Genomic DNA, 56,862 nt, shown 5'->3' on the forward strand with positions numbered 1-56,862 from the left:
TGTCCAGCCAGGGCCGTCTTCGACCACGTCATGCAGAACGCCTACGATCCGTTCGTCGTCGGTCTCCAATGACATCATCACCCGGAGCGGATGTAGCAGATACGGCGCGCCGGCCTTGTCGGTTTGTCCCCGATGGGCTTCCGCAGCGATTTCGATGGCGCGTTGAAGGTTCAATAGCTTCTCCTGGTGTATGAATATGATCGTGACCATCCGTTGGTGTTTATGGAACTTCACATCACTCCCATGGCGCAAAGCTTGGCGTGGCTACAATGATACGGCTCCTAAGAGCTTCGAGTTCTGGAGAAATTGCTGCGTGGGTTCCCTGATGCGGCAAAACTTCCCCGTGCAATTGTGCACGCAGCTCCATCCAACGTTCTTTCAGGACCTGCCAGTTGTGATCATCATAGGTTCCGCTGACAACGACAGGATGAATGCGTATACGTGGGGGATCGCCCTCGGCGTGCCCATGCCAATTTTCCAAGTCTTTCAGCCAACAGCTACCCTTGCGGTCCACACGACCGATCTGTTGTTCGACAATACCCGGGTTCCATTCTGCATGCAGTATGACCACGGTGCGGCAGGCTTCATGCAGGTTTAACCCCTCTCGCCCAACGCGGGATTGAGCGAGGAGTACCATTGGCCAGCTGGAGGCGCGGTTGAATGCGGACTGCAGCAAGCGGCGTGTTTGAGGTGGGGTCGCGCCAGACATCATCCGGGCAAAATTGCCCTCTCGCCGGGAGAAGTCCTGAAGATACGCGGCCAGCCTGGACGGCAAAACACTGTCGTTTTCTTGCTCTTCATCGGTTAATAGTTCATCCAGCAGCCCTTTGAACAGCGCCAGCATCTCGTCGCCGGACCACGCTGCGTCAGCACTCTCGCGTCTGTCGCCAAGCGCCTCCAGTAGTGCCCCGATATCGCCTTGCAGCTCTTCACCATCGTCATCTTGGCGCAAATAGCCAACCAACAGCGCGGCAGTATCATCCTGCGGTGCCAAGGCTTCGATTTCACGATGCAGCCTTGCAAGCTCCGTTCGGCGCGCACTGGACCATTTTCGATATCGCTCGGTCAGCATCTGGTTGATCGAAGTGATCCCGCCTGTCGTCACACAGAGATCAGGGTCGTTCATGGCGGCAAGAACGGCGGGTTCGCTCTCGTCCCGTACTTTTGATGCTGGCCAGTGCCGTCCATCTCTGAGCCGCCGGAGCATTTCGCGTGCGTCCAGTAGCCGGGTCAGCGCATTCATCGGAGTTATGAAGCGCCCGAAAACGAGAACCTTTTCGTCTCGTTCGGCATAAGACTCGATCAGTCGAACTACGGCTAGTATTGCAGGATGGGTGTAGATATCCGCAGGCTGGCCACGGAAGGCATCGAACCAGAATGACTGCGGGCCTTCCAACTCATCTTCCTGCAGCAGCTGTTCAGCAGTTTCGGATTCGGGTGCGAGACCAAATCCGTACCCTTGGGCGACCGATAGTCTTGCACGCTTCACGCGATGGTCTTCCTGGGGCAGGATCGAAAGCGCTTCAGCTGCACAAAACCGACGCAGCCAGTCGCGAGTGAACCCCTTCGTTATCGGCGACACCTTTAAGTCCTCGACGACGCGATAATCTCCATGCGCTTCCTGAAATGCACTGATCTCAGGATCGTGTCGCTTGTCCCTTCTTAGAACATAGGGGCGTAATGCCTTTTGAAATCTGATTGCAGCGTTCTCGAAGTTATCGGTCAATGGCTCGTCAAGTTCTTCGACCCGGATGCGTTTGACAATATCGACATAACCGCTGATCCATTCGGTAAGTTCGGCAAGCGGAGTAATATCTTCACCATCGTCCCGCCCACTGATCCGGCCTAGCGTGTCCTTCCATTGCCCGGAATCCAGTTCCACAGGCGTGGCAGTCATCCCGAGGCGGAATGGATCCTCGGCCTCCCAACTGACTGGTCCGAGAATGCGCGATAGGCTGGAATCCTCCCCACGGGCCTTGTGGGCCTCATCAACGACGATCAAGTCGAACTGACCCAGCCCATAACCTATGAGCGGCAGGATCTTGCCCTTGTATTCATCGGCCGCAAGCCATCGGTGGTCTCCGGACAGATCATCAAGCACGCTCCGACACAAACCGTGTTCAATGATAGTGTCGGCAATCATGCGGGCGGCGCGGCGGGTGGCATGGACCTGGCTAATCTCACCACGGTGAAAGTTGTCGCGCATGAAATTGCGTCGTTGCCCTGCTAATAAGCGCACAACATTCGGAAGCAATTCACGCCGCCATCCCCCCGCCGGACCGTTGCCTGCGTTCGGAAAGCGCATGGCTGCAAATGTGTGCGAGATCATCAGGACCTCTTCATTGGCCCAGCCATTTTTCGGCAATTCCCGCTGCTGTCTGCGATCCTTTAGCCAGTCCGCGTGTTTGATTTTACGTTTTTGGGTTCCTTCGGCATCTTCCTCGGTGAGGAAACCTGCGATAAATCCGTCATAGCTGCGCAATGGCAGCAGGGTCTGGTCATCAGGGTGAAATAGCCTCAGTTCCTTCTGCCACTGCACGCCCAACCCAGCCGGAAGCACAATCGCAGCTCTGCCGTCCGCTTTGCGAACTGCTGAAATGAGTGCGACCGCTATTCGGGTTTTCCCCATCCCGACTTCGTCGGCCAGCAAAGCGGCCCGCTGACCGGATCTGATCCGCGCGGCAAGTTGCGCAACAGATGCGCGCTGTCCAGCATCAAGCGGTTCATCCGTCTGTTGCGACGCGAGCTGCTCAAGATAATCAGCGGCCTTCATCCAATCCATGTCACATGCCCTCGTCAGCCCAAAGCGACGGAAGGTCATCGATCTCCCATTCCCGAGCTACAGCCTTCAACGATTGTTCCAGCAGGGTCAGGTCGATATCGTCAGGGCACATCCGCGGGTCCATTAGTGCCGGCAAGGGATTTGACTTTGCATCGCGAAAAAAGCCAATCATCAGCTGCTCCTGCTTGCAGATCGCGCGCAAGGTGTGACGCAGTTCTCGACACCAACGCTGCCAATCTCGCGGGTCAAGTCTTGCCTGGGTCTCGCCAAGCCGCACCAGAAGGCTCATCATCCGGCGAATAGCATAGGTTGCGGGTGGCAAATCCGGGGTATCCGAGGCTTCCACCATTGGCTCACCGCCTTCGGGTCCGTCATCGGGCTGATCTGCGTCCAAGGGTTCTGGGAACGCCTGCAGGCCGGCCAAGACGTCTTCCACTGTCAATTCGGATGGCCGTGGCACAACAAGCACGCCCTCCGCGATCACGGGAACGCGCCAGCCACCATGTGTCAGCGTGACAACGGCTGGAGCAGGTGCAGGCCAGATGCACGGCGTGGGGCACGATGCACCGTCCGGACCTATGACATCCAGAACAATCCCGCCTGGCGCACAAAGCGTATCATCCTTCCAGTTCAACCAAGACGCTGGCGGCAGGGTTTCAGGCTCTTCGGGGGGCACAAACCCGCTGCCAGACTGTAGCTTCGAAGGCTCGACGGTCTCGTTGAACTGGATTGGCAACAAGGTCGCGAAACCTTGCTTGCTGTTCTTTCGGCTGCGCCATTTCAAGCCTTTGGGAAGATCGACGACAACGCCCGCTTCAAGATTGCCACCCGCGCTGGCGGCCTTTTCAAATCCGTTCCGGCTGAGATTCCCCGACCCTAAATAGACGCGCCCAACGGCCTCGTCGTGACCTGCGCCGAGCAATACAAACTTAGCGTGAAGTCGCCCGTCCTTGCCATGCATAGCGGAAATCGGGCACCGGAGATTCCAACCGACCGCGGTCAGGGCCGGGCCACGCATGGCCAGACCTTGACAGGACATCGGGTTCAGAAACAGGTCCAAAGTCGCAGATTTCTTCAAGAGCTTTTCTTCGACCAGCTTCTTGCGAAACCTCTCAGGCAGCCCCGCGCCACCATCGCCTTCTGCTTCAAAATAACCGGATCCAAGGATTAGGCGATCTGCCTTTTTTCCTATTCCCAGTCGATCGACGACCTGAGGAAGCAAAGCCTTAGACCGGCTGTCGATGAAGCGTGGCTGCAAGGTAGAGGCCGGAAGGCGCTCAATCTCGTCCTCCAGCTGCGCATAGGGTAGTGCGCCGTCATATTCCCGTTCGATCAGCGTGCAATCCCCACGCTGGCGCAGCCATTCGAACATGTTCCAGGCCGCCCGAATATCTGCGATATCCTGATCTCTCGGATCATCGGTCTGAAGGTCAATTGACCAGAACAGGTCAATGCTGTCCGTCAAAGGGTCTTGCGTCCAGTTTCCCGTGCTGACCGCGAGCCTGATGATATATCCATCTTCATCGCGCTTGCGAAATCCCAGCAAGGCAACCTTGGCGTGCAAGAGGTTGTAACCTCGATCCTGCGGCCGCATCCACATCCAGGCTAGACCCGATATGTCCGAAATTGCGTTCATTGTCGGGTGAATGAACGCGGCTAGTACGGGGCGCGCCATTTCGCCAGTAAAGCTGCGCCGGATCTGCCCCATCACCTTGGGCGTTGCCGTAAAACCGCAGAAGAAACCGAAATCCCCGAAACAATCCTTGGGCGGCATGAAGAGGGTGATAAGCGTTGTGTTCATGATGCCGGTTCTTCACCTGCTGAGACCCGACATCCCGGGTTCACATCGCCGTTCAGTTCGGTCGCAAGGCAATGAAGATTGAAAAGTCGGAATAACTGAGGCGCGAACTCGGCATCATTGACGGATTCGTCTGCATCGATGCTTGGCATCTCGCCGGCCGCTGGTCCCAGACCGATACGATCGTCTCGCCACCTGATCACCGTTCCATCGCGATCGGCCAGCTTTTGAAGAAGCTGTTGGTCGGGCAAATCCCGGACCTCTGAAAGGAATTTCCGGCTGCTTGACTCATCTGCTGCGTCAATTCTGGCGCCCAGCTGGCGGGCGCATTGGCGAAGCGCCGCGAGGGGCTCGTCCACGGTTTTATTGGCCACGTCCAAGGGCAGCCAAGCGGCCTCATTGGCATCGCGAAGCTGAAGCAGACTTTCTTCCAAGCGATACAACACCGCCAGTGCGGCACTGCGTAAATCCATGAAAGCCGCCCCCGCGCGCAGATCCGTCCAATGGTCGGTAGTTATCCCGCTGAGCGGTTCGACGGCATCGAGCTGGCCTGCACTGGGCCCGGTCTTGAGTGCCACGAGAGCACGCCGACGCGACGTTGACGGATCATCACCTCCGACAAGCCGAGCCAAGATCAGCTTACGCACCTCGGGTGGGACGGCAGCATTTGGCGACAGGTCTTCAATTACCTTATTCAAACCATGAGGGGATCCCCCATGTGCCCATGCGGCCAGAACACGACGGTAGTTTACCATCACTGGCAGGTTTAGCATCTGCGCGCCTGCGGTGTGGATGGTGAAAGCACCAAAGCGACTGCCCCGCACAAAACCTAGCGCGACCAGCGGTTGCACCATGGCCATGCGGATGGGTTGAACCACATAGGTGCCGCGTCGTTTGAGATTCTTGAAACTCCAGTCTTTCAGCCCTTGCATCTTGCGTAGACCACGCACGCGACGGTCCGCCAGGCCCTCTTCGGTGGCCTTTCGCATCATCAAAGCCTCGACGGCGTTGCCGACTGGCAAGGCCGATACACCTAGCTCCTCGGCAATGGACACCGCTAAAACCGACCAGAGAATCGGCATCGGAAACCACATCCCACCCAAGCCTGGTACTGAACGATCGTTGAAGTGCCGCACGGCGCTGGCAAGGCCCAGGTTCTGCTGCCTGCGCTGCGTAATGATGGTGTCAGGCGCGAGTATTCCCCAGGGCATCAAGAAGTACTTTCTTGATGCCCGTGGGCAGGAATAGAGGCCAGGTCCAGAAAATCCAGCCGTCCATGATCAACCCAAAGTACTGCCACGCCATTCAATTCGTACGTCGGGAATACGTTTCGGACCAAGTCGGCATAGGCAGAAAGCTGCGGCCAGTAGAGGCCAAAACCCTCACCTGCACCGCCGGTCTTGTGGTCGATCAAGAGACAACCCCTCGGCCCAACTGCCAGCAGGTCGATCATTCCGGGAATTTCCGCACCCTCTTTAGTACGTCCTAGAAGAGGGATTTCACAAAGCAGATCGGTGTAGCCATCGGCCGCAAGCCAGGCTTTCAGTGCAGCTGCTCGCTCCGCGACCAGCGCTAGGGTTGTATCGTCCAATCCGGTAGCCTTGGGCAGGGCTTCAGTAAGATCAGGCCGCGTCAGGCAAGTACGCAAGGCAAGATGGATCGCTGTCCCACGGGCCACGTCACTAACTGTACGGGACCATGGTGTTCCCAATTTGATACCCTGGCTTTCTGGTGCAGACAGGGCCGCGGTAGCTTGCGATGGCTGCAACCTCCAAGGGGTCAAGTCCACAGCAGGCAAGGGGGTATCGCGGCCGAGCCGTGGTGTATCCGTGATCTCGGCCTCCGAATACGCGGTGAAGCCCGCGTGTTCGGGCAACTGCCTGATGATGGCCGGGCACTCAATCCCGCCGATGCGCAGTGTATCACCACCGATCTGCGGCGCGCAGGCATCCGTGAAAACATGGAACAGGCACTTGGCCTCCGGAGCTTCCTCATCACGCTCTTTTAGGAAGCCTGGCCACTCCAACACCAGCCGATCCCGTGCCCGGGTCATGGCAACGTAAAGAAGGTTCTTCGCATTTGCCTCGAAATCCGAGCGCCGATCCTCAATGAACCGCCGCTCGGCCTCCGGGGCGGCAAATCCTGGCGTGTGGATCAGTGCGGCCGAGGCCAGCACGGCGTCCATATCGTCGATCTCGTGAAGCGCGGTGAACCGGGTCGCGGTGCTGCCCGGCCAGTCTTCGATCCCGTGGTCGAATTCCGCAACCACGGTGATCGGCCATTCACGCCCCTTGCTGGCGTGCCATGTGACGATCTCGACCGCCTCGGCGCTGTTGGCGGCGGGGTCGGGACGGCGGTCGAAATCGCGCTCACTGGCGCGGGCATCCAGCCAGCCAAGAAACACCTTGGCGCTTTCGCCGTGGAAACCGGCTGCCGCCTTGAGATCACGGTGCGCGGATTCGAAGTCGTTTGCTTCGGCTTCAAGCCGCAGAAGGTCTGCACGCGCCTGTGCTGGGTCGGGCTGACGGTCAGCCCAGATACGTAGCCCAGAAGCATTGATCACCAGGTCCAATGCATCGGAAATCGGCAAGCGAGCAAGGCGGTCCGACAGCGCCGCCAGGCGCAGGAGGACCGGATCATCCTCCAACCGCCCTTGGATCTGTGCTTGCATGGCGGCTTGTAGGCTGAGCGGATCGGGGCCGAGGGTGCGCAGGACCAGCGCGGCATTCGTATCGTCTGGGTTCGCGGCATAGCTGAGCGCCGCGCGAGCCGCCTGAACAACCGGGCTTGTCGCCCAGCCATCCTCGGCAATGCGGACAGGTACGCCGCGAGCGCGCAATTCCTCGGCATAGCGGGCTGCGGTCGCGTGCCGGCAGACCAGAAGAGCGATGTCAGAGGGGCGCACATTCCTCGGGGCCTTGCTGTGCCGGTCGGTGATCGTTTCCCCCACCTGCAAGATCTGGGCGATGCGCTCTGCAACATGCTCTTGCGGCTTCGAATACTTTCTTACCCCGCGGCCTTTGACGATGTTCAAAACCTCTAAGGCAGGACCGGACACAGGATCACGCGTCGGGGCTAACGGGTTGTAGCCTGCGCCAAACAACCCGGCGCCCATAGCATTGACGAAGTCCATCACCGCCGGTGTAGACCGCCAATTGCGGTCAAGGGGCTGCGTCGCATCGGGGTTGGCCGCCGCGAGCGCCTGAGACAGGCGCGGATCAGCGCCCTGAAAACCCATGATCGACTGTTTGACATCCCCCACCAGCAGGGTGCGCGGCGCGCGGGCACCGAGCTGCCAGAGCAGCGCGAATTGCACCGGGTTGGTGTCCTGGAATTCGTCGATAATGACGCAGTCGATTTCATCCAGCACGGCCTGTCGCACTGCCGGATCGGTCCGCAATAGCCGCTCGGCGCCTGCAATCATGTCGGCATAGTCAATCAGCCCAAGCGCCTTTTTGCGTGTCTCATAAGCTTCCATCACTTCCTGTGCACAGGCGATCAGGCACTGAAAGTGCAGCTTCGCATCGGCCAAGGGGCCGGGATGTGAAGGCAGCACCTCGGCAGCCTGCATGATCGCAAGAGCAAGGTCATCGTAGCCCTCTGGCGTTTTCGTACGGCTGTTCGAAGTGAAGAGACTGCGCAGGGACTGCCAAAGGCTCCAGTCCCGATCCAGCATCGCCGGATCACGTTCGACACGGCGAAACAGGGCCAGATTGTTTTCCAGCGTCTCGCGGGGGCCCTTGGCTGTGACGCCGTCCATGCCACCGACCGGAAAGGCCGTGAGCATGGTAGCAACCGCCTTCGCCAACGCATCACGGGCGGCTGTGGGGTCTGCGATCACCTTGCCGTAGATTTCATCGAGCCGCGTTAGTGCGGGTGCGATCAGCCCGGGATCACGGCCTTTGTCGCCGAGCCCCCGTAACAGGTCGATCATCGACAGAACCCGGCCCCGTAGTGAATCTTCGACCGTTTCGCCTTTTTGCCAGTTGGGCTGATATCCGAACCGCTCGGGTTCAGTCTTGATAGGATCAAGCGATTTCGCATGGGCCAGCGCCTGCCGGATCAGCAGCTCGCGTTCAGCATCGCCAAGGTGACGGGGTTGCAGCGATGCACCTGCTGCCAACGCATGTTCCGTCAATAAACGCAGGCCTAAGCCATGGATGGTAGAGACATATGCGCGCTCCACGGCCATAGCCTCGGTGACCAGCCCGTCCGCCAGAAGACCCGCCCGGATACGTTCGCGCAATTCGCCCGCAGCGGCTTCGGTAAAGGTCACCGCAAGGATGCGTTCGGGTCGTACGATCTTGCGCTTCACCCAGTCAGAAAGCTGGGTCTTGATACGATGGGTTTTTCCCGCGCCCGCGCCGGCGGGAACGATGACCAACCCTCGGTCTGAATCTGCTCCGTCCATGGTCATACCTCCTCGATCTGGCGGATGAACGCGGTAACCAGGGTCGAGCCATCGGTCAGCGCATAGGGCATGAAACCTGCTTCTTTCTTGAAAAAGCCCTCATCGGCTGAGGTATTCAGCACCACCCGGCCGGCCCCTAGCTGCGCCAGCCGTTCAGCAAGCATTGCAACAGCCGCATCGTTGACGGCGTCGCCCATGTCGCGGGCGGGAGATCCTTCTGCAGGCACATGCCCGGAGGTTAAGAGCCCACCATCATTCATAAGGTGATAGGCAATACCGACCTGTCGGCCAATCAGCGGGTCCATCCCGTCGCCGTCGCGCCGGATAGGACGGGCGAGCATGTCGCGGTATAGCCCTGCTTGCAGATCCCACCCTGCCTCCATTCGCCTGCGCCGGGCCGATGTGCCGCTTTTCTTGTGATCGACGACAAGCAGCGTACCGTCTGGCAACTCAAGGATCGCATCAGCCTTACCGTGCAGGTTGATGCCATGCGCCTCACCCGCCAGCCAGATCTCGTTGCCGATGATTTTTGCGCCAAGCGCCAGCAGATGTTCGCGCCAGCGCAGGGCCGCCTGAAGGATCTCACGCTCGAGCCCGCTGCGCTCCATTTCCCATGATGCGCTACGCAGAAACCCAGCATGGCGGGTCAGCGCTTGATCATAGGCCTCGGCAACTGCAGCGGTCAGTGCCGCAGGTTCTGGCAGGGGTTGGTCCTTCAGGAACACATGTTCAAACACGTCATGGGCAATGTTGCCTTTGGCCATCACATCGAGTTCCTCAGCGGACCAAGACATGTCGCCCGCGCCAACTTCGTCCAGAAGCCATGCCAGCGGGCTGACCAGAAGTGTTTCCAGCCGTGAGGGTGACTGAAGTTTGCTTGTTCCGTCATCTTTGCGACGGAGCGCCAACAGGTCGATGCCTGGGAACGAGAGCGCCTCGGGGAGTTCGTCCGATTCCGGCAACGGTGGCAGACGGTGATGTGCCACAGGCCAGTCGCCAGGCGGCAGGCGCGACAGGTCGAGGATCAGATCATGAGCTTCTTCTACATCCGATATTGCGCGTGCGACCAGTGATAGCCCAGCTGAAGGTTGCTGCCGCACGCCCGACAGATCGCGCCACGGGACCAGAAATGTCACAGACTCCGCAACCGCCTGAAGCTGCTGGTCAAAGTGGAAGAGGCTTTCAGCCAAACCCTCTGCCCTCCCGCGAAGCTGCAAACCGGTGGTGGTTCGAATTGCAGTGATTTCGCTGTCCAGAAACAGCGGGTTGGCGCGAGGCCGGGTTGGATACCGACCGTCGGTGAAATCCGTGATGATCAGATGTCGGCATTGCCGCCACGGAGTTTCGTGCGCAGACCAGAGGCTTACACCTTCAAGGTTGCGCTCTGGATCGGGACTTGATGGGGATGCAATCTGGATACCTCGCAGGATAGCTTCCCAGTCTGGGCTACCCTCGCCGGGCGGGATCGACAGACGGGCTCGAACCTCGTTCCCTTGCGCAATGCGCTCACAAATACGGTCGATCAGGAAACGCAGTTGCGCAAGGCTGCCGGCTGAGGCGCGCATGTCCGTCCAGAGGTCTTTGTGCGCTTGGGTGGGCGACAGGACATCGCCGCGAAAGTCACCATTCATAATGCTTTCGGCAAGGTCGCGCCCGGTTTGGGCTGACCATGGCATTAGCGGTGACAATGCGAGACTTGCAAGGACCATCGCAGGTGTGGGTGTGCGCTTGGCTAACGCCAGTTGAAGTGCTGTTTCACCAACGATGTCGCGCTCTGGCAGGCTGGCGGGAAGTCCGGAAATCGGCACGCCCTGCTCGGCAAATGCACGCGCGATCTGGCGTGGGTCACCAGAGGCCAGCACAGCAATCTCCCGCGCCGCGATACCGCTTTCGATCAGGGCACCCGCGCGGGCGGCGGCAAAATCAGCGCAGGCAGCCACATCGCGCAGACTATAAAAGGCGAGACTGCCATCCTTTGGCCCGGCCTCGATTGCTGCCTCGGCTACCCCACCCTGCAAAGCGTGCAGCCGCGATCCTTCACGCGCCGCGCGCGCCTTTGCGGGCGCAGCAACAGTCCCGAATTCATCCTTAAGCCTTCCATAAAGCGCCTTCATCGCGTCTGGTGCATGCGGGTCAAGGGACCCTTCAACAACCGGCAATGGGTCAAGAAACCGCCCATGCGGCAGGTCCAGAACATGGCGGACCGCGGCCAGCCCCTCGGGCAATGCGTCACCCAGCTTGCGCCAAAGTGCGATCAGAGCATCCAGATGTCGTCCTGCACGGCTGTCGCCCATCGCGCCCCTTGATGGAACGCGCAGATCGGCAGTGGCCAGCACCAGACCTTCCAACGCCGCGCTGACGGCCGACATTGTCTCGACCGGTGCATTGGCCAAGCTCTCTTGCCACACCGGGTGAGGCTCTTCCGCTATCACTCGCCCCGGCGCCCATTCTTGGGCTTTGGGGGCAAGTGATAGCTCTGCAAGACCGGTATCGGTCAGACGGTAATGTAGGCCGGAGCGGGGATCGGCGACGAGAAAAGGGTAGAACATGGATTTCGGGCTCACTGTGCAAATTGATACTGTAATGGGAAATTATTTTGAATCAATGGGTTGTGTGGCTATTGCCATTCTCTTTCGAACTCTCAATCGATGCATTTCGGATATTTCCCCATGTGTCTAACCGCCCGGATAAACCTCGAAGACATCCTCTGCCGCACCACTGTCAGATGAAAGCTCCCTGTAATCCCGCACCAGCTGCGAGATGATGTCTGCCCCTTCAACGATTTCGGCCCAACGGTGTTGAAGCACAGCTGCAGGATCAAGCAGACCCAGCATATTCCCGGCAACCGCCGCTGTTGAATCGCTGTCTCCACCATGGGTAGCCGCAATCAGTAGAGCCTCTTCGAAAGAGCCTCCAGCAAGGCAGGCATAAAGCGCGATGGACAGCGCTTCCTCGGCGATCCAGCCGCCACCGAGAGATTCAACGGTTTCTCCCGAACCGTCCCGCGGCGCGCGGAGCGCAGCCTGGATTGCCCGCGCAGTCTCTTCGCCCCCGGTCAGTCGCGCATAGGTTTCTGCAGTCCGGGTCGCACTCTCCTCAAGCTCGGCACCTGCCGTGACATCGGCAAGCATTTCCGCCCAGGCTGCAGCTGCAAGCTGGCCGGTTGGGTGGCCATGCGTCAGAGCAGATGTCTCGATAGCCATCGCACGGACCTGTTCGCGGGGGAACATCAAGCCGATCGGGGCCACACGCATAATGGTGCCGCATCCTTTGCTGTTGTTTCGCGCAGGGTCCCCAAAATGCGCGCTCGCTGCCAAGGATGACAGGCAGGTATTGCCAGGCGCGCGGCAGACCCGCAGGCGCGGGTCGTTGACCAGTCCCACATCATCAGTCTGAACCTGCGGTTTGCCACCTTGTGTTTTGAACCAACGCAGCAGCGCGTGATGGATCACGGACGGCGGGTGGCAGATACCCTTGAGAATGCCGCGGACCTGCGCGCGGATGATCCCTTCGACCGTGAACAGGGTCATCTGGGTGTCATCTGTGATAGCGCCGTGCAGCCCCATGTGTCTTGGCAACTCCGAAATGCCGGTCGGAAAACGACGGCGAATTTCGGTTAGAGAAAGGAATTCGATATCGGCACCCAAACTGTCGCCGATCGCCCCACCCAGAAGGCTGGCGTGCAGTCGGATAAGCGACAGCCCGTCATGTCGGGCGTAGTCGCGAACAAAGCGTTCCTGTACCGGCGTTTCAATGGCTCCTGACCGCGCGGCACGGACGATGGCCATGGCCTCGCCTGCTGGATGCCCGCGATCAACCAGCAGAAGGGCTGCAACGGTTCCCGCACGCCCCAGTCCCCCTCGGCAATGGACCAGCACACGGCCGCCAGTTTCCAGAATGCTATGAAGGCGGGGCGCCAATTGGCGCCAGCGCGCCTTGGCCTTTGGCGTTGGTACATCCAGATCGGGGATCGGGAAGTGGTGCCAGTCCATACCTCGTGCCCTGGTCGCATCGCCAAGACCCGTGACAGAAAGCAGCTCTAACTCCGAGTCCTCGACTAGGGTCACAACGGCTTGCGCGCCCCAAGCCTTGATTGCATCGAGATCAATGTCCAGATCGCGGTCCCATCCCGCGCCAAAGACACTGTCGCCTTTTTTACCTGGACACAGGGTCAGGCCGAGATGACCGTTGCCAACAGGCAAGCTGTCGATGCGAAGGGGGTGAGATGTGCTGTTCCGAAGCAAGCGCGATTCTTTCTTTGTTGATCCTACTTGAGACTACTGCCCGCACACGTCACTTTCGGTCGTATCAGACGAAGAGTTACCCGAAATCTCCAAGAATTGCGCCTCAACCTGATCTCCCCATCTTGCCAGATACCAGTCCATCTCCTGCCGTCCTCCCGCGCGGAAACGGACGATCAGTGACCCGTCCTCCATCCGCCTGGTCTGCTGTTTGGGATGAAACAGATATCCCGCAGCTTCATCGGCAACGTCAGGCAGAAACCGCCAGACGACATCAAGCGGTTCTTCCCGCCACACACCAAAGCTCTCTGATAGCCATTCCTGCAGATCGAACCCTTTGGGGCGCTCATAGACATCAGGTTCCAACGAAACCCGTTCAAAACCAGAAAGCGCAAACAGTCGAAGATCGTCCTGATATTCGCTCCAAGCCAAAAGGTATTGGCGCCCTTGACCAAATAACATGGCAATTGGGCCGAGCCGGGTATTGCGTGAAAGCTTTGCCGAAGCACGGGCGCGATGATCAGCAGAGATCATAACCCCTGCAAGGATTGCTTCGCGAATTGTAGATAGAGTCTCGGGCGAAATTTTTTCTCGTGGTCCGGGCCGGAATGCAACGCCGTCAGCCAATAATTGTGCTTCAAGGTCAGCAGCAATTAAACGGCGGCGATCCTCGCGGAACATTGCCTGCACCTTCACCAAAAGGCGCTCCAATGTTTCCGCTGTTAGCTCATCGCCCTCACGCCGCGCAATAGCGGCGGCGCGGTGGCCGGCGGTCAGTTCATCCAGCGTGGGTTCAGCCATTCGGCCCAATGATCCCGGCGGAAAGCGCCAATATTTTCGACCACTTTCGCCGGAGATTTCCTCAATTTGAGGGTAGGCGTTGCGTACGGCATCACGCATGCGTTCTGCCGTGCGACGGGATACGCTGAATTCTCGCTCTATATCAGAAAGCGAAATCCCCTCGGCTGACCCCTGCATTATCAGAGCGAGACGTTGCAAATCTTCCTGGCGAGCGTAGCGCATAACTCCTCCTAGCAATACAGAGCAACCATTGTGGTGGAGCACTTTGGCGTCAACGGCCAAAGCCAATCGGTCGCGTTGTTCCTATCTTTGCCGCATCCTCAAGGGTCAGAGCGCGCAGAATTTCCTCTGGGTCCGCAACACCCAGTGCCTGCATTCTGCGGGCCACGTTCGCGAAATCTCCCGGAGTAAGCCGCTCAAGCGTAGCCAGTTCCTTCGGGGGCGAACATGAGAAATGCGCAGCCCAAGCCAGAGGCAGTTGATCGACTGAGAGAAAATCGAACCGGATGCGGAAGGTAAACCGGCGCTGCGTTGCAGGGTCGAGCTTTTTGGCGAAGTTGGTAGTGCAGACGAAGGGCAACGGGTGGCTTTCCATCCAGGTCAGCATCTCATTGACCTGGCTCACCTCCCAGCTGCGTTCAGCGCCACGACGGTCAGCCAGCAGACTATCAGCCTCGTCGAAGATGAGCATCGCACCGTCGGCGCGTGCGTCAGAAAAGGCCCGCGCGATGTTCTGCTCGCTTTCGCCAACCCATTTCGACATGAGGTCCGAGGCGCGCTTTTCGATCACCGGCATGCCGATGACTCGGGCCAGATGCCGTGCCCATGCGCTTTTGCCGGTGCCCGCCGGTCCCTCAAGACAGAAACTGACCCGGCGGGGTGCGCCTGACCGAGTTAGCTGCCCTTCGATCCGGGCTAGATCAACGTCGGCGCGGGCCAGACCTTCTTGCCAAGGCACCTCTGAATAATGCCGCGGCGCGCTGTCGACTCCGCCCTTTGCCAGACGGGCTGCAGCATCCAGCACCTGCGAGACAACAGCCTGCCCACCATCGCAAAGCCTTGCCACCACCATCGCGTCCGAAACAAGCGCCGGGGCCTGATCATGCCGTTCCGCCATATCCGGCAGGGCGGTGTCCGGTATGCCGGCACCATGTCGCTCTTCGAGGCATTGCCAGATACGCGCTCGCACACGGCCCGATGGCGGGCGCATCATCACCGAGTAGCTGATCCGCCGTAGAAAAGCAGGATCACAGGCGTGAACCGAATTCGTAGTCCAGATCACCGGGATCGGATTGGTTTCGAGAATTCGATTGAAATGAACCTTCGACAGTATCTCATGGCTAAAGCGGAAGCTGTGCCCACCAATCAGGTCTTCCATCTCGTCGAACAGCAGTACGGTATCCGATCTTTGCCCTAGCATGCGAGATGCCATTGTGAGCTCGGCCAAACGCTCCCGGCGCGACGGCTCGCCTCCGTCATCGTCCGTTTCGCCGACCGCGCGCAGTTCAGCGCCGACCTCATGCGCGAGCACCTTGGCGAACTCGGTCTTGCCTGTGCCGGGAGGGCCGTAGAGCAGTATGTGCACGCCGGGTTGGCGCTTTGCCAGCGCCTTGGACAGTAGTTCACGCATCAGGTCCGCATCTTGGCTTAGACCTTCGAAGTCTTGCCATTGAGCCTGCGGCGCAGCCGCACGCGGGAACATCAGGGCGATCAGGTCGGAAATGCTATCCACTTCGGCAAGTAGCGCGAGGGTCAGGCGATCAGACAGATCGAACGGCATCCGGCGGTGACGCCCGCCGCTGTTGCGCTGCACCAATCCCGAGCAAGTGAGGCGACCGGATGCCCGCATGGCTGTGCGGATTTCAGGCTCGGGCGCCGCGCAGAACCACGACAACAGCAGCGGCACCGTGACTTCTCTGGTTTCCAGCGCGCCATCGACGACATGCTCGAAGCCATCGAACAACTTGTAGAACGCGACGAAGGTCAGCATGGATGTTTCGGCAGGGGATAGCCCGAAATGCTCGCCAAGACGGGTTGCATTGCACTGAACGATCTCGCCCTCACCGCCCCCGGCGGTTGGCACAAGGTCGTGCGCGAGGGTCCTGATCTTGTTCCACCATTGCGAGCTTGGTCGGGTACGAGGCCGTTCGGGACATTCGACTTCGGTCAGGTACTCCAGCCAGCCGGGCAGTTCCTTGACGATACGGCTGGCGGGACCGAAACGGTTGGCCAATCGGACGATCAGATCAAGGGCGAGGTGTTGTTCATGCGTCATTGGTCATCTCCGTCTTTTCAACAGAAGTGACATGGCAATGCGTCAGATATGGACATATGTGGGAAGAAGGTTCTGGACGGCGGCGGGGGCAGTGTGATGAAATGGTTCCAGCCGACTTGCGGCGCTACAGCAACGACTTCCGAACCGTCACTGCTATGGACTGGTTGTCCCGATGAGCGCTGTCAGCTCTTTCCGGGCATTCGATCAAGTTGGGGTGGAGCCTATCCACTCGAAAGGCAGGCGGAGCGCAGCCATCCGCTGCGAACTGTAGTAAAGGTCGCTAGGCGGCTCTTGCAACTTCTAAAAAGCTTGACGCAGTAGCGACCCGCCGATCAATTAGAAGGCGTGCTACCGCTCTGTTTTTTAAGAATTAAAGGGAGTAGAAAGTTATGCCTTCGGTCGCATCGATCTTTTCTAGACGTCCAGAGACATGGGGGTATCGCGGTGACCCTTTTCTGTGGGACGCCCTAGGATGGGAACTCAGCGCAAGAGTTGCCCAAATCGATCGAACTTCTTCGAACCTTCGTAGTCTTGTACCGACACTTACAGAGGCATTCTGTTTCCTTACTGATGACGGTGCAAGGATGGGCGACGGTGTGGAGTTGAACTGGCTTCCCACTGCGGGCATGTCCGGTGGCGTGATCCACTTGGAAACATGGAATGACAAACTGCTACCTGAGCTTGCTCGTCGGCTCCAAGAAGCTGAAGAAGTTGCAAACTATACGATGGAATACCACCCAGCTGAACATCGGTTCCGATTTGCTGCTTGGGCCGCTTCCACCGCCGCGCGGAGCAGTCGTCAGGTATGTACTTTCCCTGTGTCAAAAGGCGCAAAACTGTTGAGAATGTCGGGGCTTAAATGGCTATCTCTAGGCAGCCATTGGTTACCGCGTACCAGAGAGGATTTCGATCTAGCACATAATCAATGGTGCGAAGAAATTCGACATCTCGCGCAAGATGAAATCTCAAATTCCTTCACATACGGCATCTCGGCGAAGTTGGTGAACTGTTATTTGAAGGCTTTATTCCTGCAGACCATGGTGGGGCCACAGTTCGACCCTTACGGTGATCGCGGTGAGATGGGGTGGGACGAGGCTACTCGCTTCCTTCATCCACCAATTGATAGAGTGCTCATGGAAGAAGCTGCCAGAAGATCTGAGCCTGCAATGAAAGAAAGATGGAAACAGCTCATTGGCGTCGGTTGGTCTAGATTTACTCGCGACGATTATATTCGTGCGATACGCTTAAGTCGCGAGCTTGTTGGAGAAGATGTGGCGCAGATCGAGGCGTGTTGGAGTGGGTTTCAATGAGGCATCGATGACACACATAAAATTCACTATCGGATATTGAATCTGTAGCGGGGTTTTCCCGGCTCCAAAGCTTGGCAAGCGAACCTACCTGGAAATTTCCCCTGCCAACACCGCTCGTCCGTGCACCGCCAAGGTTGCTGAGAACCTCTGGCACCCAAACTTGCGGATTACATCCAGTACTCGCGCTTCGTAGGCAGCGTGACCGATCAAACGACACAGGTCGGACGCGTGGAACTGGCGGTTCGCAGTTGGTGCGGCTTGCATCTGCTTCAGCAATTCGCGCTCTTTGGGGTCCGCTATTGGTCTCGCGGGCGGCTTGACCGCAGGACGAGTTGGAGTTCCCGACGAATTTCGCCACCGGCGCATGAAGCCAAGCAGGAAGCCGGCCGGCACCCTGCCGTTGCCTCGGGATCGGTTGAAGGCGAGGAAGCGATCCCAGATGACCTGGGTGTCGATGTTCCAGCAGGGCAACGTGGCCTTCGCCGCTTTGATGAGCTCTGCCCAACTGGTCTGAAAAACGTTCGAACTCGCGGTGATATCGATCAGCCCTGAGAAGATAGTTTTGTTATAATTATCTCTAGATAGTGATGTGTCGCCTTCACCTGACACGAGATCATGGGTTTCACTCTCCTCGTCGAAGGCGGAAAACCGAAAAATCCAGGGCGCGAACTTGCCATTCGGCTTCGCCCGCTCGAGCTGCAACTCCGACGTCTCAAGTTCGCTCAAAAGAACCGAAAGATATTGTCGTGAGACACCCATCTTCTCCGCCAGGGCCGAGAGGGTGAAGGCTGCCGTTCCGCGCGACAAACCGTTGTAGCCATCCTTCCAGGCGATGGCATCGAGGATGAGGGTGGCAAGCTTGTGCGCAGCAACTGAGAGATTTGTCTGCGTGATCCGTCGCAGGATCAGGCCGGTCGTAGGTTCCATGGTCGAGGTCTCCTTGGAGAACCGACGCCATGTCGTGAGACAACAACATTCTTGCCAGCAAAACAACTTTGCTGGTTGCAGGTGTTTTAGCGGTGCGCTAGGAAACTCTTGTTCACGGAGTTTTCTAGCACGGCGTCAGGCTTCACGGTCTGGCGTCGTCTCCTTTTCGGGGGTTTTGCACAGCCTTCCGTGCGGGGTTGTCAGGACGCGAGCGGTAAAACCGCGCGCAGATTTTGTCAGTAGCGAACCTCTTCAGAGCCATAGTTCCCGGCGTGATCGCGCCAGTCGACGAAGACGGAACGGTAGAAGTAGCTGCCGCATCCATTCGGGATGCTCAGTCCGGATGCGGCTGGCACTTGGCCCACGTTGGACTTTGTCCATCGGTAATCGCCCTGCACGCCGTAGGACCCCAACCGCGTGGTGTCGCTGCGATTGCAGTCGCCATCTCGGTTTTCATGCTGGCGGTACTGGATGTGATAAACGCGAATGCTACGCACGAAATCAAAGGCGTCGCCTGAGATGTCGATGTCGGCTTGCTCATCTGCTTGGACGCGAACAAGGGGGATCGGAGTTGATTCCTGCGGTTCGGGCGGATCGCGGAACGTGATGTCATAAAGGCGTTCCATAGGCGACATCGGACTGGGATCGTTGAGCGACACACCCATCGGACACCGCCAGATTTGTAAGGGCGGCTCGATCGGCCATGGCGTGATCCGCCGAATGAAGACCGCTCTGGCATGCGCGCAGGGCGCAGAGTCAGGCCAACCGCCCGCAAGGCAGAGGAGGATCGCACAATCCACCTGATAGGCCTGAGCCGGAGCTGACGAGGCCATTAGTCCGGATATGCTTATTGCCGTGGCTGTTGCAACGCCGTGGATCACGTGCTTCATGATGCCGACTCCATCTATAATGGTGCAGCGATACGAAACAACATTAATGATGGCAAGGAGATTTGATTGCTAGGCAGAGCGAAAGGTCCCCGCTAGCGGTACCTTTGCCGGAAGAAGGTCTATGCACGTGCGGGGTTCTGCTGTTAGCTCAGCAGGAACTGCGCGCAGCTACGAGACTACGGGGTAGAAAGGACGCCCCCAGTCTCCGCTCGGGTTATCCATCATCAGGTCAACAAAAACTGGCATCAGGAATGCAAGGATTGCCGCTCCATCGCGCACTTGCGCGCGATTAACTCCGCCGTTCCAAGTCGAACCGCCGTGCACGAGCTGGTTGCGCAGAACGTACAGACGGTCAAAGACAAAACTCAAAACTCTCGCTGTGTCTCCAGCCTGGAAAGCCTGTCCGAAGGCTCGGGCCGAAGCATTGAAACGCTCCTGCCAATCATCGAAGCCTTCGATTCCGTTGTGGTGTTGCCAGAACGGGCTGAAGACGTAGTGGTTCTCCAGGAGAAGACGAACTGGACCAGAGAAGCGCTGCCAAACGGCCTTGTAGATCCGTCGATCAGCATCCAGCTGTGTCAGCCGACCAAAGAACTCAAGGAACGTAGCGCGTTCACCTAGCGGGATAGACTGGAATTCTCGTTCGTCGGCGTAGGCTGCATTGAATGCGATCCAAAGAAATATGAACCGCGCGTCATCGTCTTCTTCACAGGCCTCGGCACGACCGATCCAACTGATTGCACGGTGGACACGAAGGCCCATGGTTTCGGGAAATGCCGAGCGAATGGCCCTCTGTTTTTCCTTCAGTGCTTGGAACGTCAAGCTGTCGTTCATAAAAATTCTCCTCGAAAAATCAGGTCAAGGCATCGCGGCAAAATCGGAGCGGCGATAGCCCTCGACCATGGCTCGCAACTCCGCCGGGGCGATGACTTCAACCTTGTCGCCCCATTGATACAGGTGCCAAACCATCTCAAGCCAGCCCGCTGCATGGAAACGGACGATAAGACTGCCATCTGGCTGGTGTTCCAATGTCTGTCTTGGATGAAACTGGAAGCCGGCTGCACGAGCGGCTGCGTCTGGCCTGAAGCGCCAGACCACTTCCCCGAATTGCGCCGGATCTTGCCAGACCCCAAAGGCGTGGGCTGCATAATCTGCAATGGTGAAGCCGTCCTGGAGCTTGAAGCTTTCATTCAAGGTTTCTGCTTCGTGTATAAGATCAATGCGGAAGTTTCGGACCTCATCTGCCTTTGCTGGGTCACGCGCGGCAAGATATGTCCTATGCCCCAGCAATACCCCATGCGGCTCCAAGATGCGTTTCTTCGTGTCCTGACTGTAGCGCACGCGTAACCGAAAGGGTCCGCGCAGCGCCTCGATAATTGCGTCAAGAATGTCGGGAGCGACACTGACACGGGGGCCGGGTCGTGTGACTTGGCCCATGGCCATCAGGACAGCCTCTGCATCCGCTTCGATGCGAGCTCGAGCCAGCACTCTTGCCAACATACCATCTCGAAGGTCCGCCAAGGCCTTTGCATGCCGCAGCCTGCCTTCTGCTTCGGCTGAACGAGCAGCGATCTCCAGTGCTTCGGCGCCAGTTTCATGCCGAAGTTGTAGCCGTGAGAGTCCAGTGTCGCGTAAGCACCAGCGTCGCTTCCGGTCCTCACCGTCTTCAGCCACGACATTTCCGAAGGTGGCCACCAAGGCATCGGTCATCCGCTGAGCTGTGCGATGAGAAACTGAAAACTCGTCACAGATGTCTTCGAGACTGACCCCGCTGCGGCGCGCGGCGGCCATCTGAGCAAGACGAATGAGATCTTGGGCCTTGGAAAAGGACATGGGCTGCTCTGGACCTGTCAGTTTTTGACACCCTTGCAGGCTATTTGTGTCATTGCGTCCTGTCGAGCCGATTCCGGTAAGGGTGATCACGGTGCGAGTTGAGAGGCTCGTCAGGCGCAGCAGAACACAGAGAGGGAAAAAACGATGCGTGGACGTGTGATCAAAATTGAACGGATTTGCTCTCGTGCCGGGGTGATTGAAGAGCCGGCGATCACCAGCAAAGGGTATCAGTTGGCGGACCCGGCGCATGGAAAGAACAAGCACCATGCTGAATTCGCAGTTTATGCCATTACGCTGGATGATGCGGCAAACTTAATCGCCAAAGGGTTCTCACTCTGGATGGGAGCAAAGGGCAAGCGCGCTTCCCTTATTGCGCCCAAAAGTCTTCGGATTGTTCGGGGCCAGGACAGCTTCGCCGCATAGCAGTATCCGCAGCGCGTCGTCGGCTGTAAAGCGTCAAGAATCAAATGTTTGCCAAGCACGACAGATATTGACACCCACCGATGTTATTGAAGAAGCTGCAAGCTAACGAGACGTTTCCGCTCCGAGGGTTGCGCTCATTGATGATTGCTGGAACCCATGCGGAAAATTGACAACAAAATCCTTTTTTCGGCGACTGACTTGATGCGGTTCATGGGATGTACCCATGCGACCGCCCTCGACTTATTGCGCCTTAGAGGCGAAGGGCCCACCCCGGGAGAAGACACAGAAGACGCCGCACTTCTGCAGAAGCAAGGAGATGCGCACGAGCTGGCGCATCTCGAACGTCTGAAGGCCGCGGGCAACAAAGTCGTGGAGATCGAACGGGGAAACATCGCCCAGGATTCCGAAACGACACGCGCGGCACTGCAAAGGGGTGCCGAGGTCGTCTTCCAAGGTGCATTTCTGTCCGGGAACTGGGGTGGATGGTCGGATTTTCTTTTGCGGGTGGATACGCCCTCGGCGCTTGGACCATTCAGTTACGAAGTGGCCGACACCAAACTGAAACGCCGACCGCATCCCAAGCATGTTCTGCAGCTCGTGCTCTACTCAGACCTTCTGACCGAAATTCAGGGTGTGCCTCCCGTGTTTGCGCATGTTGAACTCGGGACAGGTGAGCGTGCAACGCTGCGGCTGGCAGATTACGCACATTACGCTCGAGCAGCCCGTGCGCGGCTTGAGGCTTTCGTGGCGGAACCGGCCACCACTCGGCCCGTGCCTTGCGCCGACTGCGGACTGTGTCGTTGGGCAGATCACTGTGCCGATGTATGGGCGAAGGAGGACAGCCTCTTCAATGTGGCGAATGTCACGAAGGGCCAGGTCAAGAAGCTTGAAGCAGCTGGTATCAAGACCATGGCGGAGCTGGCGGCGCTCGCCCAACCAGTACGCGGCATGTCCGAGAACACTCGCTTGCGACTGGTCGCGCAGGCGCGTCTGCAGCATGACCGGAAGACTGGCGGACCAACGTTCGAATTGAGGGCGCCTGAACCTGGCAAAGGCTTTGACCTGCTGCCAGAACCAAAGCCTGGCGACGTCTTCTATGACATCGAAGGAGATCCACACTTCGAAGGCGGACTGGAATACCTGCACGGGCTCTGGTTTGACGGGCAATTTCTAGCGTTCTGGGCGCATGATCACAGGGCCGAGGCCCAAGCTTTGAGCGATTTACTGGCATTCTTCCGCGCAAGACTGGAAGAGCATCCTAAAGCGCGCATCTATCACTATGCCCCTTATGAAATTACGGCTCTCAAGCGGCTGACGACCAAATATGGAATCGGCGAAACCTTTCTCGATCGACTTCTACGCGAGCGCCGTTTTGTCGATCTGTTCGCCGTCGTGCGTGGAGGACTGATTGGTTCGGAGCCAAACTATTCGATCAAATCGATGGAAGCTTTTTACGACCGAAAGCGCGACGGAGAGGTCAAAACAGCGGGTGGTTCGGTCGTAGCATACGAAAGATGGCGCGAGATCGGCGATCAACACATCCTTGATGAAATCGAGGACTACAACCGTATTGACTGCATCTCGACCGAAGAGTTGCGAGACTGGCTGGTTGGCATCCGCCCGGCAGGACCGTGGCCATCGATTGGCGAAGACGCGGCTCCAAAAGAAGCTGAGGAAGACGGAGAGACAAGGGCGCTCCGCGAGCGGATTGCCGCTTCTGCTTTGCCGGATGAGCGGCAGGATCTACTGTTCAATCTGGGTCTTTTTCACAGGCGCGAGGTCAAACCTGCCCAATGGGCCGTTTTTGACAGCGCCGCGAAAGACGAAGATAACCTCATCGACGATTTGGACGCCCTAGCTGGGCTGGAAGCGATTTCCGCTGTCGAGCCGGTAAAGCGTTCGTTTGCACGCCGCTACCGCTTTCCAGTGCAAGAGACAAAACTGCGGCCAGGAAAGAAAGCCACCGTTCCTGTTTTCGATGGCGCCCCGGTCTCTGTCAATATCGAGGAGATGGACCGGAGAAGACGCGAGATTACGGTCAAGGTCGGACCGGGAAAAGGCCACCTTTTGGAGGATCGCCTCTCTCTCCACCCCGATTGGCCGCTTGATACCAAGGTCATCGCAGCGGCTCTGCAGGACGTCATCGCCGATCAATGCACGGTTAAGTCCTACCGGGCCGTAGATGATCTTCTATGCAGAGCGGCGCCGCGGCTGACTACTGGGGCGCTGTCGCCGGTTGAGGACCCAGTCATAGGCACGATTGATGCCGTCGGCGCGATGGATCAAACGGTTTTGCCTATTCAGGGCCCCCCGGGCACGGGCAAAACGTTCGTCACTGCCCGCGCGATCCTGTCTCTTGTCCGAAAAGGCGCGCGCGTAGGTGTCACATCGAACAGCCACGAGGCCATCCGCAACGTATTGATGGGGTGCCTAGGTGCGCTTGAAGACGAAGATCTGCCGATCACGCTGGATCTGATTCACAAGGTTTCCGGGTCCGACGATGGCTACCCAGACGATTGTCCAATTCAACGCACTACAGATAACGCCGAAGCCGCAAGTGGCGGTCATGTCGTGGGCGGAACTGCTTTCTTTTTTGCGCGGGAAGAGAATGTGCAGGCATACGACTGGCTGTTCGTTGATGAGGCGGGGCAGGTTGGCTTGGCCAACATGGCTGCCATGGGGCGCTCTGCAAAAAACATCGTGCTGGTTGGCGATCCGAGACAGCTTCCGCAAGTGATCCAAGGGGCACACCCTGAACCCGCAAATCTTTCCTGCCTGGACTGGATGCTGGGCGATCACGCAACAATTCCGCCTGACAGAGGGATTTTCCTTCCCGTCACGCGCCGGATGCATCCCGACGTCTGCCGTTTCATCTCCGATCAGGTCTACGAAGGTCGTTTGATCAGTCACGCAGATACGGTCCGCCGAGGCGTATCGGGAACCAGTTTCCCAGCTGCGGGTGCCTTTTGGGTGCCCGTGAACCATGAAGGCAATGCGCAGATCGCTTCCGAAGAGGTTGCCGCAATTCAGGACACGATTGACGACCTTCTGACGGGCACCTGGACTGAAAAAGACGGCACTGAGCGACCCATGCGCCGGTCTGACATCATTGTTGTGGCCCCCTACAACGCTCAGGTGAATGCCCTACAAGATGCACTTCCCGATGACATTCGGGTCGGGACGGTCGACAAGTTTCAGGGGCAGGAAGCACCTGTATGCCTTGTCTCAATGACGGCATCTTCTGCCGAAGAGACATCACGAGGCATGGAGTTTCTGTTTTCGCTCAACCGTATCAATGTGGCGGTGTCGCGTGCCAAGGGCCTGGCCTTGGTCTTCGGCTCACCGCGCTTGCGCGAGGCCAAGTGCGATACCGTGGAACAAATGCAGCTGATCAACACGCTATGCGCGCTGAAAAGCTATCAACCAGAATCAACGAGATAGGGAAAATGGACTGGAGCAGTTTCACAAACCGCATCTCCGAACTTGAAATAAAGCGAAAGCCCTCGGCTAATCGCCGTGCAGTGTTTGAAGTCATTCGGAACTCGAAACTGCGGCCGAACCCGGATTACGATGCAAGCCTCTATCTTGGCCCACTGATCGATCCGCAGGGTCGGCCGCTCTGTCTCGAGTATACGAACGATCGCCCAAACCTCTGGTTTCACGAGAGCCATGTGCCTGCTCTGCGCGATGCCGGCCTGGAACCCAGCAGGAAGCCGCCATCCGGAAGCGACAGTGAGGGTCGCCATCACGGGCTCAAGTCAAAAGGTTTCCACGATATCGATGCTTGGAAACTTGGTGACCTCGATCCCGACAGAGCCCGCGCAGCTCTGACCGCTCTTGGCTTTGCGGGAGACTTTCAACTCGACCCGACTGCCGTGAAGCGCTGGATAGATCGTCTGCAACACTTCTTTCCAAGCCTTGATCGCTTCGATCGCCCGGATCCAGATTTTGATGAAGCAGAACGAAACTACAAACTGGCAACGATCAACAAGCTGCGCCCGGCCCTAGAAAGCGCAGGCGATGACAGCTCGATTACAGAAGCCGTTTTCACCGCCGCGACCGACTCTAACAACCTTTTGGATTGGCGCACGAGCGAACCTCTAAGCCCAAAGAGCAATGCTGACCACGGACTTCTCGATCCCGCCGTTTCGTCGCTTGTACGTGCTGCACTTAGATCTCCGGAAGAACATGCGGCGGCGCTCGACATCTTCGCAGGCATTTGGAAAGAGGCCGTGCCGAAAGGCACGGAAGACGCGGCGAGGCAGATCGGCGAGTTCATTTTCTTTCATCTATGGCCAGATCAGGCAGTCTACATCCGGCATACCGTTCGACAGGATCTATGGCGCGAAGCAGTAGGAACACCATTCCCAAAGCATTCAACGCTTGCCGAAACCTACGCGGATGAGATGCGCTTTATGAAGGCAGTGCGTCAGGCATTCGAAGAGCGCGGCCTCGCACCTCGAGATATGATCGACATTCAAAGTGCGCTTTGGGTCGTCCATAACTATGCGATGGAGGAAGGCGCAAAGAGCCAGGTACTCGATCGAGCCCAGATTGAAGCCGCGATGGACGCATACGACAGCTACCGTGCGAACGGGGCTCATAGCGATATCTTTGGTGCCTTCGGTGAGCCACGCGACTATTGGGTCCGGTCATCGCGTGAGCGCGAAAACCGTGTATATCCGACCAAACCGCTAATTGGCTTCATTCTCGGCAAGACAGAACTAAACGGTGGCTGGGGACAGAAGGCGGATGCTGCTGCGCGTCTTCACAACGCCGGTTACATCATCGTCGACCAAAACGATCAGCCCACCGAGCGCCCTGAGCGGTACGAACACCTGATGGAAGGCGCTGACCGGATCAGGCTCTGCGCCCTGAACTATTTCATCGAACCTGCCCGGGAAAAGTCGGCCAGGGAGGTCTCCATCCGCGCAGGAGACCTTGCTACGGCAATCGGGTTGAAAGACGCGTTCCCGAACATCTGCCAGGCACTTGGCGGTGAAAAATTCCAGAAACTTGCGCAAGTACCACCGCCCACGAGCACCGAACCAAATCCAAGCAGTTCGACCGTTTTCACCTATACGCTAAATTCCCAACCGGAGGCGGACACCGTGACCGACACAAAAAAAGCGCCCTCGCCATCCGCCGTAAACTTGATCCTCTATGGCCCGCCGGGCACGGGCAAGACGTATCAGACGGCATGGGAGGCCGTCCGGCTGTGCTTGGGTGACGAGGCTACTGCTGCACTAAATGGACAAGATGGCCGAGCAGAGCTCATGAGCACGTACCGCAGCCTCGTGAGCGAGGGGCGCATCGAATTCGTGACTTTCCACCAGTCTATGTCCTACGAGGAGTTCATCGAGGGACTGCGACCGACTACGGATCAGTCCGAGGACAGCTCGGCGGGTACCGGGTTCCGGCTGGAGCCCGCACCCGGCATATTCAGGCGCATCTCGGAGCGTGCGGAGAAGGGCGTGCCGACAGTACCGCGAGAGAACGTCGTTTCCCTCGACGGGCGGCAGGTCTTCAAGATGTCGATCGCGCGCGCCAACGTGGCCGCGGAGGACTACCTGTTCGAGGAAGCCATCTCCGAGGGGCACACGCTCCTCGGCTGGGAGGACATCGACTTCTCCGACGACAGGTTTTCCGATGTCGAGGAGATACTGGAGGCTTGTCGTACTCATGGCGAGCGCGAAGGCGAGGTTACTCTCCAGTCGGGCCAAGTGAGCCAAGTGGACGTTTTCCGCAATCAGTTGGACGTGGGAGACATCATCGTTGTCACCAAGGGCAACCGACTGTTCCGGGCCATCGGCGAAATCACGGGGGAGTACCAATACCGACAGCGGGACAACCGGAAATACTGCCACAGGCGGTCCGTGCGATGGCTCTGGGTCGACAGAGATGGGGTTCCTGCCTCCGAGATCTACGATAGCAATTTCACCATGAAGTCGATCTATGCCCTCGATCGGGCCCGCCTCGATTCTGTTGCAATCGAAAGCTACATGAATAGCGGCGGCGAACCGATCCATCGGGAGGCAAGACCGCACGTCCTCATAATCGACGAGATCAACCGGGCAAACATCTCGAAGGTCTTCGGCGAGTTGATCACGCTTCTCGAGCCCGACAAGCGGCTCGGGACGGACAACGAGATCCGCCTCACGCTTCCCTATTCCAAGAAGTCCTTTGGCGTGCCTCAGAACCTCCATGTCATCGGTACGATGAACACGGCCGATCGCTCCATCGCGCTGTTGGACACGGCGCTACGCCGCCGGTTTTCTTTCAAGGAACTGATGCCCGACCCTTCAGTTTTGTCGGACAACGTTGATGGGGTCGATCTGCAAAAGCTGCTGTCTACGGTCAACGAGCGAATTGAGTATCTGTTCGACCGGGAGCATCAAATCGGGCACGCGTACTTCACAGGCTGCCAGACGCGGGCGGATATTGAGAGCGTCATGCGAGACAAGGTGATCCCTCTTCTGGCTGAGTATTTCTATGAGGACTGGTCCAAGGTCGCAGCTGTTCTTGGCGACTCTACTCACGGTCCCGCCCGCTTCCTCGATGCCAAACAAATTGCGGTACCCGGAGGCATGACTGAAGACGACTTTTCTAGCGAAAAACTGCGGTGGACGGTCAAAGACAAATTCGACTTCTCGGAGTTTGCGGCCTGATGTCGGCCTTCACCCTGCGCGAATGGGAAACGTTGCCCCACGGCGAAGGGGACGGCTGCATTCCCGATCATTTTGCCGAGCGTCTCGCGGCGCTCGCCAGAGCATCGACCTTTGCAGGAAGGGGTGGAGGCGGAGTGCTTGAGGATCGGCGCCATGAACTGCGGGCGCGTGGCGTTGTCGGGGTCCTGGCAACCGATGGCTGCAGCCTTGAAATTCTTCCCAAGATCGATGTCGAAGGGCAAGGAGGCGAAGCAAGAAAGAATGCTGCCATTCGCAAGCGTCTTGTTCACATGCTCGCAGTCGCACTGGACCTAAAAATCGAGACAGGCCAGATCACAGAGCTTGACTGGCAGCGCGAAACGCTTCTGGAAATTCTCATCCGTATTTTCTGCAGCAAGCTGACCGATGCCGTTCGTCGCGGCATGCCGCGGCGATATATTGTCCAAGAGGATGACCTTGCAGCGTTGCGCGGGACGCTCAATCTGCCTCGTCAATTTACTCGTCACACAGCGAACCCCTCACGGCTCGCTTGCAAATTTGATGAGCTGTCAGAAGACATCGCTCTGAACCGCATCATGAAAGCAACGGTCGCACATCTCTCCAGAATGTCGCGCAGTCCCGCCAATCAACAGCGTTTGCGCGAACTGGCTTTCGTCTACGCCGATATATCCGAAGTCGCTGTTCCTGCGCTGAAATGGTATGAGGTCATCATCGACCGGACAAACCGGGCGTGGCAGGAATTGTTCGGGATGGCGCAACTTTTTCTGCGCAATCGGTACCAAACGACGAGTGCCGGGGTGGGGCGGGGGACTGCACTCCTCTTTGAGATGAACGCACTTTTTGAGGAATATGTCGGCCGACTGATCACACGCGCTTTGGCACGCACGGAGTATCGGGTCTCTCTACAAGGCGGGAGACTATTCTGCCTGACATCGCTCGATGATGACCGCGCTGTGTTCCAGACGAAACCCGATATCCTGATCTGGCGTGCGGGGCAGGTTGTCCATGTGATCGACACGAAGTGGAAGCAGATTTCCTCCCGTATTGATGATCGAAAACAAGGAGTGTCCCAAGGCGACGTCTATCAGATGATGGCCTATGCGCACCTGTACAAAGCCCCGCGACTGACGCTGCTCTATCCGCATCACCAAGATCTTTCAGGATCGGAAGGTCTTCAGGCCCAGTTTCGGATATCAGGTCAGGAGACGATCATCGAGACGGCGAGCGTGGATGTCGCAGTTGGTGACGACATGATCGCCCGCTTGAAAAACATCATTGCGTTGGAGACTGACGGAGCGTTGGTCTAACGGTTGATTTCTACTGGCGGCACAAACCCGTAGTCGCTTACTCGAGAGCATTCAGGAACCTGGCGTAGTCATCACTGACCTCCCTCGCCTCACCAAAGGCGCGAGCGCGCTCGGCGTCGAGACAACGGAAGTAGTCCTGCACATCGGCAATGTAGGTCTCGAAATCGCTTCTGATCAGATCGGCGTAGGCACCCATGTCTTCTTGCGACTGAGGCAAGAACGGTCGTTCGGGAGGTACGCAATCTGCTGCCGCGGCTATCGGCATGCTTCCAAGCAGGAACGCGAACAGCAACGGTGCGTTGCGCGCAATAAACAAGCGCAGGGCAAAACTCCTTTGCCGCCTTTAAGATTATCATTCTGTCGGCTATCACCGTTATCGGAGCAAGGCGAACTTCGTCAACACGTTATTATTGTCTTGCTATCATTAATGTTGTTTTGTATCGCTCACGGTGTTGCGACCCCGTGGGCCTGATACTGCACCCAGGCAGAACAAGGACCCAAGGGAAGGCCATGATAGAAGAAGCCCCGAATGTGGTTACAGAAGACGGACTGCGCGGCTTGCTCGCCGAGGGCTACCTCATTGAGGTGGTCTGCAAGGAGAGAGCAGAGAAGCGCCATAACAGCTGGTACGGCTCGTGGGTCATCCGCGCCGTCGCCACTGATGGGCGTGACGATAAGATGCTCGTCACCAGCCGAAGCGTCCTCAAGCTCCGCGACTTCAAAACCATCGTTGGCCTTGTCAGTTTCCTGGCCGACATGGGCTGTACGACCGCTAGCATCCCACTTGAAGAAGGTGGCCGCGAGCGCCACGCCGCGCCTCCGGTCAAAGGCAGCTGACCGCGCGACTGCGCTCGTCGTTGCTTTGGGTACAGGCGTTTGTTCCGCGCCCCCGGCCCTGGCCGACGGTTTCATCTTCTCGGTTGGCCGAGACGGCCAATTGATTTCCACTTCTCAAGAGGCAAACGGGCGTCTTTTTCTCTTCGCAGAACCTCGCGTTCCTGACGCAACGAGCGAGACAGCGATCCCGGCTCGATCTGCCGCCCGCGCCACCCCAGAAATCCTCCATGCGATCGAGACCACGGCTCTACGGTATGCCGGGCATGGTGCACTGCGTCGCGCACGGCTTTCAGTCACTGATTGGGCGCTCCTTTACCGAGCCAATATCGAAGTCGAGAGCGCATACAATCCCGCAGCGCGTAGCCCTGTCGGTGCCATAGGCCTTGGGCAGCTTATGCCAGACACCGCCCGCGACCTCGGCGTGGACCCACATGACATTGCGCAGAACCTCGACGGATCAGCCCGCTACCTGCTGATGATGCTCGACCAGTTCGGCGAAGGCTCTCTGGCCCTTGCGGCCTACAACGCTGGTCCGGAGGCGGTCACGCGCCACGGCGGCATTCCCCCTTTCCGCGAAACCCAAGGGCATGTGGCCCGTGTGACTGCCGTGTTTGAGCGGCTCAGAGGAGATCTTTCATGACATCGAGACCTTCGATCGTCGCGCTCAGCGCGATGGCCCTTATCGTGCTGGCGGGTCCAGCGCTTGCACAGAGCATCGACCTCTCGCCGGTACAGACCCTGCTTCAAGGAATTGTCGATGCGATCACCGGCCCCTTGGGCATCGTGATTGGCACGCTCGCACTGATCGGGGTGTTCCTTTCTTGGCTCTTTGGCATCCTCGACTTTCGTCAGGCGCTCTGGGTCGTGGTTGCAATCGCCGGCATCGCCGCAGCACCCACCATCGTCGCCGCCATCTGGACAACCTGAGCTCCATCCATGGCTGACCAGTCCCGCGTGTTCATCGGTCTTCTCAGGCCACCCAAGCTGATGGGCTTGCCGATCATGTACGCCATGGTCTGGCTCTTCGGCTCGACGCTTCTGTTCCTCTGGGTGCAGAGCTGGGTGGTGGCTGTGTTCGCGGGGCTGGCCTGGCCGGCGCTCTGGAAGGCCGCAGACTGGGATCCGAACTTCCTCGATGTCCTGGTGATCACCCTGCAGGAAACCCCGCCCACGACGAACCGCAAGCTGCACGGAGGCGACAGCTATGCCCCGTGATGGAATTGCCGATGAGGTTGAGAACGCCATCGATCCACTGACCGCGCTACCGTCATGGGTCAAGGGCGAGAAGCGGCTCTCAATGATGCTGCCTTATGTGAGCCTCGTGACCGACCGAACGATCCGGACACGCGGCAACGAACTGATGCAGTGCATCCGCCTCGAAGGGGTGAACAGCACCACGAGCGAGGACGGGCATCTCGACCGGATCGGAGGGTTGCTGGCTGGCATCGTCGCGCAGGTGGGGACGGAGTTCTCCTTCTACCTGCACAAGGTCTCGAAAGCGGTCGATGTGACCCTGCCGCCCATTCCGGGCGAGGGGTTTGCTGCCGCCGTCGACAAACGATGGCACGCGCATCTCGGCCGCGCGGGTTTGCGCGACAAGACGCTGACCCTGACCGTGCTGAAGCGACCTGAGACCGGCAGCCGCTTGCCGTTCGGACTTGGGGCGTCTCGCTCGCGACATGCGGCCGACACCACCCGCCGCTTGCGCAAGCTCGACGAGGTTGTGGGCTTTCTGCTGTCCTCCTTCGATGAGCTGAAGCCCCGCCTGCTGGCCGCAAGCACCGGCGAGCTTCTGGGCTTCCTCGGTTCACTCAACACGGGCGAGGAGCACCCGCTCTTCCCCCGGTCGCGCATCGGTGTGATCGCCGAGGACGTAGCCAATACGCGCGTCACCTTCCGCGGCACGACCATCGCACTCTCGGACGGTGCCGTCGGCGACAAGCTCGGGGCGATCTTTGCGGTGAAGAACTACCCGGCCAAGACCGATAGCCTGATGCTCGACGAGTTGAATCTGCCCGTCGACATGGTGGTCACGCACTCTTTTGTGCCGATCAACGCCAACATCATGGCGGGCCGGATCAAGCGGCAACTGCGGCTAATGCAGGCCGCCAATGACGGAGCCGTCAGTCTCGCCCAGGAACTGGAACTCGCGCAGGACGATCTGGAATCCAAACGCCTGATCTTCGGCGAGCACCACATGACCGTGGCCGTCTATGCCCGCACCCAGACGGCGCTTGACGACATCGCGGCCGAAATCCGCAACATCTCCGCCACTTCCGGGATCAACCTGATCTCGGAAGCCTTCGGGGCGCGGGCGCATTTCATGGCGCAGCATCCCGGGAACATAGGGGCGCGCAGCCGCAAGGCCGCAATCACGAACCACAACTTCGCCGATCTCGCTACCTTCCACCGCACCCCGCTCGGAAAGACAGGGCGGGAAGTCCCCTGGGGCGTGCCGATCACGCTCTTTCCGACGCCCGAGCGCAGTGGTTTTCGCTTCAACTTCCACGAACAGGGCGCGCCGGATCGCGAGCCCACGGGAGGCCACACGCTGATCCTCGGCCGTCCCGGCTCCGGCAAATCCGTCCTGGCGGCTTTCCTGATGACCATGGCACGGCGGGCAGGTGCGCGGGTCTTCGTATTCGACTATCGCGCGGGCATGGAGATGGCCGTCCGCGCGCTCGGCGGCAGCTATTCGACCGTGCGGGCCGGACGGCCCACGGGCCTCAATCCGCTCCAGACCGAGATCGACATGCGGGGCCAGGCATGGCTTGCTGATTGGCTCGCGAGCCTCTTGGAGCGGCGCGATCGACCGCTGACCCCTATTCAGACCAACCGGCTGCAGGAGGTCGTGCGCCAGAACGCGAGCGCAGGACATGCTACCTTGCGAAACTGGTCGGATTTCGCCTCGCTGCTGGTCTCGACGGACGACGAGGGCGATCTCTACGAACGCATGCAGGAATGGACAGCCGAGGGTCGCTACGGCTGGATCTTCGGGGCCAATGCCGAGGACAGTTTCAGCATCGATGGAGACGTCGCGGGCTTTGACCTCACCGGCATCCTCGATTCCGAGAGCGAGCGGGAACGCATGGCGGTCCTGTCCTACCTCTTCCGCCGGGTCGAGCGGGTGATCGAGGACCGCAAGCCCACCATCATCGTCATCGACGAGGCATGGAAAGCCCTCGACAACGCCTACTTCGCGGAGCGACTCAGCAACTGGCTGGTGACCGCCCGCAAGCAGAACGCCGTCGTCGTGATGATGACGCAATATGCCAGCCAGCTCGAGCGCACGCGCACCGGCAAGACCATCGTGGAAGCTGTGCCAACCCAGGTGCTCTTGCCCAACATTCGTGCTTCCGCCGCTGACTACGCGATGCTCGGCCTGACCGAGAAAGAGCTCGACGTGCTTCTAGGCGTCGGCTCGGCCTCGCGGCTCGCGCTTGTACGCGACGACCGTGGTTCCGTCGTGATCGATGCCGATCTCAGCGCGCTCGGCCCGCTCGTGACCATCCTTGGCGGAATGGAGAAGGGCGAAGCGCTTGTCGGCGCCGATTATCGCGAACGTCATGATTTCTGGAGAGTGACATGACCCGTACCATCATTCGCAGCGTCGTACTGCTCGGGCTCGGCCTGACCCTGACAGCCTGTGCGCAGCATAACCCCCCGCAAGCCAACTGCTTCAATTTTCGCGAGGCTCCTGCGCAGGCAGGAACCGCCACCGCCACGATCTCGACCATGGGGGCGGAGGTTACGCGCCGCGACACGGCCTGCGATTTTGTCCTCTTGGGGGCGAGCGGCTAAGCCAATGCGGACCTGGCTTCCTCTCTCAATGATCGGTTTTGCGCTGGCAGGTCCCACGGCGGGGCCAGCGATCGCCCAGGGCGTGCCGACCTTCGACCTGCGCCTCTTCGCGGAGCGGCAGGCCATCCTTGAGCAGACCGATCGTGACCTGGCACTGCAGCAGGACCAGCTAAGCCGCGAGGAGGAACTGGCCGAAATCGAGCGCCAGCAACTCGCCTCCCTCGAAGGGCTGATGGATGCCATGTCGCTTGGCGCTGGAGACGTGGCCGGAACCGTGGCGGGGCTCGAGGCGGGGCAGGGGGCGGTAGACAACGTCGAAAGCGCGGCCGCCAGTCTTTATGCGCCCGAGGACGCCAATCCAGCGGCAGCGCGGATGTTCGGCGATGCCCGGGAGGGGATCGAGGAGCTGATCATCCGCGCGGCACGCGACACCCATAGTCTGTCCGGGGTCGGCCGCGCAGGTCTTTCGCTCGTGCAATGGCGCTGTCTCTTGCAGGCGCTGATCTGGCAGGAAAGCCGTTTCCAGATCGGGGCACGCTCACCCGTGGGGGCCTTCGGACTTACCCAGATCATGCCCGGTACCGCGGGCGATCTCGGGATCTACCCGGCCTATTACGACGATCCCTATCTGCAGGTCACCGGCGGTGCGCGATACCTCGCACAAATGCTGAACATGTTCGATGGCAACATTATCCATGCGCTCGCCGCCTATAACGCCGGGCCGGGCAATGTGCAGGATTATGGCGGTGTGCCGCCTTTCGCGGAAACCCAGCATTATGTCGTGGTGATCCCGCAGCAGTACAACAGCTACCTCGCGGCCATAGGCGGCATCGATGCGCTCGGCACCATCGACCCTGTGCTCCTCGCCAACGCGAGTTTCAGCCTCTCGGCCCATGGCGCCGGGGTCTATGGCGATTATTCGCTGGTTTCGGTCCGGGCCGCAGCCCTGCGGGTTCAGGACATCATCACCCGCATCGGTGAGACCGAGGATCTCCACGAGGCCATCGCGCTCAACACCTATGCCCGGGCCGAACTGGCCCGGCTGGTCGCAATCCGGACCCGGATCAAGGCCGCCCGAACCGAGCCACTCAGTGCGGAACAGATCGCCTTGGCGGCGGCCCAGGCTGCCGAGCGGCAATTCATGGATTTCAGTCAGGAGGATCTGCGTTGAACCTGCGCCTGCCCCGTTCCCTTTTCGCCGGTAGCATTGCTCTCGCGCTCGCCCTCAATGTCACCGGACCTGCCGCGGCACAGGGTGTGCCCACGGTGGACACTCAGAACATTGCTCAGGAGATCCGCCAGCTCCAACAGATGCTGCAGGATTTCGGGATCCAAACGGATCTTCTGGACAATGCGTTGGAGCAACTGGACATGCTGCAAAGCCAACTCGATCAGCTGAACGAGATGTATGCCTCGCTCACCGGGCCGCGCAGCATCCTCGGACTTGCCATGGGCGGGGACCTCGACACCTTGCTTGAGGCCAACTTCGAAGACATCCCCGGCCTGATCCGAGGCATCCAGGCGGGCGATTGGAGCGCTCTCATCGGGCCCAATGCCGGGCCCATGCGCACGCAGATGGAACAGGCGCTGGCAAGCGCCGGGTTCGACGAGGATTCACTCCGCGAGATCGCCACCAGCGGCAATCCGGGCGCCGAAGGCGTGGCTACGCGGGCAACCACAGGTGCTGTGATGTCGGCGGCGGCGCAGAACAGCCACGCAGAGGCGGAACAGTCGCTCGAACGGGTGGAACGTCTGGTCGAGATGATCCCGGACATGGAAGATCTCAAAGCCTCGATGGATCATAACACACGCGTCACGGCGGAACTCGCCATCGCCATGACCCGGATGTGGGAGCTGGAAGCGATCCAGACCCTCGGCGCAGGCAATGCAGGCGTGGTTGATGCCGCCACCGTCGCCGAAGAACGTCGTTACATGGACTTCACCTTGCCGGACCTTGAGCCATGAGTGGGGCAGGGGTGATGACTGCGCGCGAGCTGGTGGAAGAGGAACTTGTCTACGGTGCTCTGCGCCGGGAACAGCTTTGGCGGATGATCGGCATTTCCGGGGCAGGCTTTGGCGTATTCGGCTGTTTGACGGCTGCGGCTGTCGCGCTGATGGTCGAGACGCCGCCTCCCGTGGTTGTGCCCTACGATCCCGCGACCGGGATGGCGCTCCCCAATGCCACGGTTGAAACCGTGTCGCTCGCCGAACGGCCTGCCGTGATCGAAGCGCAAATCTACCGCTACATTCTCGACCGCGAGACCTACAACCAGCTCGACAACGATCTTCGTGTCCGCCGTGTCCTGGCACAGTCTTCCGGATCGGCCGAAGCCAACATGCGCGCGATGTGGACATCGGGGCAGGACAGCTATCCGCCGACGCGTTACGGGGCTGCGGCCGAGATGGCCGTTGAGATCGCATCGATCACCCTTATTGGCGATAACCGCGCCCAGGTGCGGCTCAGAAAGCGCCTGACAAGCCCGCAAGGGGTACAGGATGGATCGTTCACTGCCACGTTGATGTTCGAATTCCGGCCCGAGCGGACCCGCGCGATCGACGATGTCTGGCAAAACCCTTTCGGTTTCATCGTCACCCAATATGCCATCCGATCGGACCGTTCCGAATGACTCGCACTCCAATCTCTGCGCTGCTGGCCGCCAGTATTCTCGCGTTCGCGGGAACGACTGCCTTGGCCGAAACCACGCCCCGCCCAGGTTCTCATGACAATCGCGTGCGCGTGGCGACCTGGACTGAAGGCCAGGTTTACCGTGTCGTCACGACTCTGACCCGCGTCACCACAGTCGAATTCGGTGAGGGTGAAACCATCCGCTCGATCATCGCCGGCGATACGGTCGGGTTTCAATTCGACGGTGTCCCGGGTGGCCGTGCCTTCGCCATCAAGCCGACAGCATCTGGCGTCGCCACCAACATCACCGTCTACACCAACCGTCGCTCCTACTACTTCCATGTCGTCGAAGCCCGGGAGACGCCGCATTATGTCGTGCAGTTCCGCTATCCTGAAAACCGCGTGCAACCCACCAGGGCGGTTGCGGCCGATGCGCCGAACGCGAACTATGCGGTCAGCGCCCGAGAAGAGTTCACGCCGACGGCCATCTGGGATGATGGTACCTTCACGTATTTCCGGTTCGCACGGAATGCGCCGGTGCCCGCCATCTTCCGATATTCGAACGGCAGGGAACGCGCGGTGAACAGCCAGGCCTTGAGTGACGGCGTCATCCGCGTGTCCGGCGTCGACCGACAATGGGTCCTTCGCCTTGGCGAAGAGGTGGTTTGCGTCCAGGACGCAGGGCAGGCCACATCATGACCGAAGGTACGGAAGACCTCGCCGCGCGCCTCGCGGCTCTCGAAGGCTCGACAGGCAAAGCGAAGGCAAGCAAGCGGCCTGCGCCGCTTGCCGCGATCCTTGGGGTCGTCGGCATCGCGGCAGCAGGCGGTCTGGCATGGGCTGCCCTGCAGCCGTCAGCAGAAGCACCAATGGCGACCGCCGCGCCGGAGGAGTTCCAGACCAGCGGCCCCGGATTCGGAGATCTGGCGCCGATTTCTGCCCCGCAGCCCAGCCAAGCCCCGCCTGCGGACACAGGTCCGAGCGAGTCGGAACTCGCGCTGATGGAAAGTCTTGCGACATTGAGAGCGGAACTCGAGGACCTGCGCGCAAGACCGGCCGAGGCCGCGGATAGCGGGGCGGAGCAGGCGATTGCGGACCTGACGGCGCAAATTGCCACCTTACAGGAAGCATCCGCCGAGGCTCAGCGTGCCCTCGAGCGGCAGCTGACAGAGCGGGATCGCGAATTGGATCAGCTCCGAATGGACTTGGAACTTGCAAGGCTTGCGCCACCAGAGCCGACCTCATTGGGACCAAGTGAAGAAGAATTGCGGCTGGCCGAACTCGAAAGGCGGCGCGCAGCCGAAGCCGAGGCCCGCGCAGAGCGTATCGCGTCTCCTATGATCGCGTTCTCCGGGATGGGCGCGGGTGCGGATAGGGAGAACACGCTGGAAGCCGCACGTTTGAATGCAGATGAAGCCTTTGTTCGTTCGGGCGCGCAACCTGCACAGGTGACACGTGCCGAAGTGATCGCGAACCCATCGAACACGGTTGTTCAGGGCACCATGATTCAGGCTGTGACAGAGACGGCCCTCGACAGCACACTGCCCGGCGCGATCCGCGCCATCGTCTCGGAAGACGTCCATTCTTTCGATGGAACGCGTATCCTGATCCCGCGCGGCGCGCGGCTGATCGGGCGCTACCGCTCCGATGTCGCACTCGCCCAATCGCGCGTCATGGTGGCATGGGACCGGATCATCTTGCCCGATAATCAGACCGTGCAGATCAGCGCCTTCGGTGGAGACGAACTCGGCCGTACTGGCACCACCGGGTTTGTCGACACCCGTTTCGCGCAACGCTTCGGCTCCGCCGCGCTGATCTCCTTGATCGGCGCCCTGCCTGCGGCTGCAGCGGGTCAAATCGACAGCGAGGCGGCGGCCGATGTTGCGAGTGATGTCGGCACCGACCTGCGCGATAGCACGCAAAGCGTGATGCAGGACTATCTGGCGATCCGGCCAGTGATACATGTCGATCAGGGTACACGGATCACGGTCATGGTTGATCGTGACCTCGAGATTTTCTGACATGGCTGCAAGTTATCTGGAAGCGTCGCTCGACCGTTTCGGCCCCGAGGTCCTGCGCGACGACACGATCGAGATCTGCATCAATCCCGACGGACAAGTCTGGGGCGAATTCCAGGGCGATCACTTCATGCGAGGTCTCGGCAGCCCGCTGAGCCAGACCGAGATCAAGGACCTCGGCAACCAGATCGCCTCCGCCGCCTCGACCACGCTAAGCACCAAGAAGCCTATCGTCTCGGTCTCGATCCTATATCGAGATCGCCCGATCCGCGCGCAGGTGATCCAGCCGCCGGCAGTCGAGGGCGGGTTTTCAATATCACTGCGGTTTTTCTCCTCCCTGCCGCTAGAGGCGATCCGGCTCGGATTTCTCTATGGCAAGGAGCGCAGCCTCGAAGGCCTGCGCCGCGAACGTAACGCCGCACTGCGCGATGTGGTGACATCCGGCGACATCGGCGCCGCGCTGCGGTTTTGCGTCGAGAACAAGCTCAACATGATCGTCTCGGGTGGCACGTCGACCGGCAAGACGGTTGCGGCGCGCAAGATCCTTTCGCTGATTCCGCCCGAAGAGCGGATCATCACCATCGAGGAGGCGGCCGAGCTGCGCCCCGAGCAGCCCAATGCCGTGACGTTGATCGCGGACCGGGACACGGATGCCCGCAGTGCCGATGTGCTCTTGGCCTCAACGCTTCGCATGCGACCCGACCGGATTGTCCTAGGCGAAGTCCGCGGTCGCGAGGCGATGACGTTTCTCGAGGCAATCAATACCGGCCACGGTGGATCGCTGACTACGCTCCATGCCGAGACCCCACAACTTGCTGTTCGTCGCCTCGCCATCGCCGCCCTCAAAACGGATGTGCCGATGACCTATGCCGACATGATCGATTATATTGAGGGCTCGATCGACGTGATCATTCAGGCAGGCCGCCATGAAGGCGCGCGCGGAATCACCGAGTTCTTCCTGCCGGGTCAAACCACAGATTTGAACCTCGACACGGTCGACGGCAGAGTCAACAAGAGCCCCTCCGTTGCCGCTGAGTAAAAAAGGACCCCCCCAGATGCGAAAACCAATTCTCGCACTCATGCTTGCCGCCTTGGCGGGCCCCCTTGTGGCGCAGACTTCGCCTCCGATCTCAAACGATCTCACGGTCGATATGTCGCCTCAACAATACCGGATCTGCAACGATCGTCCGGCGCGCCCGACCTGGATGGACGAAATCAATCCGAGGGAGGCCTACAAGGCGCGGACCTTGATGGATCTCTATGAACTGAGGTCATGGCAGGCAATCAAGGAAACTGGTGATTGCGACTGTGACGTTCGCTTCCCGGCTTGGGACGCCCCGTCAGCTGAATACGAAGAACGGTTCCAAGCGATGTCCCAGGCTGAACAAACCCAAGCCCGCCGTTCAATCGCTGAACAGCGAGATAATATTTCAAGAGAGGTTCAGGACCTCTGCGAAGCGCAAGATAACTGGTAATGGGTGTCGTCAGCTGGATGGTCGGAACCGCAGACGCGTTCCTTGTCGATGCGGCCGAGTCCCAGTTCGGGGCAGTGGCCAGCAATACCGGCACGATCGTCCTGCTGATGGTTACGCTTTCGTTGATCGGCGTCTGCATCAACATGGCCTTCCAATTCCGCAGCATGGATGGGGCCAGCTTCTTCTGGTACCTGATAAAGCTGACTTTGATTGGCCTGTTCGCCTTCAACTGGGCCAACTTCAACGCGGTTGCGAATGCCGTCATTGGTGGGCTTGACTATGTTGCGGGCGCTCTCATCTCATCAGTCGGTGGCGGCGGAGCGGGCGCTACCTATTTTGCCTCTGAATTTGATGATCTCATCACAAAGTTCAGCCAATACCTGAACGCGATCGGCAACAACCTGAACTGGATGACCGGCGCGATCCTCGGAGGCATTGGCCTGGTGCTGCTGAGCCTCCTTGGCTTCATGACCGGCATCGTGCTCATATTCGCCAAGATGATGCTGACCCTCATGCTTGGTCTCGCTCCGATCATGATCGCTCTGTCGCTCTTCGACGCGACCAAGGATTTCTTCCATAGGTGGGTCTCGACGACGGTCAGCTATGCTTTCTACCCCATCGTCATCGCAGCGATGTTTTCGACCGTCGTCGGCATGGCGAATTCGCTGCTGGCCCAACTCGGTGACCCAAACTCGGCAACCAACATCGGCGCGCTCGTACCGTTCTTCGTCATGGTCTTTCTGGCGAAGGGTTTCGTCGCAGCAACACCCCTGATCGTGCGCGGTATCTCGGGTAACCTGATGGTTGCAGCCGCGCCCGCCGTTGTCGCCGGATCGACTGGGATCATGCGAGGGCTCTTCAATACCGCCGGCGTCAAGGGCAGGTCGCGGATCGGTGCATTGACCACTGGAGAGGTGCTTGGGCGAGGTGTGGTTCAGACCCCAGCAGCTGTCCGGGCAACAGTTGCAACTGCCGGCACACAGGTGACTAGGATGGCCGAACGCGCAAAGCGCTTGGTTGGTAGCTAGGGGTGGCCGACACTAGGCAGAATGCAAAGTTTCATTGAAAGCACCTTCTGCCGATGAGCGTCACACACATCGAAAGCCGCTCGTGGCACAATCCTGCAATCACCCCCAAGACGTTCTGGCGTTTTGGTGTCGCCTTGATCTTCCAAGGCGTTAAAATCATTGTCAATTTTCACCCAACTTGTTCGCGAACCCAAAGATTTCGAGTGGGCTCAATCGATCAACAGGCGAGACGCTCTCAAATCGATACCGGCTGCGGTTGTCTTGTTCAGTCTGAACCCAAGGTGTAGGCATAAGACTAAGACAGAAAAAGACAACATACGACAGAGGCGGGCGGAATGGCTAAGATCACTTCATGGTCGGGCAACTCTCCACATGCAAGGGAAGTCGCAGCGCTTGAGCGCCTCAAAGCGGAATTACCCGCTCACTGGTTCGGCTATGCGAATGTCTTCGTGAAAGACCCGAGAAAGGATGCCGGTCAAGAGGTAGACCTTATCCTAGTATGTGATGATCGCATCCTGATGATCGATGTGAAAGACTGGATTGGGACTGTAACTCAAGGCCGGGGTTTCTGGTACCAAGCAAAACCCGGACGATCGGCTCAGCCAATGGACGGCGGCGACCCAATTCTGAAGCTCTTCCACGCAAATAATGCGCTTCGCAGTAGGATGAAAGCAGCGGGAATTTCACCGACACCATATGTCCAAAATGCTGTAGTTTTTGCGAGAAACTCTACCGACTTCTCGGATGTTGCAAAACACGCAAAGGAAGGTGGAAAAGGGCGCGTTATTAGTTTGGAAGCCTTTATTGCCTCGACCAAAGATCCCAAACGCTTTGATGAACTTGTCGGAAAACCCCCATTTGAATCTCGTCCGCGCGGCCTCGGAAACAAGGACGGAAAGCTCTATCAACCGATACGAAACTTTTTCACAGTCGGTCGTGATTTTGCGATCGCCGAAATAACTTACGCCGGGTACCGAGCCAAAGATCAATCGATCTCTGAAGCTCGCCTGTGGAAACAATACGAAGCCGAGTCTGACGAAGCGCATGGAGACGTTGGGCTCCTAAGGCTGTGGGACTTCGACGCCGAAGAGGGTCTCTCGATCGTGGATGCCGACCGAGAGACACTTGTCGGACGTGAAGCAGGTGTACAGGCATTCCTCCGTATGCATAAGACCGGACGGGATGCGCCTACTCTGGCATTCAAACAGTCGTTCAACGACGGAGGCGCTTGGCGTTGGGAACTATTCCAAAACGATCCCGACAACATATGTCTCGATGCATTCTTGGCCCGAAGTTTAGACGACGTCCCCATAAGCGTACGTAAGGATCTCCTAGAGTCGCTATTGGGTGCTGGTGCGGCATTGGCCGCTGCTATGGTTGCACACCGTGATTTGGGTGAACACAGTGTTTGGATTGACCTCGAACGTCGTAAAATCAGCCTTTCAAATCTAGGCGCAGCCCGTGTTCCTGAGACAAGCACGGCCGGAAGACATTTACCCAACCTTGCTCGCTGCAGCGTGATGGATCCGCACTTAGAAGATAGAAATCAGGCACAAGAATTTGACGTATTCCGTTCAGATGTGCACGCTTTTGCTTTTGCCGGCCTAAAAATACTTCTCGGGCCGCTTTCGAGAAATGAATTGGATGACAATTGTGCTGTATTCGCTCTTTCCGATGAGACGAAATCAAAAACCGGAATAGGTTCAGAACTCGCCAAGTGGTTTGAGAAAGCACTTGATCCCGAACAGGCTCAAAGATTCGCCACTTGCGCAGATGCACATGCGGAACTTGTTGCCGCTCTTGCCAGCGATCGTGAAGAGCGTCCGACTGATATTCTAGCGCCGTACAAAAGAACAACACCGTGCATGCAAGACTATCCGCAGAATGAAGTATTTAATACTTCACGCCCAGGCGTCATGGAATGGCGGACAAAGCGGACAACTGGAGCATCCGCGCGTGCACGTCTGTGGTTGGCACCGCCATCAGGACAAGAACGAAGTGTACTCGATTTCGTTCGCCGCGGCGCTGCACTCTCAATACTCCCACCGTCTATTGCTCCAAGGATCATTGAATGTTCGATCGACGCATACGGACCTTTTCTTTGCGTCGAAGAGATTTCTGGAAAGCGACTCCCCGATATCTCTGACATCATTGCTGACCTTGACGAGGACGGAATTGCGCGCCTCACACGTAAACTGGCTTGGACCGTTCTTAAAGCACATGATCTTGGATTAGCGCACGGCGATCTATCACCCTCCAACATCCTTGTCAGTGGCCTAGACAAAAACATCAGCGATATCGAGCGTGAACCTGAACTCCGATTAATCGACTGGCTAGATTTTTCAACAACGGAGGCAGGCCCCCGTGAGAACGTAGCTTACGGTGGTGACGAGGCAGATCCATTTTTGCGCGACCGAAGCGCCCTCGGCAAAATCGTTCTCGAGTTATCGAAGGGTAGTAAGGCAAGTCAGGATTTAATTGCCGCCGCACAGGCGTTTGCGGCGGAAACGGCTTCAGGAGACCTGCCGCATTGGCGTGAAATTTCGCTAGCTGACATAGATTCCCTTTTGGCGCCACCGAATAGCATCGAAACAGAAAGAAGACCTGTCTTTGCGAGCGGGCTTTCTGACGGCGAGGAGTTAGCTGCTGAGGATGGCGGATTCCGAGTACTTTTTGACGACGGCAGCAGAGACCCAAGGGCGGGAGCGCCGCGGGCTACATTAGTCGGTTCTGGAGTGGCAGCGGTTGTTGAATTCGATCAGACTACCGGTGCACCTTGCAAGGCATTCTGCAAGGCTGTGACCCCAGGTCTAGAGGCGATTGCTGGCCGACATGGTGAACGAATTGAAGTGCGCCTCATCGGGAACGCATCAATAGGTTTGGAAGGCTGGAGCTTCCTCGAAAGTCTATCTGGTTTTGAACGCCTTTCGATTTCTCCGCAAAAGCTTGGCGCCGATCGAAAGAGGCCAATACTTTCCCTAAAGAATGCGTCGGGGAATAGAGAAGTAGACCAATACGTCGAGGAAAACAAACTTACCCAAGTAACTGCTATTAACAGCAAACGTGTTGTTTTGAACCCTTTGAAGACTTGGGAAACGGCGTTGAAAGCAGAAGCCGAGACTTGGCCATCAGCAACAGCACTCTCCAAACCAGAACGGGTGAGCGGGCCAAATGGACTTTTCAAGGTCGAAGTCGAATTCTCCGTTGACCCGGCTCGAATCGAAGATGGATCAATCGTCTACGTTAGGGATCGTGCTGCCGGGAAATTCGACAAAAATCGTAGCGGCGAAGGTGTTATCACTATTTCAGTGGAGCGTAATACACCTTGGATCCGTGAGGGTGACCGATTGGAATTTCGCAATATGGGCGAATTGTCGAACATACGGCGCAGAACCGCTGCACTTATCAAAATCGCGGAAGCACCGCAAATTCCTTTACTGCCTTCATACTTCTCTGAGAACGCGCCTGATACACTTGGAGAAACCGCAACCACTGGACCGAAGGCGACCGACTATGGTCTAAATGCACCCCAAAGAGACGCCTTAGATCTTCTTTGGCGGCGCGGACCAGTTAGTTACCTTCAGGGGCCGCCAGGAACGGGAAAAACAAAGTTCATAGCGGCCTTCGTGCATCATGCGCTTACCGTTGGTGGGGCGAAAAACGTACTTCTGACAGCGCAAACACACGAAGCGGTCGACGGGGCAGCTGCTCGTGTAATTGATCTCTTTCGCGACCGAGGTGAGCAGATTGATTTGATTCGGATCGCGTCCAACGCCGAGAGGGTTGATGCAGCCCTGAAGGATGCTCATGCGTTCGCTCTACAAGAGAGAGTACGAGAAAAATTCGCTGCCGAACGCGCTGAACGAGTGGCGGCACTTGCTGCGCCCCTTGGCATTGAACCCAGATTCGTGCGGGAGTGCGCGAAAATCTTAAAAGGTGTCGTTGCTACAGCGGAGAGCGTGACAGCTCTAGAAACGGCAAAGGACAATGCGGACATAGATCTACTCCAGAGAATGCGCGGGGTATTGGAGCGTCAATGTGAAACACTTGGGATTGCACCAGAGATCGCGGCCGACACGAGACTACTGCGAGTGCGCGCCCTGGAAGACGCAGCTAGGCGCCACGACGTTCGTAGAAAGGATGCTGCAGGCCTTATATTGAAGCTATTCGAGGCGGCAAACGAGTACGAGGAGGCTCTAGGCCGTCGGGGAGCCCTTGAACCAGTTTTCGTGCGGACAAGAAGGTTGGTTTGTGGAACTTGCGTCGGCCTCGGTGATGAAAAACTTGGGCTCAGCACACAAGCATTCGACCTAGTCGTCGTCGATGAAGCTGCTAGGGCGCAGGGCAGTGAGCTTGCGATCCCCCTGGGCACCGCTCGAAAAGTTCTTTTGGTGGGAGATCAGAAACAGCTAGAGCCATTCCTTGACCCAGAAGCTACACGCCTCACGGCCGAAGAGCTCAAGATCGATGAAGCTGAGTTGGCGAGAAGCGACTTTGCTCGAGCGTTTGATAGTCCGTATGGGAAATCAGCCTCTGCTCTACTCGACATCCAATATCGCATGGCGCCTCGTATTGGGAGACTTGTATCTGATGTCTTTTATGAAGGAAAACTGAATACTGGGCGTGAAGAACCTAAATCCGATTGGTCGAACTTGCCATGGCCGTTTGATCAGGAACTATCGTGGGTCGACGTTGCCGGCTCCGAAATTTCAGATGCTGGACGTGTAAGAAATGAAGCTGAAATCGAGGACATCGTTGAGAGCCTGGAACGTCTTGCTACATCCAACGCAGGACGCCGTCTCCTAGATGATCACGAAACAAGCGGCGTAAGCGAGGCGTTCATCGGCGTAATAGCGATGTATGCTGATCAAGCGGTAGCAATTAGGCGCCGCGTGGCGTCATCATCATTGAGTCGACGATGGCGTGATCAGATCAAGATAGGCACAGTTGACAGCTATCAGGGCAAAGAAAACTCTATTGTCCTTGTCTCACTCGTTCGCGACAATCCAAGAGGCAGTATTGGCTTCCTGAGAAAGGAAAACCGGATCAATGTTGCCCTGAGCCGAGCAAAAGAACGTCTCGTTGTTTTCGGATCACAGCGAATGTTTGCAACGTCAGACAGCAAACTCGCGTTGGCGCTTTCACACCCTGAATTCAGTGAAAGAGTAGCGCCACTTAAAAACAAGACGCTTGCTGCGGAGTAAACAATGAGTGATGACGTAAGAATTGCCAATCTGGCGCTAGAGGTTCCAGTGCGCAGGTATCGGATAGAGGCGATCCTGCGGCAAAAACCGAAACTTGAGGCCCCAGCAGAAGCCTGTCTTAGAGCGCTCCATGTAACTGGTCGGCTAAGTGAATCTTCGCTCGCGCGTTACTTGGGGCTTTCAGTAGGAGAGTTCGATGTGGTCGCGGCAGAGTTGCTAAGCCAATATTTGGTGCGCAGGAGCGGACCAGATCTAATGCTCACGGAAACAGGAAAACAAGCTGTAGATCCAAATGCCGAAGGCCAAAGGCGCGAGAAAGCCGTAGCGACACTTGCATTCGAGGAAACTGCATTCGCTGAAGCGCCTCGTGGCCGTGCAAAACCATGGATGCGCCGCATGACACCTCGCGAAGTTCGCGAAGACGGTCGTCCAGAAGCCGCAGAAGCATTTCGTGAAAGCTTCTGGGCTTGGAGGACGCGGGAGCGTGACAGTAACCGCGGGGATGCTTTGGCACGTGTGGTAAACGTCGCCCCATTGGGAAAAGAAACAGCAGTTATCAAGGCACCCGTCACACTCGCCCCGGCCTCCAATGCCGCATATATTGACGTCTCGAATATCGAACTTGGAAGTCTAACCTCCGCCTCACGTAGAGAAGCTTGCGCAGAAAGATTTCGGGAAACTGTTTCTACAGCACTTGCTCCAGATGACGGAAATGAAGCGCTTAACTGGATCGCACGAGAGATTGTTTCTTTGCCGGGCGCGCCTGCACTTGATCCAGTATCTTGGGCACGCCAAGCGAGATTAGGCGAACTTGTCCCGCCGGACAGGTCGATCCTGGTTTCGGAAACCGTTCCATCCATCATCATGCGAAACATTTTCCCTGTAGAATCTGATCTTGATGACGATAGCTACTCCAACGATTTCGATCCAAACGCCTCGGACGCGGGGATCGTGCTTTGGTCCCCACCGGAAGGGGAAGCATGGCATCTGGATGCAGACATCGACTCTGCGGCATCGCAGCTATCGCAGAGAAATCGAGGCAAGAACGACAAAATGGGGCTCGTAACCGCAATATTCCGATTGCGTAAGGGCAGTGAGCGAGAAGTGGTAAGGTCCTGGGACCTAGAGCGCCAGACGGGCCCATTTGGGGCGGCTTTGCTTTCTACAACGTCTCGAAGCACAGTGGCCGTACTTGCGCCAGGAGTCGGCGAGGAGTTGCCTCAGGCTCTTGAACTGGTCACGCTACCTGGGCGTTGGGCTATCGCGGTCGCTCATTTGTCCACCGATAGATCACCCGTTCCCATACCTGTCGGAATCGCCACCACCGACCCCACTTTCGTAGAGCGCGTTGTCACGATCCTTCGACAAAAGATTGACCAATCCTCCGACAGCGATTGGCGGGCACAAGGCGGACCGAACGGAGCCGTAGAAGCTGCACGTCGAGTCTCCATCGCGACACGACGTTAATGAATGATGTGCGGCGATCTAGTTGAACCGATATCGCAAAAGTCGGCGCAACTAGTTTCACCGGATTTAGGCGATAAATGTAGAATCAACCAGCTAGGCATGTTCGTTGATGATCATGCGTGTCGTCTGCACCGCCGAAGCGAGTGCTGATGCGTCCAAGTTGTTTATCCCTAAGCCATTCAAATCAACACTCAGCCGACCTTGGCCACCTCCGCTTGCAGCAGTACGAGCCGCGCGGCCGCGGGCCTTCGCTGCGCTGACAGGGTCAGTTTTCGATGCGTTAGGCGCATTGTGGCCGACTTCCCGCGGTCCCGCAGCCGCCCGCACTTCCTGCAGTTCTTGCTTCAACCTCTCCACCGTTTCCCGGGTCTCAGACATCTGCCGATCCCGCCGCAGCCCGTCCTCGTCCGGATACGGGAAACTCCCCGACTGACCGGCGTGCAGCACCTTCAAAGCCGGGTCCTCGAAATACTTCACCCTTCTAGCCCGGATCGGCATTTGCGCGTCGATCACAAGGATGACCTCGTCGAGGTCCATGCGCCGGGCCTCATCCTCTGTCAGAAGCGGGGTATCTTCTGTCCTCTCCGAAACGCTGCGCCCCTCAAACGGATTGCGCCCGACCGCGCGTGACCGGGTCACCACGCGCTTGGTGGTCTTGCCGACGGCCTGGCTTAACTCCTCGATGGTCTTCTGCTCGGACGGTGTGAGGTAGAGCTTCACACCTGCGCCGCCCTGAAGCGACCTGCGGGTGTTCTCACCATAGATCTCGTCCAGCGCGGGGATCGTCTGGGTGACGATGGCGAGGTTGCCGCCGAAGGAGCGCAGCGTCTTGATGCTCTCGGCGACGATCGGCATTTTGCCGAGCCGGTCGAACTCGTCGAGCATGATCATGACGGGCCAAGGCTCGTCGTCTCCAGGTTCCTGAGCCTGCAGCGAGGCGATCAGGTCCGAGAAGAAGAGGCGGATCAGCGGAGCCAGCGGGCGGATCATCTCTGACTCGACCACGAGATAGATCGCATGCGGGCGGCGGCGGATATCCCGGAATGAGAAGTCAGAGGTCGCGGTGGCCGCGTCAATCGCGCGGTTGTCCCAAGTGTCGAGGCCCGATGTCATCAGGAGGGAGAGGTAGGAAGTGAGGGTGTCGTTGTTGGTCGATGCCATACGCTCGAAGATCAGTTTGGCCGACTTGTTCTTCACCTCCTGTGAACGCTTCAGGTATTCCTTCTGCTTGTCGCCCCCCGAGGCTGTGATGCGATAGATCTCGCCGATGGTCGGCACGCCGCGCTCGAAGGCCAGAAGGCCGGCCGCCACGAAGAGGTCGATACCCCCGGCCAAAAGCCCGCTCAGCTTTTCATTGTCGGTCTGCAGAAAGAGCTTCGCGGTGAGTTTAAGCTCCATCTGCTGCCGGTCGGGGTTGGTCATGGCAGCAATGCGCGCCAGCGGATTATAGCGATGTGTCGGTCGGTCCCAGTCGGTCGGCGCGAAGCGGAAAACCTTGTCCCCCATGCTGGCGCGGAAGCGCGAGGTCTCGCGGAAGTTCTCGCCTTTCACGTCGAGCACCACGGCGGAGCCCTTGTAGGTCAGCAGGTTCGGGATCACGAACCCCACGCCCTTGCCCCGGCCTGTAGGCGCCACGATCAGCGCGTGGGGGAAGGTTTTTGAGACTAGGAACGGGCGCTTGGATTTCGGGGAGCCGAGCTTGCCCAGAAGGAAGCCGCCGCCGGGCTTGGCAAAGAAACCGTTCCTCTTCATCTCGCTGCGCGTCTGCCAATGCGTCGTCCCGAAGCGGGTCAATGCATCCCCCAGAAGCGTGACGCTCAGCATCAGCGATGCCAGGCCGAAGCCGCCAAGGATGAGGTTCACCCAGAGGAAGTCTTTTGGTGCGGACTGAGACAGACCCCGATATTCGCGGGCAAGCAGGGTGACGTCGAAACGCGTAGGAGAAATCCCATAGCGGAACATGACAAAGCCGGTCGCCACGACATAGCCCATGGCGAGACCGACCAGCACGAGGCTCAACACTCCTAAGGCAATCTTGCCTTTATCCATGGGTGATCCCCTTCTCACCATGTGCCGCGGCGTGGCGCGCGCGCTGCGCCTCGATCTGCTCTTCGGCCAAAGCATCGAGAACGCGCTCCATGGCCGGGCCATGCGCGGTGACCTCGCTGCTTTGAAGATAGGTCTTGGCGAGTTCCAGCTGGCGCAGCGGATCCTCGGTGAATGTGTCCAGGACGTCCGCGTTTCCGGCCCGCAGCGCGTCGATTGCGTCGGGGCTTAGTCGCTCGTTTATCTGCCGGACGATGCCCTGCTGCTCTGACTCGGAGAGCGGGCCCTCGACGTCGGCGTTTCGCACAAAGGCCATGACGGTTGGCGCTGTCTCTTCCAGATACCGGCGCTCGGCGTAGTCTTGTCGCGCCTGGTCCTCGATCTCGAAACTGCGCTCGCTGATATAGGCACGCGACGCGCCGAGCGAACGAAGGTGATTGATTTCGTCCTGGACGGCCTGCCCGAATTCATCATCCGGCATCTCCGTGCGATAGCGGGCGAGGGTGCGGAGCTCTTCGGTAATCGGACCGAAATGATCCGAAGGATCCCGCAAGGCGAGGTCCATGTCGCCAGCATGAAGCGTGCGGTCCTGCTCCGATACCGCATATTGCGGCGGCATTCGACTGTCAGTCATCTGTTCCCAAGCCATCGAGGCCAATTCGGCATGCTGCGGAGATCTCTGCGCATAGGCGCCGAACGCGACGCGGGCCTCTTCAACCTCCACGGCGCCGGCCCGCCTTACAGACGGGTCGTCGGAGAACGGATGATCGAAATCCGTCCGGCGGAACTGCGCCACCAGCGCCCTGAACGCCTGCCGCTCCGATGGGGCAAAAATGTCGAGCCCGTCCTTCACGAGATCACCCCCTGGTGCCGCCAACCGCTCACCGAGCACTTCCTCAGCGTCATCCACCTCGTCGACGTCGGTTGGCGCACGCAGGACGCGTACATCGGTCAGAACATCGCCCAACCGAACATGCGTGGCTTCCAGCAGGTCGAGCGCTTCTTCCCGGTCCGCAGATTTCTCCAGATCGAGGCCACCTTCTTTGGCAATCGCCTGAAGATCCTGTGCCAGCCACTGGCGTTCCAATGCGGCATTGCCTGCCCCCTCCCGCAGGCGCGCGGCCACAGCCTCGGCATCGATGCCTGTGCCTTGCAACGCCTCGGCCAGTTTTGGTGCCACCTCGCCATCGTCAAGACGCGCGAGGTGATCTTCACTTAAGTTCGGCATTGCATAGATGCCGTCCCGGGACGGGGCATCGACCAGGGCGGCGGAGCGATCCCCAAGCGGGTTCAAATGCGCGACCGAGGCCAGAACGTCGGTCAGCTTGCGCTCGATCACCGGCCTCTCGGCCGCCGGCGCCCTGTCGATCGCCGCCTCGATCTGGCGAATGTTCTGAGAAAACTCGGTGATCAGCGTGTCGAACGCTGCTTCGTCTTGGGACATGTAGATGGCTCCGTCAGATTGAATCTGACCACCACTGGCAAGGATGGTGCTGGCCCTCTCGAGCGCCTCGGACACGTCGTCGAAATTCGAGCGTGACGCCTCCGCCGCGAGCCCGCGGTATATCAACGCGTTGTGCCTGACGGTTTCCAGAGCGGCCGCCAGGTCAGCGCCGGTTCGCTGGCGCTCGACTGGGGGACGGCCCTCGTCGCGGGCCTTGTAGATTTCATCGATCTCGGCGCGGTAGGTCGTGACGCCGCGATCAAGACGGCGCGTCGCCTCAAGGCGGATCCCATGAACTTGGGCCGCCTCGACCATCGCCTCGCGAAAGGCGTCGTAGTTGAAGTGATGATCCTTCCCGAGAAAGAACATTTCGCCATCCTTGCTGCGGCGGTTCAGAACGATATGCGCATGTGGATGCGCGCGATCTTGGTGTATTGCAGCAATATAGTCGAATTGCGACCCCTCACCTTGAAAGAACTTCTCGCAGACCGCCTGGGTGATATCGCGCACCTCCTCGCCGCTGGTTCCAACCGGGAATGCCATCAGCAGATGCGACGTATGGCCAAGCTTGGGGCTGTAGCGCTCGTTCCACTGGTTCTCGAACCGCCGCGCCACTCGGTTGATCTCGGCTTCCGAGAGCTGCTTCTTCCCGTCATGGGTGCCGCGACTGTCGAGGATACGGGTCGACTTCGTCGTGAGATATGTGAGCTGCGCCCGTAGCTGCGCCCCGGTGTGGCAGCCCCCTTTCGAGATAGCCTTGAAGATCGCTGGCGAATAGCCGCGCGCGGCCCGAACCATCTGCGCGCCCTTGGAAAGCCCCTGCCAGGATCCCGAAACCCGGCTCCAGCCGCGGTCAAATAGCGCCGGGTCGATGCCACGGACCCGGTCACTCCGCGCCATTCTCATCCCTCTCGGCGAGGCCCGCCAGGGCAGAGCTGATCTCAAGGTCCAGCAGGCTGCGCCGCGCACGCGACATCTCCTGGACCTGGTCGGCCAGATCGAAGACCAGACCCGCAAGGGCGCGGACGTCACGGTGACTTGAGGCCGGGTAGGACAGTCTCTCGCCCCGCACCTTGGCCTCGTTCAGACGTCGCGCGATCTGGTTCACGTTGTTGCCGACCCGGTTGAGCGCGGCGCCGAGGCTGCGCAACTCGTCACACATCTCGTCGTCAGGCAGGAAGACACCTTCGGCCGCCAGCATCAGGCGGCGCATTGCATCCGAGCGGTGCGCAATCCCACGCCGCGACAGCGCCGCGTCGAACCGGCGCAGGTCGTCGTCCGAGACCCGGATCCCCACAACCCGCGATCGGCTGCCGTTCGCTGTCTGACGCTCATCCCGGTGGTTCACCACGTTGTAGATCGTCTTCAGGCTGACATCGTAGCGCGCGGCCAATGACGCCGCGGAGACGCCGTTCCGGCGGTCCTGGGCGATGGTCGATCGCTCGATCTCTGACAGTCTACGACGGCGGGGCATTTTGAAGTTAACGTTCCTATTTCTTGCCAACTTCGTACAAGCCCGCCGACTCCCAACGCAAGTGGAGTCGGCCATAAGGGCTTGTACTCAATGTAGAAAATCGCCCTGCAGAGGCGATTTCCCGTCCTTTGTCAAATGGATGGCGCGTCGCGCTCATTGCACCCCGCGATGCGGTCTCCGCATCGCGCATCGCGTCTTTCGCGCCCCGTCTCTTGCACCCCGCAAGACGGGTTTTGCTTCGTGCTGACCGTCTCGCGTCACCCGCAGAACGACATACGCGAGACTGCCTCCCGTCGTCTGGAGCGCGCTATCCGTCACCTGCATTCCGTCCGCAGTACATCGCCGAGCGCATCCCGACATTTGGATGGTGTGTCGTGCCCCGCGACGAATGCTGAAGGCGCCACGGCAGACGTCGCACGGTCATCGCACAACGCCGCCCGCTGCATGCCAAACGCGGGTCGCATCCCGACTTCTGCTTGACCCCTCCGCCTCATGCGTTTAGCGACATTTTTGCATTATTGTTGCGATTCACTATTTTTGCGGAGGATCAGAATGCCGAACGAAAATCTCGTGGTGATCGCAGCGATGGCCCGGAAAGGGGGCAGTGGAAAAACGACGCTTTCGCGCGCCTTGATCAGCGCCGCGATCGCCGCCGGACGCAGAGTGATGTTGATCGACACGGACAGCACGAGAGTACTCGGGGCATGGCATGCTCGGGCGCAATCCGGTGGGCTGAGTTCGCCGCTTCTCTACTCGGCCACCGTCGAAAGCGTGGCGGGTGTCGAGGATCAGATCGATCAGGTCTACATGGCAGGCACGGCAGACTTCATCTTCATCGATACCGCAGGGGTCGGTGCCGAATGGTCAGACGGCATCGCGGTGCTTGCGGACCACATCGTGACGCCCGTCATGCTGTCGACGTCTGATTTCGATGTCGGAGCGCAGACTTCTGATTGGTTTGAGAAACTGAAATCCCGCGTTGACGACCCCTCCAGCCTTCCGCGCCACCATGTCGTCCTCAACATGGTTGACCCGAAAACGACCCGTGCTGACGCCGCCCTGATTGAAGAAGCGCTCACCCGTTTTCCGGTGATTGAGACCGTCATGATGCGACGGAATACTTACAAGGAGATGGACCAGAAGGGGCTTCTCCACGCCTTGGCGCTGGAAAAGCAATCTGATCCGAACCCGCTGATGCGCCCACATGTACGTCATGTCGTCGAGGCGCTCGAGGAGGCGACGGACATCCTCAACAACATTCTTGCGGCGTGAGGACAGGCGATTGCGCAAGAAAATCCCGACCATCACCAGGCCCGACCCAGCCTACGCCGCCACCCTGCAACAGGGTGACCGCGAGGTTCCCGGGAAGGAAGATGAGGCACAGGTCACAGCAACAAAGACTGGGACCCCAGCCGCTGACGTTGACGCTGATCGGCACGAGTCAGAGCGTGTGCCAGAAGGTGCCGTGGCGCCGCACCAAGTCACCGCGGAAAGCTCTGACCCGCATACCAGCCTGAGAGCTCCCGTATCGGCGCGCGCATTGAGCCCGACCCGGAAGATCGACATCAGGGTCAACGCACTTGAACGACAGGAAGCGGCGCTGCAGACTTGTGGTGTTGAGCCAGCACATGTGGTGCGTGCCGCCCTGCGCCGTGCAGTCAAAGGCTGGCAACTTTCGCCGGTCTTCGCCCCAGTCGCGGAGGAGCGGCGCACTCGCAACACGCAGTGGCAGGCCCGGACATCTCTGGCAGTCGATGCGGACAGCCTGAATGTCCTCCTCCGGGACCACGACCCCCTCGACGTGTTGAGTAAATGGGCCCTGATCCGCGGTCAGGTGGAACCACGCATATGGGGCGAAATCGACAAAATCTTGGACGAAATTGCTGTTCGTGCTGCATCGCAGCATGAACCGTAAGATACCTATCTGAAAAGATAACTTGCATTTCGCCGGTGGATTTTCGCCCACCCGGAACGGTTCATCTTGCAGTTGCAGAAACCTAGTCCTAACACCAGCTAACAGGAATTTCAGACCTCAGTAGTGACGAGTTGCGAGGTCCATTTAGGAGGAACGCATTATGAATACGAAGCCCCGCCTGACTGGTGAACCGATCATGCGCATCCTCTGCAAGACATCTGAAAATCTGGTTGGCTACCTTTACCAATGGAACAATGGTGACGTGCAGCCTGCCTGGTTCGACGGCGCCATGGCGGACGTTCGCTATGAACCATTCATTCAAGCGCCGGAACAAAACCCTGTCGATCCGAAGACCCTCAGGACGAGTCAGCAGGATCTGACGCACCTTGAAAGGGCCTAGCTCAAGACCTCGCGTCGGTTTGTGGGTCATCCCATCCCGCAGGTCCTTTGAGCGATAGAGTTGACTTCTATGCCTCAGACGTGATCTAGATATGAGTTATAGAAAGGATGTCTATAACTCATGGCTTGGAACTGGACGCTGCCCGATTGGCCGCATTTCCGATATGACGCCTCCGCTCTGGAGCCGTTTGAGCAGACGTTCCTGCTGTCGTCCGGAGAAATCCTCGGCGCGGTCCATCATGTCAGCCAGCCGGAGCGCGAGCAACTCCGCATCGAACTGCTCAGCGAGGAAGCGATGCAGACGAGCGCCATCGAGGGTGAAATCCTCGATCGGCTCAGTGTCCAGTCTTCGCTGCGCCGCCATCTGGGCCTCGATCCGGACAGCTACCCTGCCAAACCGCGCGAACAGGGCGTCGCGGAAATGATGGTCGACGTCTATTCCAGTTTTGCAGAGCCGCTGACGCATGAGACACTGTACCGCTGGCATCGGATGCTACTGTCGCATGACCGTCGGTTGGAAACCATCGGGGCCTACCGACAACACGCCGAGGCGATGCAAATCGTTTCCGGCCGCATTGACCGGCCCACGATCCATTTCGAAGCGCCGCCTTCAGAGCGGGTCATGCCTGAGATGGAGCGATACGCGGATTGGTTCAACAAGACCGGGCCGGGGGGAGCAGAGCCGCTTCCAGCGCTGACGCGCGCAGGGCTAAGCCACCTCTATTTCGAGAGCGTCCACCCATTCGAAGACGGCAACGGCCGCTTGGGTCGCGCCCTCGCTGAAAAGTCGCTGGCGCAGAACATTGGCCAGCCAACCCTCATCTCGCTCGCCTTCACCATCGAGAAGCAGCGCAAGGCATACTACGACCAGCTTGAGCATCACCAAAAAACGCTCGACGTGACCGATTGGCTCGTCTGGTTCGCGGAAGTTGTCTTGAAGGCCCAACAGGCAACACTCGACCGCGTCGGCTTCTTCATCAGCAAGGCACACTTCTACGATCGTCACAGAGACCACTTGAACAAACGCCAGGCCAAGGCCATCGCTCGAGTTTTTCGGGAAGGCCCTGGCGGTTTCAAAGGCGGCCTCAGCGCCGACAACTATCTCAAGATCACCGGAACCTCACGCGCAACCGCAACCCGCGATCTGCAGGACCTAGTCGAGAAAGGTGCGCTCAGCCGAACTGGAGAACGACGCCATACGAGGTACTGGTTGAACACAAGACTTGAACTTGATACACGGCAACGCGCCCTCAGAAACGAGCGATAGCTGCAAAAAAATATCGCTTCTCTATGTGACCCCTCAGATTTTTGAGCATCAATCCGTGGAGATATTCAAAAGTGACGATGGTGTGCCAGACCAAGAAACCCGCAACGCCCGCTTTGCGCGCGTCGCTGCAACGTGCAAAAGCGACTGATATTGGGTAACGATATCTTCTCGGTCGGCAGCGTCCACAGCTGCCTT

Annotated in this window: 41 protein-coding genes (1 of these 41 cut by a window edge); 24 read left to right on the top strand and 17 right to left on the bottom strand. The window is 58.7% G+C overall.

Annotation, left to right across the window (positions count from 1 at the left end):
- The 9 genes from AC2FPW_RS22445 to AC2FPW_RS22485 form a co-directional block, all read right to left on the bottom strand.
- Window positions 1-174 carry the beginning of a hypothetical protein gene (locus tag AC2FPW_RS22445; RefSeq protein ID WP_496815502.1) on the bottom strand. The gene continues 228 nt to the left of window position 1, outside the view, so 174 of the gene's 402 nt are visible here — the first part of the coding sequence; its start codon is at window positions 172-174; its stop codon lies beyond the left edge, outside the window.
- Window positions 175-235: 61 nt separating this feature from the next.
- Window positions 236-2,782, bottom strand: a complete 2,547-nt coding sequence (locus AC2FPW_RS22450) for a C-terminal helicase domain-containing protein (RefSeq protein ID WP_496815503.1) — start codon at window positions 2,780-2,782, stop codon at window positions 236-238.
- A 1-nt stretch (window position 2,783) separates the two neighbouring features.
- Entirely contained in the window at window positions 2,784-4,583 is a 1,800-nt protein-coding gene (locus AC2FPW_RS22455) for a hypothetical protein (RefSeq protein WP_496815505.1), read from the bottom strand.
- Window positions 4,580-5,662: a hypothetical protein gene (locus tag AC2FPW_RS22460; protein ID WP_496815506.1), complete on the bottom strand. Its 1,083-nt coding sequence runs from the start codon at window positions 5,660-5,662 to the stop codon at window positions 4,580-4,582. Before AC2FPW_RS22460 ends, AC2FPW_RS22455 begins: the two co-directional genes overlap by 4 nt.
- A gap of 128 nt (window positions 5,663-5,790) precedes the next feature.
- A complete protein-coding gene (locus AC2FPW_RS22465) occupies window positions 5,791-8,991 on the bottom strand; it encodes a UvrD-helicase domain-containing protein (RefSeq protein WP_496815507.1) in 3,201 nt (1,066 codons plus the stop codon).
- 2 nt (window positions 8,992-8,993) lie between these two features.
- The gene (locus AC2FPW_RS22470) at window positions 8,994-11,540 is read right to left on the bottom strand and encodes a PD-(D/E)XK nuclease family protein (RefSeq protein WP_496815508.1); all 2,547 of its coding nucleotides are present in this window, start codon (window positions 11,538-11,540) and stop codon (window positions 8,994-8,996) included.
- A gap of 126 nt (window positions 11,541-11,666) precedes the next feature.
- Entirely contained in the window at window positions 11,667-13,235 is a 1,569-nt protein-coding gene (locus tag AC2FPW_RS22475) for an ADP-ribosylglycohydrolase family protein (protein ID WP_496815510.1), read from the bottom strand.
- A 33-nt stretch (window positions 13,236-13,268) separates the two neighbouring features.
- Complete coding sequence (locus tag AC2FPW_RS22480) at window positions 13,269-14,321, bottom strand: helix-turn-helix transcriptional regulator (RefSeq protein WP_496815512.1); 1,053 nt, start codon at window positions 14,319-14,321, stop codon at window positions 13,269-13,271.
- A complete protein-coding gene (locus AC2FPW_RS22485) occupies window positions 14,305-16,308 on the bottom strand; it encodes an AAA family ATPase (RefSeq protein ID WP_496815514.1) in 2,004 nt (667 codons plus the stop codon). The genes AC2FPW_RS22480 and AC2FPW_RS22485 overlap by 17 nt, the downstream gene beginning before the upstream one ends.
- Before the next feature lie 584 nt (window positions 16,309-16,892).
- Here AC2FPW_RS22485 and AC2FPW_RS22490 point away from each other — a divergent pair.
- Window positions 16,893-17,618: a hypothetical protein gene (locus tag AC2FPW_RS22490; protein WP_496815515.1), complete on the top strand. Its 726-nt coding sequence runs from the start codon at window positions 16,893-16,895 to the stop codon at window positions 17,616-17,618.
- A gap of 84 nt (window positions 17,619-17,702) precedes the next feature.
- Here AC2FPW_RS22490 and AC2FPW_RS22495 read toward each other — a convergent pair whose 3' ends face one another.
- From AC2FPW_RS22495 to AC2FPW_RS22510, 4 genes are all read right to left on the bottom strand, one after another.
- Window positions 17,703-18,545: a hypothetical protein gene (locus tag AC2FPW_RS22495; protein ID WP_496815517.1), complete on the bottom strand. Its 843-nt coding sequence runs from the start codon at window positions 18,543-18,545 to the stop codon at window positions 17,703-17,705.
- A gap of 236 nt (window positions 18,546-18,781) precedes the next feature.
- On the bottom strand, window positions 18,782-19,378 hold the full coding sequence (locus AC2FPW_RS22500) for a hypothetical protein (RefSeq protein WP_496815547.1): 597 nt from the start codon (window positions 19,376-19,378) through the stop codon (window positions 18,782-18,784).
- Between the two features lie 225 nt (window positions 19,379-19,603).
- Window positions 19,604-20,269, bottom strand: a complete 666-nt coding sequence (locus AC2FPW_RS22505) for a hypothetical protein (protein ID WP_496815518.1) — start codon at window positions 20,267-20,269, stop codon at window positions 19,604-19,606.
- Window positions 20,270-20,293: 24 nt separating this feature from the next.
- Window positions 20,294-21,535 carry a helix-turn-helix transcriptional regulator gene (locus AC2FPW_RS22510; RefSeq protein ID WP_496815519.1) on the bottom strand — a complete coding sequence of 414 codons (1,242 nt, stop codon included), beginning with the start codon at window positions 21,533-21,535 and terminating at the stop codon, window positions 20,294-20,296.
- 312 nt (window positions 21,536-21,847) lie between these two features.
- Here AC2FPW_RS22510 and AC2FPW_RS22515 point away from each other — a divergent pair, with 312 nt between their 5' ends.
- The 3 genes from AC2FPW_RS22515 to AC2FPW_RS22525 are packed head-to-tail and all read left to right on the top strand — an operon-like array spanning window position 21,848 to window position 29,666.
- Window positions 21,848-25,132, top strand: a complete 3,285-nt coding sequence (locus AC2FPW_RS22515; protein ID WP_496815520.1) for a TM0106 family RecB-like putative nuclease — start codon at window positions 21,848-21,850, stop codon at window positions 25,130-25,132.
- A 5-nt stretch (window positions 25,133-25,137) separates the two neighbouring features.
- Window positions 25,138-28,359, top strand: coding sequence for a DUF8426 domain-containing protein (locus AC2FPW_RS22520; protein WP_496815522.1), 3,222 nt, complete (start codon window positions 25,138-25,140; stop codon window positions 28,357-28,359).
- A complete protein-coding gene (locus AC2FPW_RS22525) occupies window positions 28,359-29,666 on the top strand; it encodes an McrC family protein (RefSeq protein ID WP_496815524.1) in 1,308 nt (435 codons plus the stop codon). Before AC2FPW_RS22520 ends, AC2FPW_RS22525 begins: the two co-directional genes overlap by 1 nt.
- 37 nt (window positions 29,667-29,703) lie before the next feature.
- On the opposite strand, the gene AC2FPW_RS22530 is transcribed toward AC2FPW_RS22525, so the two are convergent.
- Window positions 29,704-29,982 (bottom strand): hypothetical protein, encoded by a 279-nt coding sequence (locus AC2FPW_RS22530; protein ID WP_496815526.1) that lies wholly within the window; start codon window positions 29,980-29,982, stop codon window positions 29,704-29,706.
- A gap of 194 nt (window positions 29,983-30,176) precedes the next feature.
- On the opposite strand from AC2FPW_RS22530, the gene AC2FPW_RS22535 reads away from it, so the two are divergent.
- From AC2FPW_RS22535 to AC2FPW_RS22610, 16 genes are all read left to right on the top strand, one after another.
- Window positions 30,177-30,503, top strand: a complete 327-nt coding sequence (locus AC2FPW_RS22535; RefSeq protein ID WP_010138156.1) for a hypothetical protein — start codon at window positions 30,177-30,179, stop codon at window positions 30,501-30,503.
- Window positions 30,460-31,143, top strand: a complete 684-nt coding sequence (locus tag AC2FPW_RS22540; RefSeq protein ID WP_496815528.1) for a lytic transglycosylase domain-containing protein — start codon at window positions 30,460-30,462, stop codon at window positions 31,141-31,143. Before AC2FPW_RS22535 ends, AC2FPW_RS22540 begins: the two co-directional genes overlap by 44 nt.
- On the top strand, window positions 31,140-31,430 hold the full coding sequence (locus AC2FPW_RS22545; RefSeq protein WP_207077564.1) for a TrbC/VirB2 family protein: 291 nt from the start codon (window positions 31,140-31,142) through the stop codon (window positions 31,428-31,430). Before AC2FPW_RS22540 ends, AC2FPW_RS22545 begins: the two co-directional genes overlap by 4 nt.
- A 9-nt stretch (window positions 31,431-31,439) precedes the next feature.
- The gene (locus tag AC2FPW_RS22550; RefSeq protein ID WP_009574151.1) at window positions 31,440-31,718 is read left to right on the top strand and encodes a VirB3 family type IV secretion system protein; all 279 of its coding nucleotides are present in this window, start codon (window positions 31,440-31,442) and stop codon (window positions 31,716-31,718) included.
- Window positions 31,708-34,092: a VirB4 family type IV secretion/conjugal transfer ATPase gene (locus tag AC2FPW_RS22555; RefSeq protein ID WP_496815530.1), complete on the top strand. Its 2,385-nt coding sequence runs from the start codon at window positions 31,708-31,710 to the stop codon at window positions 34,090-34,092. Before AC2FPW_RS22550 ends, AC2FPW_RS22555 begins: the two co-directional genes overlap by 11 nt.
- Entirely contained in the window at window positions 34,089-34,304 is a 216-nt protein-coding gene (locus AC2FPW_RS22560; RefSeq protein WP_496815532.1) for a hypothetical protein, read from the top strand. The genes AC2FPW_RS22555 and AC2FPW_RS22560 overlap by 4 nt, the downstream gene beginning before the upstream one ends.
- Before the next feature lie 4 nt (window positions 34,305-34,308).
- On the top strand, window positions 34,309-35,475 hold the full coding sequence (locus tag AC2FPW_RS22565; RefSeq protein ID WP_496815533.1) for a lytic transglycosylase domain-containing protein: 1,167 nt from the start codon (window positions 34,309-34,311) through the stop codon (window positions 35,473-35,475).
- Window positions 35,472-36,269, top strand: a complete 798-nt coding sequence (locus AC2FPW_RS22570; RefSeq protein ID WP_008336087.1) for a type IV secretion system protein — start codon at window positions 35,472-35,474, stop codon at window positions 36,267-36,269. Before AC2FPW_RS22565 ends, AC2FPW_RS22570 begins: the two co-directional genes overlap by 4 nt.
- A 14-nt stretch (window positions 36,270-36,283) precedes the next feature.
- The gene (locus AC2FPW_RS22575; RefSeq protein ID WP_496815549.1) at window positions 36,284-36,931 is read left to right on the top strand and encodes a VirB8 family type IV secretion system protein; all 648 of its coding nucleotides are present in this window, start codon (window positions 36,284-36,286) and stop codon (window positions 36,929-36,931) included.
- Window positions 36,928-37,629, top strand: coding sequence for a TrbG/VirB9 family P-type conjugative transfer protein (locus AC2FPW_RS22580; RefSeq protein ID WP_258093562.1), 702 nt, complete (start codon window positions 36,928-36,930; stop codon window positions 37,627-37,629). The genes AC2FPW_RS22575 and AC2FPW_RS22580 overlap by 4 nt, the downstream gene beginning before the upstream one ends.
- Complete coding sequence (locus AC2FPW_RS22585) at window positions 37,626-38,951, top strand: TraB/TrbI/VirB10 family type IV secretion system protein (RefSeq protein ID WP_496810156.1); 1,326 nt, start codon at window positions 37,626-37,628, stop codon at window positions 38,949-38,951. The genes AC2FPW_RS22580 and AC2FPW_RS22585 overlap by 4 nt, the downstream gene beginning before the upstream one ends.
- Before the next feature lies 1 nt (window position 38,952).
- Window positions 38,953-39,987 carry an ATPase, T2SS/T4P/T4SS family gene (locus tag AC2FPW_RS22590; RefSeq protein ID WP_496815534.1) on the top strand — a complete coding sequence of 345 codons (1,035 nt, stop codon included), beginning with the start codon at window positions 38,953-38,955 and terminating at the stop codon, window positions 39,985-39,987.
- 16 nt (window positions 39,988-40,003) lie between these two features.
- Window positions 40,004-40,423 carry a hypothetical protein gene (locus tag AC2FPW_RS22595; RefSeq protein WP_496815536.1) on the top strand — a complete coding sequence of 140 codons (420 nt, stop codon included), beginning with the start codon at window positions 40,004-40,006 and terminating at the stop codon, window positions 40,421-40,423.
- Window positions 40,423-41,451: a TrbL/VirB6 family protein gene (locus tag AC2FPW_RS22600; RefSeq protein ID WP_496810154.1), complete on the top strand. Its 1,029-nt coding sequence runs from the start codon at window positions 40,423-40,425 to the stop codon at window positions 41,449-41,451. The genes AC2FPW_RS22595 and AC2FPW_RS22600 overlap by 1 nt, the downstream gene beginning before the upstream one ends.
- A gap of 335 nt (window positions 41,452-41,786) precedes the next feature.
- Complete coding sequence (locus AC2FPW_RS22605) at window positions 41,787-46,655, top strand: AAA domain-containing protein (protein ID WP_496815538.1); 4,869 nt, start codon at window positions 41,787-41,789, stop codon at window positions 46,653-46,655.
- A 3-nt stretch (window positions 46,656-46,658) separates the two neighbouring features.
- Entirely contained in the window at window positions 46,659-48,122 is a 1,464-nt protein-coding gene (locus AC2FPW_RS22610) for a hypothetical protein (protein WP_496815540.1), read from the top strand.
- A gap of 93 nt (window positions 48,123-48,215) precedes the next feature.
- On the opposite strand, the gene AC2FPW_RS22615 is transcribed toward AC2FPW_RS22610, so the two are convergent.
- Genes AC2FPW_RS22615 through mobC form a run of 3 tightly spaced genes read right to left on the bottom strand, consistent with a single transcriptional unit; the run spans window position 48,216 to window position 53,116 of the window.
- Window positions 48,216-50,171, bottom strand: coding sequence for a type IV secretory system conjugative DNA transfer family protein (locus AC2FPW_RS22615; protein WP_496815541.1), 1,956 nt, complete (start codon window positions 50,169-50,171; stop codon window positions 48,216-48,218).
- The gene (locus AC2FPW_RS22620) at window positions 50,164-52,512 is read right to left on the bottom strand and encodes a relaxase/mobilization nuclease domain-containing protein (protein ID WP_496810150.1); all 2,349 of its coding nucleotides are present in this window, start codon (window positions 52,510-52,512) and stop codon (window positions 50,164-50,166) included. Before AC2FPW_RS22620 ends, AC2FPW_RS22615 begins: the two co-directional genes overlap by 8 nt.
- Window positions 52,499-53,116: a plasmid mobilization relaxosome protein MobC gene (gene mobC, locus AC2FPW_RS22625; RefSeq protein ID WP_496810149.1), complete on the bottom strand. Its 618-nt coding sequence runs from the start codon at window positions 53,114-53,116 to the stop codon at window positions 52,499-52,501. Before mobC ends, AC2FPW_RS22620 begins: the two co-directional genes overlap by 14 nt.
- 522 nt (window positions 53,117-53,638) lie before the next feature.
- Between mobC and AC2FPW_RS22630 the strand changes: the two genes are divergently transcribed.
- From AC2FPW_RS22630 to AC2FPW_RS22645, 4 genes are all read left to right on the top strand, one after another.
- On the top strand, window positions 53,639-54,358 hold the full coding sequence (locus AC2FPW_RS22630) for a nucleotide-binding protein (RefSeq protein ID WP_496810148.1): 720 nt from the start codon (window positions 53,639-53,641) through the stop codon (window positions 54,356-54,358).
- A 10-nt stretch (window positions 54,359-54,368) separates the two neighbouring features.
- The gene (locus AC2FPW_RS22635; RefSeq protein ID WP_496815543.1) at window positions 54,369-55,001 is read left to right on the top strand and encodes a hypothetical protein; all 633 of its coding nucleotides are present in this window, start codon (window positions 54,369-54,371) and stop codon (window positions 54,999-55,001) included.
- 160 nt (window positions 55,002-55,161) lie between these two features.
- Complete coding sequence (locus AC2FPW_RS22640; RefSeq protein ID WP_496815545.1) at window positions 55,162-55,401, top strand: hypothetical protein; 240 nt, start codon at window positions 55,162-55,164, stop codon at window positions 55,399-55,401.
- A gap of 120 nt (window positions 55,402-55,521) precedes the next feature.
- Window positions 55,522-56,667 (top strand): Fic family protein, encoded by a 1,146-nt coding sequence (locus AC2FPW_RS22645; protein WP_496815546.1) that lies wholly within the window; start codon window positions 55,522-55,524, stop codon window positions 56,665-56,667.
- Window positions 56,668-56,862: the final 195 nt, after the last annotated feature.

It is taken from the genome of Ruegeria sp. SATB027 (assembly GCF_059613825.1).

What these genes read in the sequence shown, in the direction of transcription:
- AC2FPW_RS22605 (WP_496815538.1), top strand. Translation starts at nt 41,787, where the DNA reads ATGGCTAAGATCACTTCATGGTCGGGCAACTCTCCACATGCAAGGGAA.
- AC2FPW_RS22560 (WP_496815532.1), top strand. Translation starts at nt 34,089, where the DNA reads ATGACCCGTACCATCATTCGCAGCGTCGTACTGCTCGGGCTCGGCCTG.
- AC2FPW_RS22520 (WP_496815522.1), top strand. Translation starts at nt 25,138, where the DNA reads ATGGACTGGAGCAGTTTCACAAACCGCATCTCCGAACTTGAAATAAAG.
- AC2FPW_RS22455 (WP_496815505.1), bottom strand. Translation starts at nt 4,583, where the DNA reads ATGAACACAACGCTTATCACCCTCTTCATGCCGCCCAAGGATTGTTTC.
- AC2FPW_RS22580 (WP_258093562.1), top strand. Translation starts at nt 36,928, where the DNA reads ATGACTCGCACTCCAATCTCTGCGCTGCTGGCCGCCAGTATTCTCGCG.
- AC2FPW_RS22545 (WP_207077564.1), top strand. Translation starts at nt 31,140, where the DNA reads ATGACATCGAGACCTTCGATCGTCGCGCTCAGCGCGATGGCCCTTATC.
- AC2FPW_RS22555 (WP_496815530.1), top strand. Translation starts at nt 31,708, where the DNA reads ATGCCCCGTGATGGAATTGCCGATGAGGTTGAGAACGCCATCGATCCA.
- AC2FPW_RS22645 (WP_496815546.1), top strand. Translation starts at nt 55,522, where the DNA reads ATGGCTTGGAACTGGACGCTGCCCGATTGGCCGCATTTCCGATATGAC.
- AC2FPW_RS22585 (WP_496810156.1), top strand. Translation starts at nt 37,626, where the DNA reads ATGACCGAAGGTACGGAAGACCTCGCCGCGCGCCTCGCGGCTCTCGAA.
- AC2FPW_RS22565 (WP_496815533.1), top strand. Translation starts at nt 34,309, where the DNA reads ATGCGGACCTGGCTTCCTCTCTCAATGATCGGTTTTGCGCTGGCAGGT.
- AC2FPW_RS22525 (WP_496815524.1), top strand. Translation starts at nt 28,359, where the DNA reads ATGTCGGCCTTCACCCTGCGCGAATGGGAAACGTTGCCCCACGGCGAA.
- AC2FPW_RS22640 (WP_496815545.1), top strand. Translation starts at nt 55,162, where the DNA reads ATGAATACGAAGCCCCGCCTGACTGGTGAACCGATCATGCGCATCCTC.
- AC2FPW_RS22510 (WP_496815519.1), bottom strand. Translation starts at nt 21,535, where the DNA reads ATGGTGCTTGTTCTTTCCATGCGCCGGGTCCGCCAACTGATACCCTTT.
- AC2FPW_RS22615 (WP_496815541.1), bottom strand. Translation starts at nt 50,171, where the DNA reads ATGGATAAAGGCAAGATTGCCTTAGGAGTGTTGAGCCTCGTGCTGGTC.
- AC2FPW_RS22610 (WP_496815540.1), top strand. Translation starts at nt 46,659, where the DNA reads ATGAGTGATGACGTAAGAATTGCCAATCTGGCGCTAGAGGTTCCAGTG.
- AC2FPW_RS22470 (WP_496815508.1), bottom strand. Translation starts at nt 11,540, where the DNA reads ATGTTCTACCCTTTTCTCGTCGCCGATCCCCGCTCCGGCCTACATTAC.
- AC2FPW_RS22495 (WP_496815517.1), bottom strand. Translation starts at nt 18,545, where the DNA reads ATGGAACCTACGACCGGCCTGATCCTGCGACGGATCACGCAGACAAAT.
- AC2FPW_RS22505 (WP_496815518.1), bottom strand. Translation starts at nt 20,269, where the DNA reads ATGAACGACAGCTTGACGTTCCAAGCACTGAAGGAAAAACAGAGGGCC.
- AC2FPW_RS22515 (WP_496815520.1), top strand. Translation starts at nt 21,848, where the DNA reads ATGCGGAAAATTGACAACAAAATCCTTTTTTCGGCGACTGACTTGATG.
- AC2FPW_RS22535 (WP_010138156.1), top strand. Translation starts at nt 30,177, where the DNA reads ATGATAGAAGAAGCCCCGAATGTGGTTACAGAAGACGGACTGCGCGGC.
- AC2FPW_RS22575 (WP_496815549.1), top strand. Translation starts at nt 36,284, where the DNA reads ATGACTGCGCGCGAGCTGGTGGAAGAGGAACTTGTCTACGGTGCTCTG.
- AC2FPW_RS22465 (WP_496815507.1), bottom strand. Translation starts at nt 8,991, where the DNA reads ATGGACGGAGCAGATTCAGACCGAGGGTTGGTCATCGTTCCCGCCGGC.
- AC2FPW_RS22460 (WP_496815506.1), bottom strand. Translation starts at nt 5,662, where the DNA reads ATGCCGATTCTCTGGTCGGTTTTAGCGGTGTCCATTGCCGAGGAGCTA.
- AC2FPW_RS22485 (WP_496815514.1), bottom strand. Translation starts at nt 16,308, where the DNA reads ATGACGCATGAACAACACCTCGCCCTTGATCTGATCGTCCGATTGGCC.
- AC2FPW_RS22620 (WP_496810150.1), bottom strand. Translation starts at nt 52,512, where the DNA reads ATGGCGCGGAGTGACCGGGTCCGTGGCATCGACCCGGCGCTATTTGAC.
- AC2FPW_RS22500 (WP_496815547.1), bottom strand. Translation starts at nt 19,378, where the DNA reads ATGGCCTCGTCAGCTCCGGCTCAGGCCTATCAGGTGGATTGTGCGATC.
- AC2FPW_RS22590 (WP_496815534.1), top strand. Translation starts at nt 38,953, where the DNA reads ATGGCTGCAAGTTATCTGGAAGCGTCGCTCGACCGTTTCGGCCCCGAG.
- AC2FPW_RS22595 (WP_496815536.1), top strand. Translation starts at nt 40,004, where the DNA reads ATGCGAAAACCAATTCTCGCACTCATGCTTGCCGCCTTGGCGGGCCCC.
- AC2FPW_RS22450 (WP_496815503.1), bottom strand. Translation starts at nt 2,782, where the DNA reads ATGGATTGGATGAAGGCCGCTGATTATCTTGAGCAGCTCGCGTCGCAA.
- AC2FPW_RS22550 (WP_009574151.1), top strand. Translation starts at nt 31,440, where the DNA reads ATGGCTGACCAGTCCCGCGTGTTCATCGGTCTTCTCAGGCCACCCAAG.
- AC2FPW_RS22490 (WP_496815515.1), top strand. Translation starts at nt 16,893, where the DNA reads ATGGGCGACGGTGTGGAGTTGAACTGGCTTCCCACTGCGGGCATGTCC.
- AC2FPW_RS22630 (WP_496810148.1), top strand. Translation starts at nt 53,639, where the DNA reads ATGCCGAACGAAAATCTCGTGGTGATCGCAGCGATGGCCCGGAAAGGG.
- AC2FPW_RS22600 (WP_496810154.1), top strand. Translation starts at nt 40,423, where the DNA reads ATGGGTGTCGTCAGCTGGATGGTCGGAACCGCAGACGCGTTCCTTGTC.